Consider the following 56,909-nt stretch of genomic DNA (forward strand, 5'->3'; position numbering starts at 1 on the left):
GAAACGCGTCGTTCTTTAAGGCTTGCGCAACAGGTCGCGCAAATGATACTCATACGCCGCGTTAAAAAATCCCATAAACCAACGCAACACAATTCATACCCTTTCAGTATGTCTCCATATTCATGCAGTTTGAGTGAATAAGGCGCTTCATTGAGGAAGTCAGTTTCTATGAAAAACGTTAAAGTCAGCCTGGCCTGGCAGATCTTAATCGCCCTTGTGCTGGGCATCTTGCTGGGCAGTTACCTTCACTATCACAGCGACAGCCGCGAATGGCTGATTGCGAACCTGCTCTCACCGGCAGGGGATATCTTCATTCATCTGATCAAGATGATTGTGGTTCCGATTGTGATCTCGACGCTGGTGGTCGGTATTGCGGGCGTCGGCGATGCGAAGCAGTTAGGTCGTATTGGTGCAAAAACCATTATCTATTTCGAAGTGATCACTACGGTTGCGATCATTCTTGGTATCACTTTGGCGAACGTGTTCCAGCCGGGTTCCGGGATCGATATGTCGCAGCTGGCAACGGTGGATATTTCGAAATACCAAAGTACGACCGCTGACGTGCAGAGCCATGCGCATGGCCTGATGGGCACAATCCTGTCGCTGGTGCCGACCAACATCGTGGCGTCGATGGCGAAGGGCGAAATGCTGCCGATCATCTTCTTCTCGGTACTGTTTGGTCTGGGGCTCTCTTCTCTGCCCGCGACGCACCGTGAACCGCTGGTGACCGTGTTCCGCTCTATTTCCGAGACCATGTTTAAAGTGACCCACATGGTGATGCGTTACGCGCCGGTAGGGGTGTTTGCGCTTATCGCCGTCACCGTGGCGAACTTCGGTTTTGCCTCCCTGTGGCCGCTGGCGAAGCTGGTGATCCTGGTGCACTTCGCCATCCTGTTCTTCGCACTGGTGGTGCTGGGCATCGTGGCGCGTCTGTGCGGGCTGAGCATCTGGATCCTGATCCGTATCCTGAAAGATGAGCTGATTCTGGCCTACTCCACGGCAAGCTCTGAGAGCGTGCTGCCGCGTATTATTGAGAAGATGGAAGCCTACGGCGCGCCTGCCTCTATTACCAGCTTCGTGGTGCCGACCGGTTACTCCTTTAACCTGGATGGTTCGACGCTATACCAGAGTATCGCCGCTATCTTTATTGCCCAGCTGTACGGCATTGACCTGTCGCTGTGGCAGGAGATCGTCCTGGTACTGACGCTGATGGTGACGTCTAAAGGTATCGCAGGCGTACCGGGCGTTTCGTTCGTGGTGCTGCTGGCGACGCTGGGCAGCGTCGGCATTCCGCTGGAAGGTCTGGCCTTTATCGCCGGTGTGGACCGTATCCTCGACATGGCGCGTACGGCGCTGAACGTGGTGGGTAATGCGCTGGCGGTGCTGGTTATCGCCAAGTGGGAACACAAATTCGATCGTAAAAAGGCGCTGGCGTATGAACGCGAGGTGCTGGGTCGTTTTGATAAGACTGCTGACCAGTAATGTAACGTTGTCTCCCTCTCCCCTTTGGGGAGAGGGTTAGGGTGAGGGGATTTTATTCCCCGCTCAACGCATCAAACTCTTCGCACCCCGTATCAAACCCTTCCGTACAGCTCAGGTTCAACCAGTACAGTGCTTTCTGTTTATTGGGCGTGATAAAGCCTTTCTCACCCTGCCTGAACAGCATCCCAGCCCAATACTCGGCATAGCCGGTACGCGAAAGGGCTGAACTCCGCTTGAACCAGGAGGCAGCCTGCACGTCATCCTGCGCTACCTCGCCGCCGTTGGCATAAATCAGCCCCAGGAGCAGTTGGGCATCGACCGCAGAGTCGCTGTCGATATCTTCGGTCGCCGTTTGCAGCAGTCTGATGGCCTGGGAATAGTCAGTTTTCCCCGCCTGAGTATTCACCAGAATGCGCGCCAGCATGATCGCACCGCGTTTGCTGCCAGCAATGTTTGCCTGTTGGGCCAGGGCTTTGGCCTGTGCGTAATCACCTTGCGTAAAGAGGATTTGCGAGAGCAACCCCATGGCGTCGACATCGCCGCCTTTCGCGGCTTTCTCGGCCCACAGCGCGGCCTGCTTGCTGTCGCCGGAGCTGAAGTACGTATCGGCAAGATAATACTGGGCGCGGGCATCGCCGGCTTCCGCCTGTTTCCGATACTGGCTGCCTATCTCATCCGCGCGGGCAAAGGACGTTAAAAACAATAACAACAGAAAAATGGCTTTCATGGATTCTTATCATCTGGGTACACGCCGCGCAGTATAATCGCGGGCGCAAAAGAAAAAAACGGGTGCATTAAGACCTCAGCATCCTACAAGCCGGGCGGAACCGTTGTTCCGCCCGTAGAGATTAGCCTGGGTTGCAGGCTAATTTAGCCGCCACCTCCTGATGCTCACTCTTTATTGAAAACTCGCAGAGCTTACCGCGAGTAATAAAGGTAAAGATCACTATCGTCAGGCAAACAATAAAGACGATGCCTAACGCAGTTTTTAATGGCGTCATGCCTTTTACTCCTTGTCAAAAAAAGAATAAGAGGCTACTCTCAACCTGTTGGTAGTTGAGGGAGTAGCCTCGGGTAAATGAAAATTTCCCGGGGCTTTCCACTTTCTGTCCCTCAACAATGCTCAAGACAGAAAGTCTTAAGCACCCGCCGCATATCTTATCTCTCTGAATTAAAATGCAAAGATGTAATTCTATTCTGCGTAAATTACATTATTTCTGCGAGCCGCTTTACAGAATAATAATTTCTATTTCTTATGAATTAATGGGAAATAAAAAGGGAGTGAATATATCACTCCCTTTATTCAACGTTCAATTAACGGCTTTAACCCATTGCGCTTTCGCGCAGTCGGGCTTTTAGCTTGTTATATTCCTCTATCACGTATTGTTCCGCCGCGTGCTGATCCGCAATCGGCTCAACGTTAACGGCGCAGTATTTATACTCCGGCGTTTTGGTTATCGGGCTTAAGTTCTCCGTCACCAGCTCGTTGCAGGCACCAATCCACCACTGGTAGGTCATATAGACCGCCCCTTTGTTCGGGCGATCGCTGACCTGCGCACGGGTGATGATCCGCCCTTTGCGCGAGTTCACCCACACCAGGGCTTCGTCCTCAATACCAAGGCGTTCAGCATCTGCGGTGTTGATTTGGGCATAGCCCGGTTCGTCCGCCAGCGCGGCCAGCGCGGCGCAGTTACCGGTCATTGAGCGGCAGGAGTAATGGCCCACTTCACGTACGGTGGAGAGCACCATCGGATACTCGTCGGTGAGTTTATCGATCGGCGCGACCCAGTCGCAGGTGAAGAACTGCGCCAGCCCGTTCGGGGTATCGAATTTATCCTTAAAGAGATAGGACGTCCCCCGATCGGCCTCCGACTCATCCCGGCACGGCCACTGGATGTACCCCAACTCACCCATTTTTTCATAGGTGGCGCCGTAGAAGTCCGGACACAGACTGCGCAACTCGTCCCAGATCTCCTGGGTGTTGTTGTAGTGCATCGGGTAGCCCATGCGGGTGGCGATTTCGCTGATGATCTGCCAGTCCGTTTTCAGATCCCACTTCGGCTCGACCGCCTTGAAGAAGCGCTGGAAGCCTCGGTCGGCCGCCGTGTAGACGCCTTCATGCTCGCCCCAGGAGGTTGACGGTAAAATCACATCCGCCGCCGCCGCGGTTTTGGTCATGAAGATATCCTGGACAATCACCAGCTCCAGATCCTCAAACCCTTTACGCACTGCGGAGAGCTCGGCGTCGGTCTGAAGCGGATCTTCCCCCATGATATAGGCCGCACGCACTTCGCCATGCGCCGCGCGGTGCGGCAGTTCGCTGATGCGATACCCGGTGTGTTCCGGCAGGCTTTCCACGCCCCAGGCCTTCGCGAACTTGGCGCGGTTTTCCGGGAACTTCACGTACTGGTAGCCCGGATAAGTATCCGGCAGCGCGCCCATATCGCAGGCGCCCTGCACGTTATTCTGACCGCGCACCGGGTTCACGCCAACGTGGGCCTTGCCAAGGTTTCCCGTCAGCATCGCGAGGCTGGTCAGGGAACGCACGGTTTCCACGCCCTGGTAGAACTGGGTCACGCCCATGCCCCAAAGGATGGCGGCGGTTTTCGCCCCGGCATACATCCTGGCCGCCTGACGAATCTCCTGCGCGCTGACGCCGGTGATCGCTTCGACGGATTCAGGCCTATAGCCCTCGACTATTTTCTTATACTCTTCAAAGCCTTCTGTACGGGTCGCGACAAACGCCTGGTCGTACAGGTTCTCCTCAATAATGACGTGTCCCATTGCGTTCAACAGCGCGATGTTCGAGCCGTTTTTCAATGCAATGTGCATATCCGCAATGCGCGCGGTTTCAATTTTGCGCGGATCGCAGACGATGATTTTCGCCCCATTCTGTTTAGCGCGAATAACGTGGTTCGCGACGATAGGGTGAGAATCCGCCGGGTTATAACCAAAGATGAAGACGAGATCGGTATTATCTATCTCGTTGATGGCATTACTCATTGCGCCGTTACCGACCGACTGGTGCAGACCTGCAACCGATGGGCCGTGTCAGACGCGAGCGCAGCAGTCGACGTTATTGGTACCAATAACGGCGCGCGCGAATTTTTGCATCACATAGTTGGTTTCATTTCCCGTCCCGCGGGAAGAGCCGGTAGTCTGGATGGCATCCGGGCCATACTTGGCCTTGATGGCGCTCAGGCGCGTGGCGACGTAATCCAGCGCCTCGTTCCAGGAGACGGCTTCCAGCTTGCCGCCGCGCTCGCGGCGGATCATAGGGGTTTTCAGGCGCGGGGTAAGGATTTGGGTATCGTTAATAAAATCCCAGCCGTAGTAACCTTTCAGGCACAGCGTGCCCTGGTTGGTTTTCCCCTGTGCGGCCTCCGCCCGGACGATTTTGCCGTTATCGACCACCAGGTGGATCTTGCAACCTGAGGCACAATAAGGGCAAACCGTGACGACTTTTTTCATCAGTCTGCTCCAGTTAATCGAATCGTTCGCACCCAGTATGCAGCTTCTATGCCATGTTTTTTGTATGGGTATCCCCTGACTTTACGGCCCATCCGGGGTGAAAACCCTGACAAAAAGCAGTCAATCGTCAAAATTGACGTGTCGACAGGGCGGCGGATGTGACATGGGTTGAATTTCCGTCACTGAAAAAACCTTTTGACTGGAGCCGACGGCAGAATAGTTCAGACTTAACATAATCCCCTGACGGAAGCATACGATGAAACCGGCGATTCTGGTGGTTGATGACGATACGGCAGTCTGCGAACTGCTTCAGGACGTGCTGAGCGAGCACGTCTTTAGCGTGCTTGTCTGCCATAACGGCCAGGATGCGCTGCGTCAGGTGCAGCAGGAACCGAATATCGCGCTTGTGCTGCTGGATATGATGCTGCCGGATATTAATGGCCTGCAGGTTCTGCTGCAGCTGCAAAAGCAGCGTCCGGCGCTACCGGTTGTGATGTTAACCGGGCTGGGCAGCGAGTCAGACGTGGTGGTGGGGCTGGAGATGGGGGCCGACGATTATATTGGCAAACCGTTCAACCCGCGCGTGGTGGTTGCCCGCGTGAAAGCGGTGCTGCGCCGTACGGGCGTGCTGGCGGCGGAAGCTCCCGCAGCGCCCGTCGCGGGCATTGCGTTTAACGGATGGACGCTTGATACCACCCGCTGCGAGCTGAGCGATCCGCAGCGTAATCCCGTGCCCTTAACCCAGGGCGAGTACGGCCTGCTGCTGGCGCTCACGCAAAATGCCCGTCGGGTGCTAAGCCGTGACAGGCTGCTTGAGCTGACCCACAGCGAAAGCGCCGACGTGTTCGACCGCACGATTGACGTGCTGATCATGCGCCTGCGCCGGAAAATAGAGGCTAACCCGCATCAGCCTGCGCTCATCAAAACCATTCGCGGGCTGGGTTACGTGTTTGCCACCGACGTGAGCCGGCCCGAGCAGGCGGCATAAGGCTTACGTTATTGCCGGAACAATGATGGCGGCAAAAATTGCGATGATGCACAGATACTTGAGGGCGTAATAGGCCTTACGGTTTCTTTTTTTCAGACGCTGCCCCCGCTCGCGGCCCGCATGAACGTATTTAAAAATGCGGTTTATGCCGCCGGTGCTGTCATTCTCGTCATTCGGTGAGCTGGCTGCAGACATCAGCGTGGTCCCCACCCAATGGTTAACCGCCTGCGCCCAGCGCCATTTCATCGGACGCTCAATATCGCAGAAGAGAATAATGCGCGTTTGATCCGATTTATTCTCTGCCCAGTGGACGTAGGTCTCATCAAAAATAACGGCTTCACCATCCCGCCAGCTGTGGCGCTGCCCGTCGACTTCAATAAAGCAGCGGTCGTCATTCGGTGTGAATAACCCCAGATGGTAACGAACCGAGCCCGCATAGGGATCACGATGCTTGCCAAGCTTTGCACCCGCCGGCAGCTCGGCAAACATGGCCGCCTTCACCGAGGGGATTTCACTCACCAGCCGGGTCGTCACCGGGCATAAAGACTGCGCGGAGGGATGGGCATCGGCATACCATTTCAGGTAAAACCGTTTCCAGCCGCGTTTAAAAAAGGTGTTAAAGCCAGCGTCGTTATTATTTTCCGCCGCCTTAATATGGTGCTGCAAACGCAGCGCCTCTTCACGAATAATCAGCCAGTTTTCCGTCAGCTTATTTAATTCAGGAAAGCGTTCTGTTTCAAAGAAAGGCTGCCTGGCGGGCAGGGAAGAAAAAGCCGTCATAAACATATTGATGGGCGCCATGAACGTCGAATGGTCGAAGAGCTGACGAGAAAGCGTCTGTTTTTCTTTGCCGCGTGAATGCGCATAAATAACGCTGATAATGAAAATACCGATGATGATGGCTGCGAACATTTTTCCCTTGTCCTCTTTCTATCTCATTTCGGAAAAGCGTGCGGACAGAGTGCTGCCCACGCCGAATATGCCAGATGGAGAGAGTGTAGTTCGGAGATGTAAAATTCATAGAACTGTAATGAAAAATCGCAATTATTGTTAAATTAAACGCTCTCGCGAATAAACGCCTGCAGCTCGGCCAGCGTTTTTGCGCCATCAATCGCATTGGCGGCCAGCAGGCTTGCTCGCGCGCAGGCGTGTGCCAGATAAATACTCTCTGTTAGCGGCAGCGATTCATGGCAGCCGTATAAAAAGCCTGCGCAAAAGGCATCGCCCGCGCCGACGCTGCCGATAATCTCTTCCTGCTCCAGCATCCATGACGGGATCCAGCGACCCTCTTCACCATGTGCTTCTCCCCATGCGCCTTCCGGACAGTGGATCACCACCCGCTGGCGTACGCCTGCCGCCAGCAGCTGCGCCGCGGCGTCGGCGATATGGGCAACGTGCGGGGCGTCGTTTTCATCACGCATTGTCAGGCCGCTAAACTCACCGGCCTCCAGCTCGTTAATGACCAGATAGTCGAGATGGCGCAGGGCAGGGAGCACCAGCGGCTGATAGCGTGGGTCGCCCTTGCGGGAAACCAGATCGAGCGACGTATCATACCCCTGGTCGCGCATCTGTGCCAGCAGCCGCGCGCTGCGGGTGCCGAACTCGTCATCGGGCATATCCAGGCTGTCGAGCAGCAGGAGATAGCCGAGATGGAAGATTTTCATCGATCCGTCTAAGCGATCGAAAGCGGGAAGATCCAGCAGGCGGTTGGCCCCCGGAGAGTGGAAAAAGGTGCGCTGTCCGCTGGGATCGGTCATCACCTGCGACATGGAGGTTGGCGCAAAGGTGGTGCGCTGAACGCGCTGGCGGTTGACGTGGTACTGGTCGAGCATTGCCAGAATGTAGTCCCCGTCGCCGTCTTCGCCAATCAGCCCCACCGCCTGCAGCGGCAGGCCAACGTGCATTTTCGCCAGCGTCAGCAGGACGTTGAGCGGCGCGCCGCCGGTTGAGCGTTCGCTGTGGGTGATTTCCGCCAGCCAGCCGCGCTCCGGCCACTGCACGATCTGGTGGACGTGGTCCACCAGCATATTGCCTGCGGCGATGATGCCTTTACGTTCCATTATACCTGCCCCGCGCTGCCGAAGATGCGCATCTGTTCGGCGACCGTATCCGTAATCGCCTCTTCTATCCCCAGCAGCAGCTCGGCAAACTCGTCGTACAGCGGCTGGCGGTTAGCCATGCGCTGCTCCACGGCGGCGAGCGCGGCCTGCGACATCCCGGTATAGAAATTGATTTTATGAATGCCCAGCTCAATGGCGCGGCGGAAGTCAGCATCGCTAATCCCGGAGCCGCCGTGTAAAACCAGCGGCAGCCCCGTCTGCTGGCGAATGGCGTCCAGGCGCGGGAAATCGAGCTTCGGCTCGCCTTTATACTTGCCGTGCGCGTTGCCGATGGCGACGGCCAGCGCGTCGATGCCGGTTGAATCAACAAATTCGCGCGCCAGCTGCGGATCGGTGAAGAAGGCTTCATCCGCATGTCCGTAAAGCGCGCCGCCTTCATCGCCACCGACCGCACCCAGCTCCGCCTCCACCGACACGCCGACCGCGTGGCACATTTTCACCACTTCCCGCGTCTGGCGGATGTTTTCCTCGTAGCTCAGCGTAGAGCCGTCGAACATCACCGAGCTGAACCCTAAGCGCAGGGCGCGCACGACGGCGTCAAAATGCAGGCCGTGGTCGAGGTTGAGCACCACGGGAATATCGTGACGGGCGGCTTCGAACTTAACCGCTTCGACAAGAGAATCCAGCGACACGTACTTAAAATGCACTTCGGCGATGTTGATGATAAACGGCGAGCGTTCCTGTTTTGCGGCGGCGAACAGCGCGCGCAGGAAGTGGGAGTCGAGCACGTTAAACGCGCCCAGCGCGTAGCGGTGCTGTCTGGCGTGCGCAAGACCGTCGGCAAGAGAAATTAATGGCATTATTTACCCCTTATATCCGAAACAGGTTGTACTCGTTGCACAGCACCAGCAGCGCCGGTTCGTCTTCTTCGATGTTGTTATAGCGGGCAACGGGCTGCAAAAAGTGGTTGTCGTGTTCATCGTCATTGACCGAGGACACTTCCCCGACCAGCACGTCACCGAAGCCGCGTTCGCCCCAGAAACTGTGGTAAAGACCGGGCGTCAGGCAGATGCTTTCCCCTGGTGTGAGGCGTAGCTGGCTGCCGGGCGCGTGGGTCTGACGGCAGCCGTCGACGGTGACCGTCACGTCGGTGTTTTCCGTCTCTTCATGCGCCCCGGCATTCCACAATTCTACAATCAGGTTCCCGCCGCCCCGGTTGATGATGTCTTCGCGCTTGCGCCAGTGAAAATGCATCGGCGTGACCTGGCCGTCTCGAACGTGCATGATTTTTTCGGCATAGCATTTTTCATAAGGTACGCCGTTGGGCGAGCCGTTGCGCAGGGTAAACAGCGTCAGGCCCTCTGCGGCAAAGCTGTTGCCGCCGAACGCCGTCACGTCCCAGCCGAGCCTGAGATCGAACACTTCCTGCCACGCGGCCTGGTCAAGCTGCTGCCATTTTGTTGGCGGAAAGCTGGCAAAAGGCGGGAGATGCACGTCGTGCATGGAAAAGAACTGTCGCGTGTGGCCGAGAATTTCATTGATGTCGGAGCGTTTCATGGGGACTCCTTGAAAACAGTTCCCTCTCCCTGCGGGAGAGGGAAAAGGATCATTTAACCGTCCACCCCTTATACGTGCCGACGTTCTTTTTATCGATCATCGTCACCGGGATCAGCACGGGCTCTTTCGGCGCAGGTTTGCCCTGAAGAATGTCATAGCCGATCTCCACCGCTTTTGCCGCCATAACCTGCGGATCTTGCGCCGGGGTCGCGACAAACAGGGAGTTTTCGCGCTTCAGCGCTTCCTCACCGTCCGGGCTGCCATCCACGCCGACAATAAAGAACTCATTGCGCTGCGCCTGCTTCGCGGCCAGATCGGCGCCGATCGCGGTCGGATCGTTAATCGCAAACACGCCGTCGATCTTCGGATTGGCCGCCAGCAGGGAGGTCATGACTTCCAGGCCGCCTTCACGACTGCCTTTGGCGTTCTGGTTATCCGAGAGCACCTTGATATCCGGATGTTTCTTGAACTCTGTCTGGCACCCTTCCACGCGGTTTTGCACCGCTGAGACCGGCGGCCCGTTGATGATCACCACGTTGCCTTTCCCTTTCAGGCGGTCAGTAATGTACTTACAGGCCATCTCACCCGCCTGGGTGTTATCGGAGGTGATGGTGGCATCAGCCCCTTCCGCCGCGACGTCAACCGCCACGACCACGATCCCGGCGTCCTTCGCGCGCTTCACCGCTGGGCCGATCCCTTTAGAGTCCGCGGCGTTGAGGATGATCATGTCCACCTTCGCGGCGATGAAGTTGTCGATCTGCGCCACCTGCTGGCCCAGATCGTACCCGCTGGAGACCAGCGTCACCTTGACGTTATCCCCCGCCAGCTTGCGCGCTTCCAGCTCGGCACCTTTGGTGATCTGCACGAAGAACGGGTTGGCCAGGTCACCCACCGTCACGCCAATGGACTTCAGATCTTTTGCCTGCGCAAACGGCGTTGCGGCAAGCAGCGCGCCAGCACAGAGCGCGGTTACTAACGGTTTCAAACGCATCTTGTCTTCCTCACTCGTAGGGTATTGTTGTTATGCACTTTGGTGATGTCGGGTACGGTATTTGTCGATCAGCACCGCAATGATGATCACCGCCCCTTTGATCACCAGCTGCCAGAAGTAGGAGACGCCCATCAGCGTCATGCCGTTATTGAGAGTGGCGATGATCAATGCGCCGACCAGCGTGCCGGTGATCGTGCCGATCCCGCCGACGAAGCTGGTGCCGCCGAGGATCACCGCCGCAATTGCATCCAGCTCGTAACCCGTGCCGAGGTTGCCGTTAGCGCTGTACAGGCGTGAGGCGCTCATGACGCCGCCGAGGCCGGAGAGCAGGCCGCTCATGCCGTAGACAAACAGCAGCACCAGCCAGACCTTGATGCCCGTTAAGCGCGCCGCCTGCATGTTGCCGCCCACGGCGTAGATGTGAACGCCGAGCGTGGTGCGTCGCAGGATGAACCAGCACACCGCAATTACCGCCAGGGCGATCACCACCAGCCAGGGGATCGGGCCGAGGTAGTTATTGCCGATCCACTCGAAGTTGATGTTGGAGTTAATGACCGTCGTACCGTCGGCCAGCAGATAGGCCGCGCCGCGCAGCGCCGTGTAGGTGCCGAGCGTGACGATAAAGGGCGGCAGCCCGGCAAAGGCCACCAGCGCGCCGTTGAACAGGCCCAGCACCATACCGAGCATTAGCGCGGCCGGAATGGACAGCCCGGCGAATTCGGGAATGAGCGACACCACCATCGCCGCCACCGCCGTGGTGCCGAGAATCGACCCCACCGAGAGGTCAATCCCGCCGGTCAGGATAATGAAGGTCATTCCCGCCGCGAGCACGATGTTGATCGACGCCTGACGGGTGATGTTGAGCAGGTTGCTCTCGGTAAAGAAGTTCGGGGCGATAAAGCCAAATACCGCCACAATCAGGATAAGAATTGGCAGGATGCCGACCGTTTGCATCAGATCGCTCATCAGCATTTTTTTTGCGGAGGCGGATTTCGCCACCTGCTGCGGATGGGTTGGAGTTGTCATGATTGCACCGCCTGATGATGAGTGTCGTTCACGCCGGTTGCCAGCGCCATAATGTTTTCCTGAGAGATGTCGCGCCCGTGAAGCTCGCCCGCGATGCTGCCTTCGCGCATCACGTACACCCGGTCGCTCATCCCCACCACTTCCGGCAGCTCACTGGAGATCATCAGAATCGCCACGCCTTTGCGCGCCATCTGGTTCATGATGCGGTAGATCTCGCTTTTCGCCCCGACGTCCACGCCGCGCGTGGGTTCGTCCAGAATCAGAATGCGTGGGCCAATCGCCACCCAGCGGGAGATGAGCAGCTTCTGCTGATTTCCGCCGGAAAGCCCGCCCGCGCGCACCTGAGCATGGGGCACGCGGATGTTAAGCAGGGCGATGGCGTCATCGGAAATCGACTGGGCTTTTTTGCGGTTTAACATACCGAAGGTCGCGTCGCGCTCAAGCGTCGCCATGGTGATGTTCTCCTGCGCCGCCAGCTCCAGAAACAGCCCCTGCTCCTTGCGGTTCTCGGTGAGAAAACCGATGCCGTTTTCGATGGCCGCGCGCGGGGAGTGGATCACCACCGGCTCGCCATCGACCTCAATCATGCCCCCGGTGGCTTTACGCACGCCGAAGATGAGCTGCGCCAGCTCGGAGCGTCCGGCCCCCACCAGGCCCGCCAGCCCGACGATTTCACCGGAACGCACCTGCAGGCTGCAGGGCTGTACTTTTTTACCGTCGGTGAGGTGGTGGACGTTGAGACGCGGGCTGCCGAGGGGAATATCACGCTCCTTGTTGAACAGGTCGCTTAGCGGGCGGCCCACCATCATCTTCACCAGTTCCGACGCGTTCAGCTTGTCGCGCGTCAGGCTGCCGACGTACTGCCCGTCGCGCAGAACGCTGACGCGGTCAGAGAGTTCATAGACCTCCGCCATGCGGTGGCTGATATAGATGATCGCCATCCCTTCATCGCGCAGGCGCAAAATCAGTTCAAACAGGCGATGCGTTTCCCGTGAGGAGAGGGCGGCGGTGGGTTCATCCATCACCAGAATACGGCTGTTGCGGTGCAGCGCGCGGGCAATTTCCACCTGCTGCTGTTCGGCAATGGTCAGCTTCATCACCCGATCGGTGGCGCTGAACTGTGCGCCGAGGCGGTCAATCACCGCCTGCGCCTGGGCTGCCATCTCCTTGCGCTGGACCAGCCCGCCGCGCGACAGCTCGCTGCCGAGGAAGATATTTTCGGCTACGGTCAGATTGGGCGCGAGCTGCATCTCCTGATAAATCAGAGTGATGCCTGCGGCCAGCGCATCTTTCGGCCCTTTAATGTGAAATGGCTGACCGTCGATCAGGATCTCGCCGCCGGTCGCGGTATAGGCCCCCGCGAGGATTTTCATCAGCGTGCTTTTTCCCGCGCCGTTTTCGCCCATCAGGGCGTGGATCTCACCGGGAAACACCGTCAAATCCACGCCCTTGAGCGCGTGGAAACTGCCAAACGTTTTGGCAATGCTGCGCATCTCTAATACCGGGGTTCTGCTCATGGCGGATCTCCTGTGAATGCCGATTTCTGCACTTCATCACAGGTGCGTAAATGCAAAATGTCAGAAGCTGTTCATATTTGTCATAGTTATGAATAGCTAATCGCCATCACATTTTCCTTTTCCCTCTCCCTGTGGGAGAGGGGCAGGATGAGGGCAGCAAACCGCAAAGGAGCCTCAATCCATGCCATCACGCCGCCCCCCGTTCTTCGCCAGCGCCCGCGGTCGCCTGCTGATTTTCAATCTGCTGGTGGTCGCCGTGACGCTGATGGTGAGCGGCGTGGCGGTGCTCGGCTTCCGTCACGCCAGTCAAATCCAGGAGCAGGTGCAGCAGCAAACGCTGGACGATATGACCGGCAGCATGAACCTGGCCCGCGATACCGCCAACGTGGCGACGGCGGCGGTGCGGCTCTCGCAGGTGGTGGGGGCGCTCGAGTACAAAGGGGAAGCCGAGCGCCTGAAGCAGACGCAAATGGCCCTGCGCCATTCGCTGGAGCAGCTTGCGGAGGCGCCGCTGGCGCAGCAGGAGCCGGCCCTGGTGGCGCGTATTATTCAACGAAGCAATGAGTTACAGCAGAGCGTGACGGAGATGCTGGAGCGAGGACAGCGACGCCATCTGGAGCGTAACGCGCTGCTGAGCTCGCTGTATCAAAGCCAGAGCTACCTGCGCCATCTGCAGGACATCAACCGCCGTTATGACAGTAACGTACCGGATGCGCAGCAGCTGATGGAGATGGACCGGCTGATCGCCGCCGCCATTGATACCCCTTCGCCGCGCGCGACCGTTCAGCAGCTGGACGCGGTGGCCGCAACGCTGCCCCGGAGTGCCGTACAGCCGGTTGTGAAGGAAGTTCTGCCTGATTTTAATGCCGAGTTAGGTAAGCTCGGCCCGCTCTCGAAGCGGCTGGAAGAGAGCGACCTGGCGATAAGCTGGTATATGTTCCACATCAAGGCGCTGGTGGCGATCCTCAACAGCGACATCAATCAGTACGTCGAGCAGGTGGCGCAGGCCTCCCGGCTTCGCACTGCCCAGAGTCATCACGAACTGCAATCCATCAGCGTGTTTATCAGCATCTTCGCCGTGCTGGCGCTGATCATCACCGGGTGCGCCTGCTGGTATATCTACCGCAATCTGGCCTCCAACCTGACAGCCATTTCCCGGGCGATGTCGCGCCTTGCTCACGGCGAACAGGATGTTTCCGTTCCCGCCCTCCAGCGGCGCGATGAACTGGGCGAGCTGGCGCGCGCGTTCAACGTTTTTGCCCGCAACACCGCCTCGCTTGAACACACCACGCGTCTGCTGAAAGAAAAAACAACGCAGATGGAGATCGACCGCATTGAGCGTCAGGGGCTGGAAGAGGCGCTCCTGCACAGCCAGAAGATGAAGGCGGTCGGACAACTGACGGGCGGGCTGGCGCATGATTTTAATAACCTGCTGGCGGTGATCATCGGCAGTCTTGAGCTCACCGAACCTGAATCAAAAGACGCGCCGCGCATTACCCGGGCGCTAAAGGCGGCCGAGCGTGGCGCCTTGCTGACCCAGCGACTGCTGGCGTTTTCCCGCAAGCAGTCCCTGACCCCGCATGCTGTAGAGATGCTGCCGCTGCTGGAGAACCTCCGGGAACTGCTGCGCCACTCCCTGCCTGCTACCCTGATCCTGGAGATTGAAGCGCAATCCCCGGCATGGCCCGCCTGGATAGACGTCAGCCAGCTGGAAAACGCCATCATCAACCTGGTGATGAACGCGCGCGATGCGATGGAAGGGCAAAGCGGAGTGATTAAAATTCGGACCTGGAATCAGCGCGTCACCCGCAGCGACGGGCGCAGGCAGGATATGGTGGCGCTGGAGGTCATTGACCGCGGCAGCGGCATGTCGCAGGAGGTGAAATCCCGGGTCTTTGAGCCGTTCTTCACCACCAAGCAGACCGGGAGCGGAAGCGGATTGGGCCTGTCGATGGTCTACGGCTTTGTCCGCCAGTCCGGCGGTCGCGTGGAGATCGAGAGCGCGCCGGGGCAGGGAACGACCGTGCGGCTACACCTCCCGCGCTCGACGCTGCCCGCTGCTGCAGTTGATGAAGCATTATCTGCCACCGCCTCCGTCGATAGCGAGCGGCTGGTGCTGGTGCTGGAAGATGAGGCGGATGTCCGTCAGACCCTGTGCGAGCAGCTGCACCAGCTTGGCTATCTGACGCTCGAAGCGTACAACGGCGAGCAGGCGCTGAGCATGCTGGCGGCGTCGCCGGATATTGGCATGTTTATCAGCGACCTGATGTTGCCGGGAAGCCTGAGCGGAGCCGAGGTGATTAGTCATGTGCGCAGCCACTATCCGCAGCTTCCGGTGCTGCTGATCAGCGGCCAGGATTTACGGCCCGCGCATAATCCTCAGTTGCCGGACGTTCCGTTACTGCGTAAGCCGTTTACGCGGGTGCAGCTGGCGCAGGCTCTGCGGAAAATATGTTTTTAAATGCCTCTGTTTAGGATTTCATCAAGAGCATCGTTAACGCCGGTGATGTTAATCTGCGCAAAATTTAGCAGATTGGGATATAAAAGGAATTATGCCGGTACTCACAAAGGGGGACTCACAAATGATCGTGATGCCTACAACATACAGCCCGAGCACAATTGCCAGGTCGTTTAAACTCGTTGATGAGTTTGAGCTTTCCGGGCGAGTGCTACATGTTATTTTTGATAGCCAGACGCCAAGAGCTGCGATTATTGAAGCGGATATCGAAACCTTCGATGGGGTGCCCCGGCATCGGGTTGTTGCTGCCCTGGATTTACAACGTAAAACGCATTTGGGTGAAGATATCATTGTCGTCGAGCGCTGTTGGGAAGATGCCAATGTTATTCAGGTAGAAGGTATCTGCGTTGATCCCGCCGAGCGTGACAAGGGACTGGCAACTCGCCTGTATGAAGCCCTGGTATTACAGTGTGGCGTGACGCTTGTCAGCGACTTTGAACAATATGAGGGTGGGAAGATGCTCTGGCAGAAAATTGCCCGCGAGTCTGACCAAATCGCTGTATTTGTTCTCGATACCGAGCAGGGCGCATTTTGGCCGTATGATGGTAGCAAGGTTATCTATGACGGAGGGTGTATCCCCGAAGATCGTATCTGGAGCCATTCGCCGGATCAAAAATGCTATGGCATCGTCCTGGTCGCAGAAAATAAACAGCGTGCGAATCAACTGATGGAAGTCCCAGGACACAATTGAATTTGAGATTCCTCCGCTACCCCCGTTTCCTGCCGTTCATTATCGTAAGGCCAGTTCACCTGCGAGTCTGGCCTTATGAAACGTTACTCAACTGCTCTGTTATTTGGTCTGCTGTCTCTCACCAGCCAACTGGCTCATGCCGACATTGTTGATGATGCTATTGGCAACATTCAGCAGGCGATCAACGATGCCTACAACCCCAGCAGCAGCCGAAGCAATGACGACGACGATCGTTATGACCGCAGCCGTCAAATCGACAGTCGACAGTACGACGATCGTCGTCGGCAGCTCGAAGACAGGCGCCGCCGTTTAGACGAGCGCCAGCGCCAGCTGGATGACGACAGACGTCGTCTGGAAGAGGACGAGCGCAGGTTGGAAGACGATTACGATCGAGGCTAAATGCGGCCTGTTGCCCTCACCCCACCCCTCTCCCACGGGAGAGGGAGAAAACCTAGTCCAGGACCAGCACCATCCCGTCATACCCTGCTTCAATGCCGTCGGGCAGCGGGTTATCCATCATCCACACGTCAAACTGATGGCTGATGTGCGTCAGGATCACCTGCGGGCAGCCAATCACCTCGTTTAGCGCCATCACGGTATTTAAGTCGCAATGGTTTCGCGGCGTCTCGTCGCGCGGTTCGTGGCTGCAGTCGATAATCATCGCCTGCGGCTGATTGTTAAGCAGGAACTTCACCGTTTTTTCCGGCAGCCCGGCGGTGTCGGACAGCCAGGCCACGCGGCTGTGGGCTGACTCCAGCAAATACCCGAAGGTCAGTTTCGAATGGTTGAGCGGCAGCGGCGTTACCCGCATTCCCTGAAGCTCAAACATGACAAAGGGTTCGACCGTATGGCTGAAATCCAGAATCCCCGGATGTTTAAACAGGTCGTCGCATCCCGCTTCATCCGGCGGACCGTAGACGGGGATCGTCGCGCCCACGCCCCAGCGCAGGGGGAAGAGCCCCTGAACGTGATCCATATGGTAATGGGTCAGCAAAAACTGCTGAAAGCTGCCTGCAGCCCAGTCGTCCATCAGGTGCGGAATACCCGCGTCCAGCAGGGTCACCGCATCGTTGAATTTGACCACCGCGCTACAGGGGCGACGGCGATAGGTCTCCTGCAGGCTCGCCCGGCGGCACGCCGCGCAGTCGCAGCCAAAGACCGGTACGAGCTGGGCGCCTCCGGTTCCTGTTAACGTGATTGTCAGACTCATAACGCACCTCTACAGCGGTTTGGTGAATCGGAAATGGCTCTGCGTATATCCTTCACGGACGTAAAAACGGTGGGCGTCGGTGCGCTTCACGCTGGTGGAGAGCTCGGTCAGCTCCGCGCCCGCCTCTCGTGCCACCCCTTCCGCCCAGGCCAGCAGCTGGCTGCCCACCTTTAGCCCGCGCGCCTGCGGCATCACCACCAGCTCCTGGATCTCGCCGATCCAGCGCGCGTGATGGAGGTGAAACTGCAGGTGCAGGCCGATCATGCCGATGACCTGCCCGTCCAGTTCGGCAAGCTGGTAGCGCATGTTGTGATCCTGCAGATTGGCAAGATAGCCCGCGTGAAACGCCTGGCGATCGAACTCGGCCTGTTTCAATTCGCAGATTAACGCATAGACGATTTGCGCATCGTCGGCGGTGGCGGGACGAAGCGTACAGTCAGGCATGCTGTTTCTCCTTCTGACGGATAAGCGATAAAAAGGTCTCGACTGACTGTAGCAAACTTCCGCCGTTATTAAGGATATGGCAGTCGGACGGGGTGTAGCGCGCCGCACGCTCCAGCCGCTGGTCGATCTCGCGGGCGGATTCACGACCCCGTATCTGCAACCGGCTGCGCAGGACCTCCGGTGAAACCTGCAGGCAGACCGGCAGCAGGGCCGCCCCATAGCGGGCGCGTGCTTGCGAAAGATGCGCACGCGAGCCGTTGACCAGCACGTCGAACCCCGCATGCAGCCACAGATCGGTCTCGATGCCGATTCCGTAGTAATAGCCATTGGCGTGCCAGCTCAGCGCCAGCAGATTTTGCCCGGCACGGGTAAAAAACTCCTGCTCGCTCAGGGCGATATGGTTTTCACTCCCCGCATTGGCCGCCCGGGTAATGTAACGGTGCGCCACCAGCAGCTGGGGATGCTCCTGCTGCCGTAAGGCGGACAGCAGGCTGTCCTTACCGGAGCCGGACGGCCCCATTAGCCAGATAAGTCTTCCCATCAGAACACCCTCTTTCCCTGACGCCAGACGTGGTCGATATGAACGTGCTCGCCCCTGCGGTGGGCTAGGACCAGATCCGCCCGCTTGCCTTCGGCTATCTCGCCGCGATCCTGCAGATTAAGCGCCGAGGCCGGGTTTTTCGTCACCAGGCGAATCGCCTGCGGCAGCGTAAAGCGGTTGCCCTCGTCGTCGGCCACCCGGAACGCCGCGTCGAGCAGACTGGCGGGGTAATAGTCGGACGAGAGGATATCCAGCAGGCCGAGGGAAGCGAGCCTGCTTGCCGCGACGTTGCCGGAGTGCGAGCCGCCGCGCACGATGTTCGGTGCGCCCATCAGCACGTTCATGCCGTGCCTGCGGGAGGCTTCAGCCGCCTCGAACGTGGTGGGAAATTCGGCGATCACGCTGCCAAGCTGGTGGGATTCGAGCACGTGATCGTGTGTGGCATCGTCATGGCTGGCCAGCGCGATATTACGGTCCCGGCACATCGCCGCAATCCTGAGACGGTTAGGCTGCGACCACCGTGCCGCAAGCGCCAGCTGCTCTTCTTCGTAACGGGCCATCTCCGCGTCGCTGAGAGAATATTTGCCCTGATAGTATTCGCGATACTTTTCAATGTTGGCGAACTGACGCTGCCCCGGCGAGTGGTCCATCAGGGAGACCAGCGACACCGGCTCGCGGCCTACCAGCTTTTCAAACAGCGGCAGGGTGGTGTGGTGCGGCAGCTCGCAGCGCAGGTGCAGGCGGTGCTCGGCGCGGTTGAGGCCGCGTTTTTGCGTCTCCTCTACGGCGTTGATCATCTTCTCCAGATTCTCCAGACGGTCGCCGCCGTCGCGCACGTCACCAATTGCCACCGCGTCCAGTACGGTGGTGATGCCGCTGGCGACCATCAGCGCGTCGTGGCTGCTCATCGCAGAATGAGCGGGCCAGTCGACCTTCGGGCGCGGGGTGAAGAATTTATCCAGATTATCGGTATGCAGTTCAATCAGCCCCGGCAGCAGCCAGCCGCCTTCACCGTCCATCGCCTCGGGCGAGCGGCTCTGGGTTTCAGCAAACGCGCGGATTGTTCCGTCCTGGATCTCAATCGAGCCGTCAACCACCTCATTATCCAGCACCAGCTTGACGTTATTGATAATCATACGTTTGTCCCCATCGGGTGCAGTCTGTCCGCGACGCGGGTGCGAACGCTCTCATCGTGGAAGATCCCGACGATCGCCGCCGCGCGCGCTTTGGCCTGCTCGATCAGTTCCACCACGGCCGCGCTGTTTTTAGCGTCGAGCGAGGCGGTGGGTTCATCCAGAAGTAAAATCGGGTAGTCGACAATAAAGCCGCGGGCGATATTGACGCGCTGCTGCTCGCCGCCGGAAAAGGTCGACGGGGCAAGGTGCCACAGGCGCTCGGGCACGCTGAGGCGCGTCAGCAGGCTGGCGGCTTTGGCGGCACAGGTTTCGCGCGGCACGCCAAGATCCAGCAGCGGCTGCATGACCACGTCCAGGGCGGAGATCCGCGGGATCACCCGCAGAAACTGGCTCACCCAGCCGATCGTTGAGCGGCGCACCTCCAGCACCTTACGCGCGGGGGCCTGAACCAGGTCGACCCATTCTTCGCCGTGGCGAATATGAATATGGCCTTCGTCGGGCAGATAGTTGGCGTACAGGGAGCGCAGCAGGGTCGATTTTCCGCTGCCGGAGTGGCCGTGCAGCACCACGCATTCGCCGCGATTAACCTCCAGAGAGGCATTTTGCAGAACCGGCAGGCGTACGCCGTTTTGCTGGTGGAGCACAAAGGTCTTACTTACGTTTTGTACGTGGATCATGTTGGCCTCTTAGTTCTGCAACACGGACGACACCAGCAGCTGGGTATAGGGATGGTGGGGATCGTCGAGCACGCGGTCAGTTAACCCACTTTCCACCACCTGACCCTGCTTCATCACCAGCAGACGGTCCGCCAGCAGGCGCGCCACGCCCAGATCGTGGGTGACAATCACCACCGCAAGGTTCAGTTCCACCACCAGGCCGCGCAGCAGGTCGAGCAGTCGCGCCTGCACCGAGACGTCCAGCCCGCCGGTGGGTTCATCCATAAACACCAGCTTCGGATGGGTGACCAGGTTGCGGGCGATCTGCAGGCGCTGCTGCATCCCGCCGGAGAAGGTCGTCGGCAGGTCGTCGATGCGCGAGGCGGGGATTTCCACCTCTTCAAGCCAGTGCTGGGCGGTGGCGCGGATATTGCCGTAGTGGCGCGCGCCGGTGGCCATCAGGCGTTCGCCAATATTGCCCCCCGCAGAGACCTGACGGCGCAGGCCGTCCATCGGGTGCTGATGCACCACGCCCCACTCGGTGCGCAGCAGGCGGCGGCGCTCGGCCTCGCTCATGCCATAGAGGGAGTGTCCCTGATAGAGTATCTCGCCGTGTTGCGGCGTCAGGCGCGCGGAGATGGATTTCAGCAGGGTGGTTTTGCCGGAGCCGGACTCGCCGACGATCCCCAGCACCTCACCCGGCCACAGCTCGAACGACACGTCGCTAAAGCCTTTGCCCGGCGCATACAGGTGGGTCAGGTTATTAACCGAAAGCAGCGGTTTCATTGGCCGTTCGCCTCGCTCTGTTGGCGGCAAAAATCGGTGTCGGAGCAGACAAACATCCGTTTGCCAGTGTCATCCAGCACCACTTCATCCAGATAGCTGTGTTTGGATCCGCAGATGGCGCACGGCTCGTCCCACTCCTGCACCGTAAACGGGTGATCGTCGAAATCCAGGCTTTCCACGCGGGTGTAAGGCGGAACGGCGTAGATGCGTTTTTCGCGCCCGGCGCCGAAAAGCTGCAGGGCCGGCATCATGTCCATCTTCGGGTTATCGAATTTTGGGATTGGCGACGGGTCCATGACGTAGCGCCCGTTGACCTTCACCGGGTACGCATAGGTGGTGGCGATATGGCCGAAGCGGGCGATATCCTCATACAGCTTCACCTGCATGACGCCGTACTCTTCCAGCGCGTGCATGGTGCGGGTTTCCGTTTCGCGCGGCTCGATAAAGCGCAGCGGCTCCGGAATCGGCACCTGGAAAATCAGAATCTGATCTTCAGTCAGCGGGGTTTCCGGAATGCGGTGGCGGGTCTGGATCAGCGTCGCGTCTTCGGTTTTTTCGGTGGTCGCGACGCCCGTTACCCGCTGAAAGAAGCTGCGGATCGACACGGCGTTGGTGGTGTCGTCGGCGCCCTGGTCGATGACCTTCAGCACGTCCGCCTCGCCGATCACGCTGGCGGTAATCTGGATGCCGCCCGTGCCCCAGCCGTAGGGCATCGGCATTTCGCGGCCGCCGAAGGGCACCTGATAGCCCGGAATCGCCACCGCTTTAAGTATCGCTCGGCGGATCATGCGTTTGGTTTGCTCATCCAGATAGGCAAAGTTGTAGCCGCTTAAGTTAGCCATGTTTGCGCTCCCGTTGCAGGCGTTTCAGCAGTTCCAGTTCGGCCTGGAAATCGACGTAGTGCGGCAGCTTGAGGTGTGAGACAAAACCGGCGGCCTCAACGTTGTCCGCGTGGGCCAGCACGAACTCTTCGTCCTGCGCCGGGCCTGCAACGTGCTCGCCGTAGTCCGGTGCCTGCAGGGCGCGGTCGACCAGCGCCATGGCCATGGCCTTGCGCTCGCCGAGGCCGAATACCAGCCCGTAGCCGCGGGTAAAGTGCGGGTCTTCGTCTTCCGGGGCGACGAAACCGTTCACCATTTCGCATTCGGTCATCAGCAGTTCGCCGACGTTCACCGCAAAACCCAGCTCTTCCGGCACGATTTCAAGGTCGATGTAGCCGCTGCGAATTTCGGCGGCAAACGGGTGGTTGCGCCCGTAGCCGCGCTGGGTGGAGTAGGCTAGCGCCAGCAGATAGCCTTCGTCGCCGCGCATCAGCTGCTGCAGGCGAGAAGAGCGCGAGCACGGGTAAACCGGCGGCGTGCGGGTGATGTCATCCGGCTGCGCGCCAGAATCTTCTTCCGCCTTCGCCAGGCCCTGTTTTGCCAGCAGGCTGAAGACGTGCGGAGACGGTTCCTGTTCGGCATCGGAGGTGCTGAGCGTCGACGCTTCGCCGTTCGCCAGCAGGGTAAAATCCAGCAGGCGGTGGGTGTAGTCGTACGTGGGGCCAAGCAGCTGGCCGCCGGGGATGTCTTTATAAACGGCAGAAATGCGGCGTTCCAGGCGCATCTCCGCGGTATTGACCGGCTCGCTCACCGCCAGTTTGGCAAGCGTGGTGCGGTAAGCGCGCAGCAGGAAGATCGCTTCCACGTTATCGCCGCTGGCCTGCTTCAGGGCCAGCGCCGCCAGCTCGCGGTCGGCGATGCCGCCTTCGGTCATCACCCGGTCGACGGCGAGGTTTAGCTGCTGCTCGATTTGGGCCACGCTCAGCTCAGGGAGCTGTTCATCGCCCCGTCGTCTGTGCGCCTGCAGCGCATGGGCGGCGGCGATAGCCTTCTCGCCCCCTTTGACGGCAACGTACATCAGCACACCTCCACGTGGGTGGTCCGCGGGATGGCCAGCAGGCGCTCGCCGCAGGTCAGGATCAGGTCAATGCCCAGCGGGAACGGGTGCGGGCGCTCGGTCAGCTCGTGAATGATGCACTCCGGCAGCTGCGGCGCAACCATGCGCTCATCGGCGATGCCTGCGCCGGTCAGACGCAGCATGCGGCCGCCGCTCAGGCTGGAGACCTGCAAAATCAGCGTGGCGCTGGTTTCCGGAGCGACGGCGGAGTCTTCGCTCAGGGCATTCAGCTGTTCATGGCTGATTTGTTCGCCGGCCACGGCAAAGATTGCCTGCTGCGGCTGTTCAACCAGCGGGGCGCCGGTGTGAAAACGCAGGTTCTGGCTGGCGATATCGTTAGACAGGGCGCCCGAAAGCCATACCGGGGTATCGTTGTCGGCCAGGGTCAGCAGCACGCTGGTGGTCGCCAGGTTCAGCGGCAGCCAGCCCTGAGAGAGCTGGTGCAGCGAGACAATCACGCCCGGCTCGCTCATGGCTTTCAGCAGGCGACGAAAACTGTGTTGGGCATCCTGGACGGCCAGGGTAAAAGCGGTTTGAAGCGTCATGCGTTGTCTCCGCGAACGAGCGTAAAGAAGTCGACCCGGCTGGTATTCACTTCGGCCTGACGCGCGGCAAGACGTGCGGCGCGGTCGGCCTCCAGCGGGGAAATAAGGGTTTCCATCAGCGTCTGGAAATGCGGTTGTTCCTGTAAAAGCGCGTCGATGACCGCGCAGCGCTCGGCGTGCGCTTTATCACGCCCCAGCACGTAGCCGTAGCCCAGCGTGCCGCTGTGCAGGCGGATCGCTGCGCGGGTGAGGGTGGAATCTCCGGCGAAGAAGCGCTCGCCGGTGCCGCCCATGCGCGCCTGGATCTGAACGAGGCCGATCTCCGGTGCGCGAAGGGTGTCGTAGTCTGGCGTCAGGCTGAGCGCGTTCATGCGGGCAGCCAGCGCAGCAGGCTGGCTGTGGGCCAGCACGCGCATCCAGCGCTGTCGAGTGGCGGTGTCGAAGTGCATTCAGTGCTCCATGGTGAATTCGATCATGTCGGCGCGGGTCAGGCTGACGGAGTATTCCGTCGCGTCGATCTCGCCGTCACGGTGGTTGAGGGTGCGCACGCAGAGCAGCGGGGCCATATTGGGAATTTCGAGTACTTTGCTCTCTTTCGCCTGCGCGCGGCGGGCGCTGATGCGCGTCTGGGTGCGTTTCAGCGCAATGCCTGTCGCATTCTGGAGAAAATCATGCAGCGATCCGCTGGAGAAATTCTGCAGCACCGGCCAGAGGGTGAGGTCCGCGAAGTAGTGATCGATCTGGCACACCGCCACGCCGTTGACGCGGCGCAGCGTGCGCAGGTGGATGACGTTGTCGCCCTCCTGAATGCCCAGCGCGTCCGCCACGTGGCTGGAGGCCGGACGCAGCACCGAGAGCAGCTTTTCGCTGGTCGGGTGGCTGCCCTGATCCAGCAGGTTCTGGCTAAAGCGCGCCTGGGCGTTCAGCGGGTAGTCGAACGGGCGCATCAGCACCAGCACGCCCACGCCCTGACGGCGCTGCACCCAGCCGCGCTCGACCAGCTGGTCAATGGCGCGGCGGAGGGTATGGCGATTGACTTCATAGCGGTCGGCAAGCTGCTGCTCGGCAGGGAGGTAGTCTCCGCAGCGGTAGTGCGTGCGCAGCTCCACTTCGAGCTTTGCCGCAATCTCTTGCCATCGGGTGGGGTAACTGGTCGGATGTCTGGATAAGTGCATAGAAAACAAAGCCTCGCTTCTCAGATGAAGTGCTTACGCAAACGTTGAGAGAGGAAATCCAGCAGGCTGACGGTGACGATGATGAGCGCCATCAGGGCGCAGGTTTGCTGGAACTGGAAACCGCGAATCGCTTCCCACAGGGTGACGCCAATCCCGCCTGCGCCGACCATGCCGACCACGGTGGCGGAGCGGACGTTGGACTCAAAGCGGTACAGGGAGTAGGAGATCAGCAGCGGCATCACCTGAGGCAGAACGCCGTAGAGGATCTCTTCGATTTTATTGGCACCCGTGGCGCGGATGCCTTCCACCGGACCGGGTTCAATGGCTTCGACCGCCTCGGAGAGCAGCTTGGAGAGCACGCCGGTGGTGTGGATGAACAGCGCCATGACGCCCGCGAACGGACCCAGGCCGACGGCGACCACGAACAGCATCGCAAAGACCATTTCGTTGATGGCGCGGCAGGCGTCCATCAGGCGGCGCATGGGTTGGTATACCCACCACGGCACGATGTTTTCGGCGCTCATCAGGCCAAACGGAACGGAGAGAATGACGGCAAGCGCGGTGCCCCAGACGGCGATTTGCAGGGTGACCGCCATTTCGCTGAGGTAGTCCTGCCACTGGCTGAAGTCCGGCGGGAAGAAGTCGGCGGCGAAGGTCGCCATGTTGCCCGCGTCTTTGAAGAGCAGCAGCGGATCCATTTCCGCGCCCTTCCAGGAGATAACCAGCACCGCCAGCAGGATGGCCCAGCTTATGAGCGAGAACCAGCTGCGCTTTGGCGGCGGGAGAGTGATGGTTTGCATGTTGGCTCCTTAATCTGTTCTCCCTCTCCCTCAAGGGAGAGGGGACAAAGTTACTGCACCGCTTTATTCACGCTGGTCATCGCGCCGAGCGCGGCGGTCAGGCGGTCGAGGTCTTCAAGCTGGGCCTGAATCTCGGCCACTTTGCTGGTCTTTTCCTCGTCCTTCAGTCCCTTGTTGTCCTTGACGCCCTGCATCTCTTTAAACAGCGTCAGCTGGCGAATCGGAACCAGCTGCAGGTCACTTGACGGGCGGAACGGTGCCCAGCCCAGACGTTCGAGAACCGCTTTCTCTTCCGGCGTTTTGCCATAGTTCATGAAGAAGTCGTATACCTTGTCCTTGGTGCTCTCGGAGAGATTTTTACGCCACACGATCGGGTCGCCCGGGATCAGCGGCGATTTCCAGATAACCTTGATCTCTTTAAGCTTGTCCGGCGCTGAGGTTTTCAGCTTGTCGAGGTTCTCGGTGTTGTTGGTGGCAACGTCTACCTGCTTGTTGGCCACGGCCAGAGCGTTGGTTTCGTGGCTGGCGTTTACGGTGCGCTTGAAGTCGCTGGCGGAGGCGTTGTTTTTGGCGAAGACGTAGTAGCCAGGGACAAGGTAGCCGGAGGTAGAGTTCGGATCGCCGTTGCCGAAGGTCAGCTCTTTACGTTTGGCGAGCATGTCATTGAGGTTGTTGATCGGGCTGTCTTTGTTGACGATCAGCACGCTCCAGTAGCCAGGGGAGCCATCTGCCGCGACGGTCTGGGCAAAGACCTGGCCGTTCGCGCGGTCCACCGCTTCCATGGCGGAGAGGTTGCCGTACCAGGCGATGTCTACTTTATTAAAGCGCATCCCCTGGATGATGCCCGCATAGTCCGGGGCGAAGAAGGCGTTCACTTTGATCCCCAGTTTGGTTTCCATATCTTTCAGGAACGGTTCCCACTGAGGCTTCAGGTTCTGCTGTGATTCTGTCGAAATAATGCCGAAGTTCAGCGCTTTTTCCTGCTCTTCCGCATACGCTGGGCTTAACAGGGTGCTGATGCTGAACATGCTGGTAAAGGCCAGCGCGGCAACGGCTTTGTAGCTCATGTACTTTCCTCGGATCGGGTTTAATTAAGCAGCCTGCGCGTTCTCTTCGACGCGGTTAATGCTGCGGTAGAGATGGTCAAAACGTTCGTTATCAAACTGATGGCTCGCGCCATCAAAGAACACGTGCCCCTGACGCAGGGCGACGATGCGCTCGCAGTAGCGCAGGGCGTAATCCACCTGATGCAGCGTGACCACTACGGTGATGCCGTCGTTCTGGTTAATGTCGCGCAGGGTCTCCATCACGATGCGGGCGGACTCCGGGTCCAGCGAGGCGATGGGTTCGTCAGCAAGAATGATTTGCGCTTTCTGCATCAGCGCGCGCGCAATCGCCACGCGCTGCTGTTGCCCACCGGACAGGGTGGAGACGCGCTGGTGGGCGAAGTGCGCCATGCCGACGCGGGTCAGCGCCTGTAAGGCTTCCTGCTTCTGGGAAGGGGAGAACCAGCGCAGACAGGTGCGCCAGAACGGGGTGCTGCCGAGCGCGCCAATCAGCACGTTCTCCAGCACCGTCAGGCGGTTTACCAGGTTGAACTGCTGGAAGATGTAGCCCGTCTGGGCGCGGCTCTTGCGGATATCGCTCGCCAGACGCCCGGCGCGCTGTACGGTATTACCCAGCAGCTCGACGTGGCTTTCCGGCGTTTTATCGCCGGTGATAAGCCCGCTCAAATGGCGCAGAAGGGTAGATTTACCCGAGCCAGAAGGCCCGAGAAGCGCCACCATGTCGCCCTGCCGGACGGTCAGATCAACGGCATGCAGAGCCTTGTTGTGATTGAAGGTCTTGCTCAGTTTCTCGACGCGGATGACGGTTTGCATGTGCTGGGCCTCACGATAAATGTGGCCTCATGCTGGCGCATCAATATGACATTTGGGTTAAGTGCAGGTTGCGGGAGTTTGAAGAGTTGAAGTGAAAGCGATGACAGTTACTGTAGGCCCGGTAAGCGCAGCGCCACCGCGCGCTTTTGCTGGCTGCGCTGCGCATGTCCTGCCTACGACGTTTGTTGCTTAACGACGTTAATCATCCACGGCACGCCGTACTTATCGGTGACTCTACCAAAACCATGTGCCCAGAAGGTTTCCTGCCAGGCCATGTCGATGTTCCCGCCCGCGGCGAGGTTGTCGAACCAGCGTTTGCCTTCATGGACGTCCTGGGTGTCAAGCACCAGCGTAAAACCCGCGTACTGTGCGTTGCTGCCGGGCGGCATCCCGTCGCTCATCATGATATCGCTGCCCGCAATGCGGACGTTGGAGTGGGCGATAGCCGAATCCGGAAATTGCATACCGGACGGACAGCCTTCTTCGCTGTTATCGCTTTTTGGCATTTCACCGAAGGTGATTTTATAGAGAAGTTCTGCGCCGACGGCTTGCTGGTAAAAGGCGGTGGCCTCAGCGCAGTTGCCGGCAAAAGAGATGTAGGGACTTAACGGCATAATCTTTACCTCACGTAAGATAAGCCCGTTAAGTGTAGTGCCCGAAAGCCCGGTAAGCGAAGCGCCACCGGGCGGGTAAATCAGTTCTTTTTCACAAACTCTGATTTCAGCTTCATCGGACCGAAGCCGTCAATTTTGCAGTCGATATTATGATCGCCTTCAACCAGACGGATATTCTTCACTTTGGTGCCGATCTTCAGCATGGAAGAGCTGCCTTTCACTTTCAGATCTTTAATCACGGTGACGCTGTCGCCGTCCGCCAGCAGATTGCCGTTCGCATCTTTGACGACAAGTGCATCAGCATCGTTTGATGGTTCGGCATCATTCCATTCATGAGCGCATTCCGGGCAGATGAACATGCCATTATCTTCATAGGTGTATTCAGAATTGCATTTTGGGCAGTGTGGGAGTGACATATCGGTATCCTCAAAAAGTGTAAACGCGCTGGAAAGTGCCAGCTAAATGACGGCAGCGTGCCGAAAAAGGCGGCAAGTATAGCGCAAATCCACACGTTTGTCGGTGACATTGTGAATTAAAAAAATGCAAAAAACGTATTGGGAGTGACACTTCCTGTCAGTCAGTTAAGCGATGCTGACCTCATTAACACGGTGGGAAGAAATGACGCTAAATATATCGAATATTTTATTGTGGCAAATTGCTACGTTCCTTCATTTCGGATAAGGTGAAGCGACACATTGTTATTTATCTCTGGACTTCGCTGCTCTACATATCTTATGGCAGTGGGGTATTACCTCTCTTTTTAGGGGGGGAATAATGATGATATATCCTGAAGTTTCTTAAAAATGGGCTACGCTTTTTTTCTTTTGGCTGTCAGGCCAGGAGGGAAGCTATACACGCCATGCAAGGATAGTGAATTATTTCTGATTATCATCAATCAGTTATATTTCGGCGAACATGTTTTCCACACGTAATCATATAAGCCTGAACAACATAATTAATACCAGTGGCTTAATAAAAGTAATAAATTTGCGTTAAGGAAAGGCTTTTATCATGCACACACAGACCATTTTTGAATTAAGCCAGGAAGCTGAGCGTTTGCTGCAGCTCGCCCTGCAAAACCTTGATACGTTGAAATCAATGCCGACTGCGATGCTGGAGAGCACTGCGGCTGCTATTACGGGTGAAAAGAACAACGTTTTACCTTTGCATTTTAGCGCGCGCGGCGTCGAAGCGCAGCAGGCGATGCTGAATAATGAATTACGAAAAATAACCCGGCTGGAAATGGTCCTGGCTATTGTGGGCACCATGAAGGCGGGGAAATCAACCACCATTAATGCGATTGTGGGGACCGAAGTGTTGCCGAATCGCAATCGTCCGATGACGGCACTTCCTACCCTGATTCGCCACACGCCGGGTCAGAAGGAGCCGGTGCTGCATTTCTCGCATGCCTCGCCCATTGATGAATTGATCCAACTGCTCCAGAAAAAGCTATGCGATTACGACCGCGGGAAGCTGGCTCAGCGTCTGGAAATTGATAAAGACATGAATACGCTGCTGGAGCGCATTGAAAAAGGGGAAGCGTTTGAGAAGCATCACCTGGGCGCACAGCCGATATTTCACTGTCTGAAAAGTCTCAACGACCTGGTGAGGCTTTCCCAGGCATTAGGTGTAGAGTTTCCGTTCTCTGAGTATGCGGCTATCGAACATATCCCGGTAATTGAAGTGGAGTTCGTGCATCTTGCGGGTCTGGATGCTCACCTCGGACAGCTGACGCTGCTCGATACGCCCGGGCCGAATGAGGCCGGACAGCCGCACCTGCAAAAAATGCTCAGCGAGCAGTTGTCCCGCGCGTCGGCGGTGCTGGCCGTGATGGATTATACCCAGCTTAAATCCATCTCTGATGAAGAAGTCCGCCAGGCCATTTCTGCGGCGGGAAAATCCGTGCCGCTGTATGCGCTGGTCAATAAATTCGATCAGAAAGATCGCAATAGCGACGATGAAGAGCAGATCCGGGCGATGATCTCCGGCACCTTAATGAAAGGCAATATTTCACCCGGCCAGATCTACCCCGTTTCGTCCATGTGGGCCTATCTGGCGAACCGCGCTCGCTACGAGATGAGTACCCACGGACAACTGCCGGATCATCAGGAGCAACCCTGGGTGCAGGATTTTGCTGAAGCTGCGCTTGGACGTCGCTGGCGCACGGCGGACCTGGACGATATCGACCATATTCGTCATTCTGCCGATTTGCTCTGGGAAGATTCGCTATTCGAACAACCGATACGCAAACTGATTTACGCCGCCTATGCCAATGCTTCGCTTTACGCGCTGCGTTCGGCCTCGCATAAGCTGCTTAACTACGCGCAAAATGCCCGGGAGTATCTCGACTTCCGCTATCAGGGATTGACGGTTGCCTTTGAGGCGCTGGAACTGAACATCGCACGTCTGGAAGAGGACATGGCGCTTCTGCAGACGCGTCAGAGCGTGGTGAGCGATGAGGTGAAACATGAGGTTGAAGAGGCTCTGAACGCCACTACGGACTTTATGGGAGCCCAAAAAACTGCGCTTCACCAGGCGATTGGTGAGGTGTTCAGCGCTCAGCATATTCTTGATTTGGCAGGTATCGATCGGCAGAACCTTCGCGGTGACGAGCCGCACGAGCTGAAACAGCTGGTTCTGGAAGATGAAGGGCAGGCGCAGATCGCGCTGAGTAAAATCCGCTCCTCCTGCGAGCTGGTGATGCTGGATGCACAGACGAAGATTTGCCGGGAGCTGGCGTTACGCTTCGACCAGCTTGAATCTACGCTGGCGCGTTCCCTGAACGAAGCCATGCGCCCCATCGAAACGCGTATTAAAGAGCATCTGAGCCATGCGGGTTTTCGGGCGCGGATCAGTTTCCCCGCGTTTCAGGCAAGCCAGCTTAACTTCAATACGCGAGCGCTGTTTAACGATGCGATTGCGCAGGATGACAGCCAGGCTGGCCACCCATCCGGCGGGAGCAGCATGCGTGAAACAGTCTCTCGTTGGCTCAATAATCCGGGCTGGGGCTGGGATGAGTATGTGGAAACGCGCACGCGCTATGTTATCGATATTGCGCAGCTACATGACAGATTTAAGCAACATATTGAGCTGTTTTGTGAACAAATACGTAAAGCTTTGTCCGCGCAGGTCGATGTCTCTGTTACGGCAGGAATGGCAACGTTCTTTGCAGAATTTTCTTTGTGCCTGACCGGGTTACAGGAAAGCTTGCGTGATAGCCTCGCAGTGCGTCAACAGAATGAGCATTCAACCCGAGCGCTCTGCCAGTTGTTGAAGCAAAGTATTACTACTGCGACGTGGATACAGGAAGATACCCGACTGTTACGCGATGATATTCAAACTCTATTCGCGGCAGAGCAACCATGACAACACCACTACTGGATGGCCCCGGGCGAACGCTGGAGTGTATTAATCCAAAATTTATGGTCGATCTGGTTCAGGGAGTGGACGCGGCGCGTCATCCTCACCTGGGACCTCAACAGCTTCAGTTTCGTGAGCGTTTGACTCAGGAAATCATGACGCATACCCGGCTACGCCCCTGGGCGATGGCGGGTATGCTCAATGAAAATGCGGCGCTGCGCCTGGGGCTGGCGGAAAAACTGGCCGGCATGCTTGACCCGGGTCATCTCGCGCTGACGCTGATGGCAGAGAAACTGATTGCTTTGCGCCAGCAGACGCACCCGCGCGCCCAGCAGTCCCCCGGACTGATGCAGCAGTACGCTGAACTCTCTTCTCATTTTACCCAACGCGCCGCCTGGAAAGAGAAGGCGCTAACCCAGCGCGGGCTGACGGTGCAGGCGGGCGAGCACAGCGAGCAGATTTTTACCCGCTGGCGGGCCGGACATTATGATGGCTGGTCGCTGGCCGGGCGCTGTTTTATCGTCCTGGAAGAGCTGCGCTGGGGGGCATTTGGTGACGCATGCCGCCTCGCGAATGAAGATGTGGCGGCAATGCTTAAGGATAACCTGCGCAGCATGGCGGCTAATTATCTGGCGCAGGGGATCAATGCGTCACCCACGACCCGCCATTTCTATCACCAGTGGCTTACAACGCCGGCCTCTCCGGGCTTAATCGATCATAAAGATATGCTGGGCTGGCTGGGGGACTGGTGTCAGGCGGATCAACATCCGGTGAGCTGGTCAGTGACGCAAAACTGGCAGACCGTCGCGCTGGGCATGCCGCGGCTCTGTTCGGCAAAACGGCTGGTGGACGGGATGGTGGAAGAAATTTTTGGATGAATACCTTATCACCCCGATCCTCTCCCCGAGGGGAGAGGGGATGATCTGGTGCGGTGTGTTAATGATTCGCTTCTATTGGCTTCGGTTCAGGCTGGGTCTCATGCATATTCCCGTAGCGCTTCGCATACAGCGCCGTGATGATGGGTACCAGAATCGCGGTGACAATCACGCTCGCGGCAACCAGTGCTGTCGCTGAAGCAGCGACCGGTTCGAAGGCCGGGTTAATCTGAGCAATAATCATCGGGTTTGCGACAGCAGCACCTGCGGCTGAAGAGGCGGCGACGCCCGCCGTGCCGTTTCCTCCTCCGATTACGCGGTCAGCAATAATCAGCGGAATGCCGGTGATGACGATCACGGCGACACCCAGCACAATGCCCAGCAGGCCTGTATCGAGAATGACCTTCAGGTTGATGGTGTTCCCCAGTGCGAAACCGAAGAAAGGGATCAGCACCGGCGTGGCTTTGCTGAAGAAATCACGCAGATCGCGATCGAGATTGCCAAGGGCGAAACCGACCAGGAAGGGCAGGATCGCGCCGACAAAGTGGTGGGGTTCAAACGAGGCCAGGCCAGCAGACCCCAGGATCAGCATCGTCATTAATGGGCCGGACTCCAGTGACATCAACACAAATGCGCCGGACTCTTCTTTCGTTCCGTACTGGTTCATCAGGCTGGCGTATAATCCGCCGTTGGTCATGTCCATCGCCGAGACAATTGCCAGGACCGATAATCCCGCGAAGAACCCGGTCTGAATTCCATTCTCTGGAATGAACATTGCGCATATCATTGCCGCCGCCCAGGCTACCGCTATTTTGGTTATCACCAGCGTTCCGGATTTCCGTAATACGGTACCCGTTGCCCGCAAATTAATGGACGCGCCGATACAAAAAAACCAGACGGCAAGAATCGGAACCGTGCCCGTTATCATGCCTTTAGTGAAACCGCCAAAATAAGCTCCGGTATTGGGAGCAAGGGTATTCAGGATCGCGCCCAGCACCAGCGGAACCAGCATCATACCGCCAGGAATGCGTTCTATCGTGGCTTTAATCTTCATAGACAAACCTCACATCGGATCCCGCAGCACGGGGGATAGGTGTTAAAAATTAGTCAATAAATTCAATTGATTGCTCTTATTGCTTGCCGTCTTTTTTCGATGACCCAGCAACATAATTAAATGTGTGCTCGCGATTAGCCTCTTTTGAAAACACATAAAACGTTGTATTCGGATTTATCATGCGATCATTGGAATATTGATTCAATGAAAATAAAACATCGTTTTAGTTATCTTTGTCACATATTCAATGTAAAGCTTGAGGCCGGATCCTTTTGATGAAAATTTATGTAAAGTTGATGTGAATTAACGTGGTTTGTTTTTCTGTTACGAAAGAAATAAAAACGCGCGTGAGGATGTTTTTTAGGGAGGGTAAGGAAGTGCTTATTGGCATTCCTTGACAAAAATTGGACTGAGTTGACCAGACGCAAAAATATATGTGAAGTTGATCACAAATATAAACGCTGGTAGGGTAAAAAGGTCATTAACTGCCCAGGCAGGCGTCAACAGGTTCGGTTGTATCGATGTAAAACGTCAATGTAAGTAAACCTGCTACGCTTGAATAAGGCGATTCGCATGGAGCGGATCCCATGGTTCACAGAACGCATACTGGACTGTGAAACAGACAGGGCCGAGTCAACGAGGATAGCTATGCTGAGAAGGAAAAAGATTAAACCCATCACGCTTCGCGACGTCACCATTATTGATGACGCAAAGCTGCGTAAAGCGATTACCGCAGCCTCGCTCGGTAATGCGATGGAATGGTTCGATTTTGGTGTCTACGGTTTTGTGGCCTATGCGTTAGGTAAAGTGTTTTTCCCCGGGGCCGATCCCAGCCTGCAGATGATTGCTGCACTGGGTACGTTCTCCGTTCCCTTCCTGATTCGCCCGCTGGGCGGTCTGTTCTTCGGTATGCTCGGCGATAAATATGGTCGCCAGAAGATCCTTGCTATCACCATCGTTATTATGTCGATCAGTACATTCTGTATCGGCCTTATACCGTCTTACGCCACCATCGGCATTTGGGCACCCATTCTCCTGCTGATTTGTAAGATGGCCCAGGGCTTCTCCGTAGGCGGTGAATATACCGGAGCCTCGATCTTCGTTGCCGAGTATTCCCCGGACCGTAAGCGCGGTTTTATGGGAAGCTGGCTGGACTTCGGCTCGATTGCCGGGTTTGTCCTGGGGGCGGGCGTCGTGGTGCTGATTTCAACCGTGGTGGGTGAAGATAACTTCCTCGACTGGGGCTGGCGTATTCCGTTCTTCCTGGCATTGCCGCTGGGGATTATTGGCCTCTACCTGCGTCATGCGCTGGAAGAGACGCCTGCCTTCCAGCAGCACGTCGATAAACTGGAGCAGGGTGACCGCGAAGGGCTGCAGGATGGTCCTAAGGTATCGTTCAAAGAGATTGCCACTAAGCACTGGCGCAGCCTGCTGACCTGTATTGGTCTGGTGATTTCGACCAACGTGACCTACTACATGCTGTTGACCTACATGCCGAGCTATCTGTCGCATAACCTGCACTATTCGGAAGATCACGGTGTGCTGATTATTATCGCCATCATGGTGGGTATGCTGTTTGTGCAGCCGATTATGGGTCTGTTGAGTGACCGTTTTGGTCGTCGACCGTTCATTATTCTGGGAAGCGTTGCGCTGTTTGCTCTGGCAATCCCGGCATTTATTCTTATTAACAGTGATGTGCTGGGGCTGATTTTTGCCGGTCTGCTGATGCTGGCGGTGATCCTTAACTGCTTTATCGGGGTGATGGCCTCAACGCTGCCCGCAATGTTCCCGACCCACATTCGCTACAGCGCGCTGGCCGCAGCCTTTAACATCTCGGTGCTGATTGCCGGTCTGACCCCAACGCTTGCCGCCTCGCTGGTGGAGAGCACACAGAACCTGATGATGCCTGCTTATTACCTGATGGTGATCGCGGTGATTGGTTTGATTACCGGTATTACCATGAAGGAGACGGCAAATCGTCCTCTGAAAGGCGCAACGCCTGCGGCATCGGATATCCAGGAAGCGAAGGAGATCCTGCGTGAGCACTACGATAATGTAGAGCAGAAGATTGAGGATATTGACGCCGAGATTGAAGAGCTGCAGAAAAAACGCTCCCGACTGGTGGATCAGCATCCACGCATCAACGAGTAATAAATAAACCCGCCAACGGCGGGTTTTCTTTTATTAGCATCCGGCAGCGATGTAGTCGCCATTGGCACTGATGGGGATCACCGTCAGGAACAGCACTGTCGCGAACAGGATCAGGACTATCCCTCCGGCTATTTTGACTGCCGGTACCAGCCATCTTAATGAGGCGCTTTCTCCGAACCAGGTCACCGTGCGTTCGCGGGCGTACCTTACAGCCAGGGACAGCCCCACAATAGAGAGGGCGGTTCCCAGAGACATGGTCATGACTGCGGCCACCCCCCAGGTGACAATGCCCAGCGCGTTCGAAAACATCAGAATCATGATCGCCCCGCTGCACGGGCGTGCGCCAATCGCCAGAATCACGCCCAGACGGGTTTTCCAGTCGCCCTGCGTCAGGTCTGTACCTACGCCGTGATGGCTGCAGCCACAGTGTTCGCCGTGCTGATGAAGTGGCTTAATTGCAGAGACAGACATTCTGCGCGGACGCAGACTTTTCAGCGCCTGGTAAATGACAAATGCGCCAAATGCGCCAATAAGCACTGCGCTGATCTTCTCCACATACCAGCGGCTGGTACTAATATCCCCTGAGGCGAGGTTAAATCCTACCGCCAGAATAAAGACAAACAGAATGGCGCTGACGCCCTGCATCAGGCTGCCCAGGAAGGGAACGACCCGGGCGGCCAGCTCGCTTTCCTTATTGGTAGTCAGATAGGTTGTCACAATGAATTTTCCGTGCCCGGGTCCGATGGCGTGAAGGACACCATAAAGGAAAGCCCCCGTTAACAGCCATAATCCTCCGCTGTACTGGTGATTATTAAGCTGCAGCAGATACATCACCAGATAACGGTGCAGGGTAATTTGTGTGGCAAGACACCACTGGATAAAGGCGTTCCAGTGCGTGTGCAGGGTAAAACCGGCACAGAGAATTGCCAGAAGCATCAACCCAGCTGTAGGGAGACGCCAGTCACGGGTGAGGCGTTGTGTGGTCATGATGCGGCCTGCACAGAGGAGAGTATTTGCCGCTAGTATAGTTGATCTTACCGCTCAATTCGTGGGATCGCGTCGGGAACCGTGCATGATTGTGGATAACTTTGTGCATAAAATGGTATAAGGCGGGGTTTTGCTGGGGAATGCAGCAGTCAGTCATTTTTTTGCAACTTTTCGGTTGCGGTCGTTCGGGAACTCCCTATAATGCGCCTCCATCGACACGGCGGATGTGAATCACTTCACAAACAGCCGGTCGGTTGAAGAGAAAAAATCCTGAAATAACGGGTTGACTCTGAAAGAGGAAAGCGTAATATACGCCACCTCGCAACGGTGAGCGAAAGCTGCGTTGCACTGCTCTTTAACAATTTATCAGACAATCTGTGTGGGCACTCAAAGTGACATGGATTCTTAATGTCTTCGGACAATAAATGAATACCAAGTCTCTGAGTGAACATGCGTAATTCATTACGAAGTTTAATTCACGAGCATCAAACTTAAATTGAAGAGTTTGATCATGGCTCAGATTGAACGCTGGCGGCAGGCCTAACACATGCAAGTCGAGCGGCAGCGGAAAGTAGCTTGCTACTTTGCCGGCGAGCGGCGGACGGGTGAGTAATGTCTGGGAAACTGCCTGATGGAGGGGGATAACTACTGGAAACGGTAGCTAATACCGCATAACGTCGCAAGACCAAAGAGGGGGACCTTCGGGCCTCTTGCCATCAGATGTGCCCAGATGGGATTAGCTAGTAGGTGGGGTAACGGCTCACCTAGGCGACGATCCCTAGCTGGTCTGAGAGGATGACCAGCCACACTGGAACTGAGACACGGTCCAGACTCCTACGGGAGGCAGCAGTGGGGAATATTGCACAATGGGCGCAAGCCTGATGCAGCCATGCCGCGTGTATGAAGAAGGCCTTCGGGTTGTAAAGTACTTTCAGCGGGGAGGAAGGCGGTGAGGTTAATAACCTCATCGATTGACGTTACCCGCAGAAGAAGCACCGGCTAACTCCGTGCCAGCAGCCGCGGTAATACGGAGGGTGCAAGCGTTAATCGGAATTACTGGGCGTAAAGCGCACGCAGGCGGTCTGTCAAGTCGGATGTGAAATCCCCGGGCTCAACCTGGGAACTGCATTCGAAACTGGCAGGCTAGAGTCTTGTAGAGGGGGGTAGAATTCCAGGTGTAGCGGTGAAATGCGTAGAGATCTGGAGGAATACCGGTGGCGAAGGCGGCCCCCTGGACAAAGACTGACGCTCAGGTGCGAAAGCGTGGGGAGCAAACAGGATTAGATACCCTGGTAGTCCACGCCGTAAACGATGTCGACTTGGAGGTTGTGCCCTTGAGGCGTGGCTTCCGGAGCTAACGCGTTAAGTCGACCGCCTGGGGAGTACGGCCGCAAGGTTAAAACTCAAATGAATTGACGGGGGCCCGCACAAGCGGTGGAGCATGTGGTTTAATTCGATGCAACGCGAAGAACCTTACCTACTCTTGACATCCAGAGAACTTTCCAGAGATGGATTGGTGCCTTCGGGAACTCTGAGACAGGTGCTGCATGGCTGTCGTCAGCTCGTGTTGTGAAATGTTGGGTTAAGTCCCGCAACGAGCGCAACCCTTATCCTTTGTTGCCAGCGGTTAGGCCGGGAACTCAAAGGAGACTGCCAGTGATAAACTGGAGGAAGGTGGGGATGACGTCAAGTCATCATGGCCCTTACGAGTAGGGCTACACACGTGCTACAATGGCGCATACAAAGAGAAGCGACCTCGCGAGAGCAAGCGGACCTCATAAAGTGCGTCGTAGTCCGGATTGGAGTCTGCAACTCGACTCCATGAAGTCGGAATCGCTAGTAATCGTAGATCAGAATGCTACGGTGAATACGTTCCCGGGCCTTGTACACACCGCCCGTCACACCATGGGAGTGGGTTGCAAAAGAAGTAGGTAGCTTAACCTTCGGGAGGGCGCTTACCACTTTGTGATTCATGACTGGGGTGAAGTCGTAACAAGGTAACCGTAGGGGAACCTGCGGTTGGATCACCTCCTTACCTTAAAGAACCTGCCTTTGTAGTGCTCACACAGATTGTCTGATGAAAAACAGCAGTAAAAATCTCTGCAGGCTTGTAGCTCAGGTGGTTAGAGCGCACCCCTGATAAGGGTGAGGTCGGTGGTTCAAGTCCACTCAGGCCTACCAAATTTTCCCTGATACTGCGTTGCGGCAACGCTCACATACTGATGTATGCTTCGCGTTACCACGCCTTGTCTCAGGAAAAATTACCGGTACAGAGATTGCAAAACGATGGGGCTATAGCTCAGCTGGGAGAGCGCCTGCTTTGCACGCAGGAGGTCTGCGGTTCGATCCCGCATAGCTCCACCATCTTTTACTGCAAACACAAGAAAACTTCAGAGTGAACCTGAAAAGGTGCACTGCGAAGTTTTGCTCTTTAAAAATCTGGATCAAGCTGAAAATTGAAACGACACATCTTTAATGGTGTGTTCGAGTCTCTCAAATTTTCGCAATCTTGAAGTGAAACATCTTCGGGTTGTGAGGTTAAGCGACTAAGCGTACACGGTGGATGCCCTGGCAGTCAGAGGCGATGAAGGACGTGCTAATCTGCGAAAAGCGCCGGCGAGGTGATATGAACCTTTGACCCGGCGATGTCCGAATGGGGAAACCCAGTGCAATTCGTTGCACTATCGTTAACTGAATACATAGGTTAACGAGGCGAACCGGGGGAACTGAAACATCTAAGTACCCCGAGGAAAAGAAATCAACCGAGATTCCCCCAGTAGCGGCGAGCGAACGGGGAGCAGCCCAGAGTCTGAATCAGCTTGTGTGTTAGTGGAAGCGTCTGGAAAGTCGCACGGTACAGGGTGACAGTCCCGTACACGAAAGCACACAGGCTGTGAACTCGAAGAGTAGGGCGGGACACGTGGTATCCTGTCTGAATATGGGGGGACCATCCTCCAAGGCTAAATACTCCTGACTGACCGATAGTGAACCAGTACCGTGAGGGAAAGGCGAAAAGAACCCCGGCGAGGGGAGTGAAAAAGAACCTGAAACCGTGTACGTACAAGCAGTGGGAGCACCTTCGTGGTGTGACTGCGTACCTTTTGTATAATGGGTCAGCGACTTATATTCTGTAGCAAGGTTAACCGTATAGGGGAGCCGAAGGGAAACCGAGTCTTAACTGGGCGTTAAGTTGCAGGGTATAGACCCGAAACCCGGTGATCTAGCCATGGGCAGGTTGAAGGTTGGGTAACACTAACTGGAGGACCGAACCGACTAATGTTGAAAAATTAGCGGATGACTTGTGGCTGGGGGTGAAAGGCCAATCAAACCGGGAGATAGCTGGTTCTCCCCGAAAGCTATTTAGGTAGCGCCTCGTGAATTCATCTTCGGGGGTAGAGCACTGTTTCGGCTAGGGGGCCATCCCGGCTTACCAACCCGATGCAAACTACGAATACCGAAGAATGTTATCACGGGAGACACACGGCGGGTGCTAACGTCCGTCGTGAAGAGGGAAACAACCCAGACCGCCAGCTAAGGTCCCAAAGTCATGGTTAAGTGGGAAACGATGTGGGAAGGCACAGACAGCCAGGATGTTGGCTTAGAAGCAGCCATCATTTAAAGAAAGCGTAATAGCTCACTGGTCGAGTCGGCCTGCGCGGAAGATGTAACGGGGCTAAACCATGCACCGAAGCTGCGGCAGCGACGCTTATGCGTTGTTGGGTAGGGGAGCGTTCTGTAAGCCGTTGAAGGTGTGCTGTGAGGCATGCTGGAGGTATCAGAAGTGCGAATGCTGACATAAGTAACGATAAAGCGGGTGAAAAGCCCGCTCGCCGGAAGACCAAGGGTTCCTGTCCAACGTTAATCGGGGCAGGGTGAGTCGACCCCTAAGGCGAGGCCGAAAGGCGTAGTCGATGGGAAACAGGTTAATATTCCTGTACTTGGTGTTACTGCGAAGGGGGGACGGAGAAGGCTATGTTAGCCGGGCGACGGTTGTCCCGGTTTAAGCATGTAGGCGGAACGACCAGGTAAATCCGGTCGTTTATTAACGCTGAGGTGTGATGACGAGGCACTACGGTGCTGAAGTAACAAATGCCCTGCTTCCAGGAAAAGCCTCTAAGCATCAGGTAACACGAAATCGTACCCCAAACCGACACAGGTGGTCAGGTAGAGAATACCAAGGCGCTTGAGAGAACTCGGGTGAAGGAACTAGGCAAAATGGTGCCGTAACTTCGGGAGAAGGCACGCTGATATGTAGGTGAAGCCCCTGCGGGTGGAGCTGAAATCAGTCGAAGATACCAGCTGGCTGCAACTGTTTATTAAAAACACAGCACTGTGCAAACACGAAAGTGGACGTATACGGTGTGACGCCTGCCCGGTGCCGGAAGGTTAATTGATGGGGTTAGCGGCAACGCGAAGCTCTTGATCGAAGCCCCGGTAAACGGCGGCCGTAACTATAACGGTCCTAAGGTAGCGAAATTCCTTGTCGGGTAAGTTCCGACCTGCACGAATGGCGTAATGATGGCCAGGCTGTCTCCACCCGAGACTCAGTGAAATTGAACTCGCTGTGAAGATGCAGTGTACCCGCGGCAAGACGGAAAGACCCCGTGAACCTTTACTATAGCTTGACACTGAACACTGGTCCTTGATGTGTAGGATAGGTGGGAGGCTTTGAAGCGTGGACGCCAGTCTGCGTGGAGCCGTCCTTGAAATACCACCCTTTAATGGCTGGTGTTCTAACGTAGACCCGTGATCCGGGTTGCGGACAGTGTCTGGTGGGTAGTTTGACTGGGGCGGTCTCCTCCCAAAGAGTAACGGAGGAGCACGAAGGTTAGCTAATCCTGGTCGGACATCAGGAGGTTAGTGCAATGGCATAAGCTAGCTTGACTGCGAGAGTGACGGCTCGAGCAGGTGCGAAAGCAGGTCATAGTGATCCGGTGGTTCTGAATGGAAGGGCCATCGCTCAACGGATAAAAGGTACTCCGGGGATAACAGGCTGATACCGCCCAAGAGTTCATATCGACGGCGGTGTTTGGCACCTCGATGTCGGCTCATCACATCCTGGGGCTGAAGTAGGTCCCAAGGGTATGGCTGTTCGCCATTTAAAGTGGTACGCGAGCTGGGTTTAGAACGTCGTGAGACAGTTCGGTCCCTATCTGCCGTGGGCGCTGGAGAATTGAGGGGGGCTGCTCCTAGTACGAGAGGACCGGAGTGGACGCATCACTGGTGTTCGGGTTGTCATGCCAATGGCACTGCCCGGTAGCTAAATGCGGAAAAGATAAGTGCTGAAAGCATCTAAGCACGAAACTTGCCCCGAGATGAGTTCTCCCTGAGACTTTAAGTCTCCTGAAGGAACGTTAAAGACTATGACGTTGATAGGTCGGGTGTGTAAGCGCAGCGATGCGTTGAGCTAACCGATACTAATGAACCGTGAGGCTTAACCTTACAACGCCGAAGGTGTTTTGGCGAAGAGACAGAACAATCAAATTTCAGCCTGATACAGATTAACAGAATTTGCCTGGCGGCTTTAGCGCGGTGGTCCCACCTGACCCCATGCCGAACTCAGAAGTGAAACGCCGTAGCGCCGATGGTAGTGTGGGGTCTCCCCATGTGAGAGTAGGGAACTGCCAGGCATCAAAATAGAAGAACCCCGTACCGAAAGGTGCGGGGTTTTTTGCTTTGTGCTCAGAAAAAACTGGTGTCGCTGCGCTTGCCGGATCTACGGGTTTAGTAGGCCCGATAAGGCAAAGCTGCAAATTGGCAATACAGACCGCACGATCCCACGACAAAGAGAAACAAGAATACAAAGAAGGGATTTATAAACGCAGAAAAGCAAAAACCCAGCCATAGGCTGGGTTCTTTAAATAGTGGTGCCCGGACTCGGAATCGAACCAAGGACACGGGGATTTTCAATCCCCTGCTCTACCGACTGAGCTATCCGGGCAACGGAGCGCATTAAACCGCAATCACGCGCTATCGTCAACATTATTTCGGGAAAAGCTGTTCAACTGCTTAAGTTTACGGCAATCTGTCCGCTTTCGCCGCGAAAATGCACAAATCTTCCAGACAGAACCAGTGTAATACGGCAATGCTGATAGTAAGAGGAGGGCAGTAATGGTGAATGACTGGCTTGAACTGCGTCAGCATGCAGATACGGGTATTGAGACGATTAAAGCGCATTTCGAAGGGCATGCATTTGATCCGCACTGGCACGATAGCTACCTTGTAGGGATAACCCTCTCCGGCACGCAGCAGTTTCACTGCCGCCGTGAGCGTCATCGCAGCCAGCCGGGCGACGCTTTCCTCCTCGAGCCTGGTGAAATCCACGACGGAGATGCGCCTGTAGAGGGTGGTTTTACCTATCTGACCTTCTATCTTGATGAGCGCTGGCTTATCCGTGCGCTACAGGGGCTTTACGAATCTACTCCCGGGAGTTATTCACTCCACTTTGCCCAAACGCTGACGCGGGAGCCGCAGCTGGTGCGCGCTATCGGCGAGACATTTTCCACCCTGCATAATAATGAGTTGAAGATCGTTCAGCAGAGCGCAATGGATAATCTGCTCTCCCGGATCACCGCCCATTGCCACTGGCGTAAAAAGCTGCCGTCGCAGTTACAAAGTGCTGCCGTGGCGTACCGTGCGCGCGACTATCTCTATGCACATATCGGCGAGAACGTAGGGCTATCAGACCTTGCGCGCGAGACGGGCACCGATCGCTTCACCCTGACGCGCTGTTTTAAGCGCGAGTTCAACCTGGCGCCTCACGCATGGCTTTTTCAACTGCGTCTGGCAAAGGCCCGACAGCTGCTTGCGTGTGGCGACTAGCCTGTTGATGTGGCTGCGGCAGTGGGATTTGCCGATCAAAGCCATCTGGGGCGCTGGTTTCAGCGGGCTTACCGTATCTCTCCTGCACACTACCGCCGGTTGTGCACAAACCTTCCAGACGTTTCCAAAAAATAGCGGCACATTCATGGCTCTAATAAAAAGGAGCCACCTGTGAGTTTGATACCCTTTCTGTTGTTCGCCTTTGTCGCCTCCATTACGCCGGGGCCAACCAATATTCTGGTGCTGACGAACAGCCAGCGCTTTGGCGTTAAAAATACCGTACCAGCTATTCTGGGCGGATGTATCGCGGCCAGTGCGATTGTGCTGATATCAGGCGCCGGCGCAGGGGAAGTGCTGCGTCAGTATCCTCTAATACGTCAGCTCATGAGCTGGACAGGCGTGCTGTGGCTAAGCTGGATGAGCTGGCAGCTGTTTCGCGCCCCGGCCGCTCGTCTCAGCGCTGAGAACCATATCCAATTTACCGCTAAGGCGGCTGCACTGCTGCAGATCGTGAACCCTAAAACCTGGATGATGGCGCTGGCCGTCGTCAGTCTGTTTGCGCCTGCTGGCGATCATGCATTGCGGGATATTGCGCTAATGGCGCTATGGTTTCTGCTGATCTCAATAGCCTGTTTGATGTGCTGGGCGTGGCTGGGTAAAGCGGTGAACCGAATTTTTCGCACCACCGTAGCGATGGTGCGATTTCAACGCCTGATGGCGCTGTGTCTTATCGTCTCTTCCTGGGCTGGCATGCTGGCTTAGGTCAGCGCTCCGCCCATACGGCACTGAGCAAAGCGCAGAATATCTTCCGCCAGGCGGTGCGCTGTATCCACATCGGCCTGGCTACGGTTTACCAGCATGCGGCTGAGGCAACCTTCCAGCACCAGTTCCATCTGCTTCGCCACCATCGCCGGATCGTCGACTTCCAGGGTGGTTAACAGCTCATGGGTGAAGTCATGAGCCGCCCGTTTTTGCTGATCTGCTAACTGGTGGATAGGATGCCCAGGGTCGGGAAAATAAGTGCAGGCGGCGATAAACAGACAACCCGGGTACCGGTTGTTGCTGACACATTCCGTCAGGGCGGTATAGCGCGCCAGCAGCTTCTGCTCCGCAGTCAGTTCTTCATTCAGCATCAGCTGCCTGCGCCAGATATCAACCTGCTGGCTGAGATAGCGCAGGGCATCATAGAGTAGCGCCTCTTTATCTGGCCAGAAGCGCTTAAGTTCCTCCAGGGGGTAATCGATACGGTCGGCTACCATCTCAAGCGTGGTGCTGGCGATCCCTTGAATCTCAAGTAATTGCAGGGCTTGTCCCAGTACGTCTTCACGTTGCACGGTTATCTCCTCCGCTATTCCCAACGGTTTGTCCCGTTTAAAGTGTTGTTTACGGTTGGCGATTGCGCAAATGCGCCCTAAATGCCGCTGCATCCATAAACCCGGTTACACGCTTTTCTGGCTGCTCCAGGCCCTGTTGATTGAAGAAAAGAATGGTTGGCAGTCCGAGGACGTTAAGCTGCTTCAGCAGAGCCTTATCCTGTGCTTTGTTGGCTGTCACGTTTGCCTGGAGCAGAACAGTCTCTTTCAGGGCATTTTGCACCTGTGGATCGCTAAAAGTGTATTTTTCAAACTCTTTGCAGGCGACGCACCAGTCGGCATAGAGATCGAGCATCACCGGTTTGCCTTTTGCCTGTACGAGCGCGCTGCTGAGCTCATCAACGTTCTTAATCTGGATGAAGTTCAAATGCGCCTGCGTCTGGCCGACCGGCGAGCCGAACGCCCAGTCCTGAAGAGGACGCACGCTTACCAGCGCGGCAGCCAGCAGCAGGATTTGTACCAGACGCATCCACGCTTTTTTCGCCCCCAGGCTGACGATAAACGCCCAGGTAAAGAACGCTACCCCGAGCATTGCCCACAGGCGCATACCCCAGACGTCACCGATGATACGCTCCAGCAGGAACACCGGCAGCGCCAGAATGACAAAGCCAAATGCGGTTTTCACCGTTTCCATCCACGGGCCGCTCTTCGGCAGCAGTCGATTGCCGAAAACCGTGACCAGAATCAGCGGCAGACCCATGCCCAGGGCATACAGGTACAACGTTCCGCCGCCGAGCCACATGTTTCCGCTCTGGGCGATATAGAGCAGGATGGCGCTAAGCGGCGCGGTGGTGCAAGGGGAACAAATCAGCCCGGCAATGGCACCCATTGCGAACACGCCGCCTGCCGAACCACCCTGCTGGCGATTACTCATCAGCGTTAAGCGGGTTTGCAGCGAGGAGGGCAACTGCAGCGTGAACAGGCCAAACATCGACAGCGCCAGCAGGATAAATATCGCCGACAGGCCAATCAGCACATAAGGATGCTGCAGTGCGGCCTGGAACTGTAACCCGGCAGCGGCAACCACAAGTCCAAGGGCCGTGTAGGTCAATGCCATACCCTGCACGTAAATTAAGGCCAGCAGCAGCGCGCGGGCTGTGGAAAGGCGCTGTTTGCCGCCCAGCACGATGCCAGAGATGAGCGGATACATGGGCAGCACGCAGGGTGTAAAGGCAATGCCAATCCCAATCAGGAAGGCCCAGAGCGCCGAGAATGGAAGGTCTACGCGGTCTTCGCTCTTCTCGTCCGAGGGGAGAGGGGAAACGGCAGCAGCCGCTTTCACTTCGCTGAGCGGAACAACCTTCGTTTCCGGCGGATAGCAGAATCCGGCATCCGCGCACCCCTGATAGGTCACCGTCAGCGTCGCGCCTTTATCCGCCTGATTCACCGTAACAGGCACGTTCAGGCGCTGGCGATAGATCTCGCTTTTGCCGTAAAACTCATCTTCATGCCACTCGCCAGCGGGCATCTGTAATGCGCCCACGCTGGCCTGAGCAGGCGTAATGCTCACCTGCTTGCGATAGAGGTAATAGCCCTCTTTCACCTGCCAGTTGAGCGTAAGGTCATGCTGGTTTTGCTGAAAATCGAAAACAAACGCCTGGTCGGCAGGGATGAAGTTCGAACGGCCGGGCGCGTCAAATAACCCGGCAAATACTGATGTGCTGCACAGCAGCAGAATCAGCGTAAGGAAGCGTTGAGCCATGAGAGATAGTCGTTATCGCCATGAACCACTGGCACCACCAGCAGCTCCGGGGTTTGGTAAGGATGATGAGATTTGAGGCAGTCCAGGAGTGCCTGCTGATTTGCCAGATTGGTTTTGAGCAACATCTGGACCTCGTACTCTTGCTCCAGCTTACCTTCCCAATAGTAAAGAGAGGTGGCACCGGGGAGGAGCGTAACGCAGGCTGCCAGTTTTTCGGCCAGCACTTTGGCGGCGAGATCCTGGGCAGAGGCTTCATCAGGGGCGGTACAAAGTACGACAACAGCATCAGGCGTGTTCACAAGTCGACCTCCTCATCACGAAAGGTTTAACTATATCACGCAAGGCGGTTGGTCATTAATGAAACGGGCCGCAGAGCGGCCCGATTTTAACTATTTTTACAACCGGGAGCGGTTTACAGCACCACGCCACCGATGATAAAGCCGAGGATCACGCAAAGTGAAATGGCGACCACGCCCGGGATCAGGAACGCATGGTTAAACACATACTTACCGATACGGGTTGAGCCGGTGTCATCCATCTCTACCGCCGCCAGCAGAGTTGGGTAGGTAGGCAGCACGAACAGGGCGGAGACAGCAGCAAACGAGGCGATGGCGGTCAACGGCGTTACGCCCAGCATCAGTGCCGCAGGCATCAGCGCTTTGGTGGTCGCGGCCTGAGAGTAAAGCAGGGTCGCAGCAAAGAACAGCACGACCGCCAGCAGCCATGGATAGTTGTGCAGCAGGTCCCCGGCCACGGTCTGAATGTCGCTGATGTGCGCTTTAACGAAAGTATCACCGAGCCACGCCACACCCAGCACGCACACGCAGGCGCTCATACCGGATTTAAAGGTGCTGGCGTTCAGCACTTCGCTGGTATCAATTTTACAGGTGATGCTAATCAGCGTGGCGATGGTCAGCATAAACACGACAATCGCTTCGTTACGCGGCAGAACCGGGTTCTGGATCAGACCTACGGTATCGCTGATGGCGGTCGCGTAGAACATGACGGCAACGATACCAATCAGGAACAGCAGCACGGAGCGTTTCGCGTGTGGCTTCAGTTCGAAGACCTGACTGCCGCGCAGGCTCACTTCACCTTTTGCAAGACGCTCCTGATAAACCGGATCGTCTTTCAGTTCAGCGCCGAGGAAGTTACACAGCACGGCGGTAATCATCACCGCGATCAGCGTCACCGGGATACAGATCGCCAGCAGCGTCAGGTAGCTCACGCCCATCGGCTCAAGGATACCGGCGAAGAAGACCACCGCTGCGGAAATCGGTGAGGCGGTAATGGCGATCTGGGACGCGACGACCGCAATGGAGAGCGGACGCGACGGACGGATACCCTGTTCTTTCGCCACTTCGGTAATCACCGGTAACGTGGAGAAAGCGGTGTGGCCAGTACCGGCGAGAATGGTCATAAACCATGTCACCAGCGGAGCAAGGAAGGTAATGTATTTTGGATGGCGGCGTAGCATACGCTCCGCCAGGCTTACCAGGTAGTCCATACCGCCTGCCACCTGCATGGCGGCAATAGCGGCAATAACAGCCATGATGATTTCGATAACGTCGAACGGTATAGCGCCGGGTTTAATCTGAAAGATAAGGGTAAGAACGAGCACTCCAAGACCGCCGGCAAAACCGATGCCGATACCCCCGAGTCGTGCTCCCAAATAAATCGCCAACAAGACGATGACGAGTTCTGCTCCAAACATAAGGACCTGCCTTGCTTATTAACAAGTTGATATTGAATTGTTGTATTTTGGTAACGCCTAAAAAGAAAAAAGGCACGTCACAAGTGACGTGCCTTAAGAAGCCTAGCCTGAACGGTTACTGTTCGCTTTCATCGGTATATCGTTTCGCTTTATATGCCGGGTGCATCAGGTTTTGGGCCGAGAAGATATCGTCCAGCTCGGCTTCGGTCAACAGCCCGCGCTCCAGTACTACTTCACGTACACTCTTACCGGTTTCGGCACAAATCTTACCGACGATGTCGCCGTTGTGGTGACCGATGAACGGGTTGAGGTAGGTGACGATCCCGATGGAGTTGTAGACATAACCTTCACAGACTTCTTTATTCGCTGTGATGCCGTTAATGCATTTTTCCAGCAGGTTGTAGCAGGCGTTCGTCAGGATGTGGATAGATTCAAACATCGCCTGGCCAATCACCGGCTCCATCACGTTCAGCTGCAGCTGACCCGCTTCAGAGGCCATGGTCACGGTCGTATCGTTACCGATGACTTTGAAGCAAACCTGGTTCACCACTTCTGGCACCACCGGGTTCACCTTGGCCGGCATGATGGATGAACCGGCCTGCAGCTCTGGCAGGTTGATTTCATTCAGGCCAGCGCGCGGACCGGAAGAGAGCAGGCGCAGGTCGTTACAGATTTTGGACAGTTTCACTGCCAGACGTTTCAGCGCGCTGTGTACCATGACGTAGGCGCCGCAGTCGGAGGTGGCTTCAATCAGGTCTTCTGCAGGCACAACCGGCAGGTTAGACACTTCAGCCAGTTTCTGTACCGCCAGCTGCTGATAGCCATCCGGGGTGTTCAGACGCGTACCGATGGCGGTGGCGCCCAGGTTCACTTCCAGAAGCAGCTCGGAGGTGCGCAGCAGGTTTTTGGTCTCTTCGTTCAGCAGTACGTTAAACGCGTGGAATTCCTGGCCGAGGGTCATCGGCACCGCATCCTGCAGCTGGGTACGACCCATTTTCAGAATGTCCTGGAACTCAACCGCTTTACGCTGGAAGCCATCACCCAGTTGGTTGATTGCATCCACCAGTTTCACCACGGAGGCATACACCGCAATACGGAAGCCGGTTGGGTAGGCGTCGTTGGTGGACTGGCATTTGTTAACGTGGTCGTTCGGGTTCAGGTACTGGTATTCACCTTTCTGGTGACCCATCAGCTCCAGGCCAATGTTTGCCAGTACTTCGTTAGTATTCATGTTGACGGAGGTGCCCGCGCCGCCCTGATAGACGTCAACCGGGAACTGGTCCATGCATTTGCCGTTGTTCAGCACTTCATCGCAGGCTGCGATAATCGCATTTGCCGCGCTTTTAGGAATGGTTTGCAGCTCTTTGTTGGCCAGTGCTGCGGCTTTCTTCACCATCACCATGCCACGGACAAACTCAGGGATGTCGCTGATTTTGCTGTTGCTGATGTAGAAGTTTTCAATCGCTCTCAGAGTGTGGACACCGTAGTAGGCATCCGCTGGAACTTCCCTGGTACCCAACAAGTCTTCTTCGATACGAATGTTGTTTAACATGTGAACCTTCTTTTCAAGCTGCCGATGGATTGTACTAAACACACAGTATTTATGTGGTTTTGAATATTTTCTGGCCGACGATTATTCCCTCAATCAGCCAGATGCTCGAGATCATATGCTGATGATAGCGAATTGCCGTAAGCTGGATCACTTATTATCGAGCCGATTCCATGATAATTATTAATCTGTGAAATGGGTCACCGCTTTAAAATTTCCAAAAAAAATATCCGTGCAAACTGATTGAATTTTCGCTAACCGTCACCATCTCATACAAACGCGCGTCGCGAACACATTCAGACAGGGGCCGATGGCCCTTGCCATACAGGAGATGCCAGTGCGCTGGATACCGTTTATTGCTTTCTTCCTCTATGTTTACATTGAGATTTCCATTTTTATCCAGGTTGCCCATGTGTTGGGCGTCCTGCTGACGCTGATTCTCGTGATTTTCACCTCCGTCATCGGCATGTCGCTGGTGCGTAACCAAGGTTTCAAAAATTTCCTGATAATGCAGCAGAAGATGGCCGCAGGGGAAAGCCCCGCGGAAGAGATGATCAAAAGCGTGTCATTGATTATTGCGGGGCTGCTGCTGATCCTGCCGGGGTTCTTTACCGACTTCCTCGGCCTTCTGCTGCTTCTGCCGCCGGTGCAAAAACACCTGACCATGAAGCTGCTGCCGCATCTGCGCTTTAGCCGAATGCCGGGGGGCGGATTTAGCACCGGACCGGGCGATACCTTCGAAGGGGAGTATCAGCGTAAGGATGAACAGCACGACCGTTTAGACCATAAAGACGATCGGTAATGTTTTTGCCCGGTGGCGCTTCGCTTACCGGGCCTCCGGGAGCGCACCGCGCCTCGGCAAAAACACCCACAGCCCTGCCAGCATGACAATTGCGTACAAACTCTTCCAGCCCACCATCGCCAGCAGCAGCAGGCAGAGCACACCCCCGACGACCGCCAGAGCTTTATAGCGACCTTTTAGCAAACGGCATCCCGCCAGCATGCACAACAGGTAGATCATGATGAAAATGCCGTTGGCGTAGACGATGAGCGCGTCCAGATTAATCTTCAGTGCGTAAATACAGAGCGTGCTCACCACGCAGCAGCCCAGTACGGCATTCAGGGCATTCAGCGGAAGCTGGCGTTTAGACAGGCGCGCGAGACGATTCTCGGGTTTGTAGAGCGCCTGCGACCATACCAGACGGGCAAAGCTCTGGATATAAATGTTGAGGCTGGCAAAACAGGCCAGATAGCCGATGACGCAGGCTATCCACAGTGCCTTCACACCAAACAGATCAACCACGATACCCGGCAGCGATGCCGCGGCGGCGAGATCCGCTCCGAACGCGTGGAAGTGTAAGACCAGCACGGTACACGCCCAATAGACCGTGCCAGCCAGCAGCAGGCCTATCATCAGGGCGTGGGGGAAATCACGTTCAGGCTGCTTAAATTCAGACGCCAGATGGGCAAAGGCTTCCAGGCCGACAAAACACCAGAACATGACGGAGAGCGCGGCGAAAAGCTGTGAATGGTCGACGTCTGTCAGCGCAGGGAAGGGAATTTCCTTGATGGTGATATCGCCCGCCCACCAGATAGCGACAACGAGCGCGACAATCAGCACCGCAACCAGCGTCTGCAGGTTGGCGCTCGAGCTGGCGCCGCGAGAGCCCACCCACCAGACGATTGCCAGCGTACCCAGCTCGGCCAGCAATAACTGCTCGTTATGCCAGCCAAACAGCGCCTGACCAAATCCGGTCGCAATATGCAACGCCGCAGGAAGGCCAACCGGAATGACGGAGAGAAACAGCCAGCCGGTTACACGCTGCAGCCGCGGGCCAAAGGCCAGTCCGACAAAGTGCGCCACGCCGCCCGCGCTGGGGAAATGCCGCCCCAGGATGGCAAACACAATGGCTATCGGGAAAACCAATACAATCAGCGCCGGCCACGCCCACAGGCTGTTATTTCCAGCCACCAGCGCCGCCAGTGCGGGTACGGCAAACACGCCTGTACCTAACAAGGAGGTTGAGAGCAGTCCGACGCCCTGCGCCAGTCCCAACTCCTGCTTGAGTCCACTCATTGACATCGCCCTGCCAGTAGCAAAAGAGAGGCGATGGTAACACTTTCGCAAATTTTTTTTTCAACTCCCCCTTGAAGGGGTAAAAAGCTATCCCCATCTCTCAGGGCACTAGTCGGAAAACCGCATGCGGGCCGGCGTCATCCATAACTGATAATGACTTTCTCAAAGGAGAGCTATCAATGAGTATTCGTCCGTTACATGATCGTGTGATCGTCAAACGTAAAGAAGTTGAAACCAAGTCTGCTGGCGGCATCGTTCTGACCGGTTCTGCAGCAGCCAAATCAACGCGTGGCGAAATCATCGCTGTCGGTAAGGGCCGCATCCTGGAAAACGGAACTGTGCAGCCGCTGGACGTTAAAGTTGGTGACATCGTAATTTTCAACGATGGCTACGGCGTGAAATCCGAGAAGATCGACAATGAAGAAGTGTTGATCATGTCCGAGAGCGACATTCTGGCAATTGTTGAAGCGTAATTTACGCACGAGAATTTGAGGAAATAAGAACATGGCAGCTAAAGACGTAAAATTCGGTAACGACGCTCGTGTAAAAATGCTCCGCGGCGTAAACGTACTGGCAGATGCAGTTAAAGTGACCCTGGGCCCGAAAGGCCGCAACGTAGTGCTGGATAAATCCTTCGGCGCGCCAACCATCACCAAAGATGGTGTTTCTGTAGCACGTGAAATCGAGCTGGAAGACAAGTTCGAAAACATGGGTGCGCAGATGGTGAAAGAAGTTGCCTCTAAAGCGAACGACGCTGCAGGCGACGGTACCACCACCGCGACCGTTCTGGCGCAGGCGATCATCACCGAAGGTCTGAAAGCCGTTGCTGCGGGCATGAACCCAATGGATCTGAAACGTGGTATCGACAAAGCTGTCGCCTCCGCTGTTGAAGAACTGAAAGCGCTGTCCGTACCGTGCTCTGACTCTAAAGCCATTGCTCAGGTTGGTACTATCTCCGCTAACTCCGACGAAACCGTAGGTAAACTGATCGCTGAAGCGATGGACAAAGTCGGTAAAGAAGGCGTAATCACCGTTGAAGACGGTACCGGTCTGGAAGACGAACTGGACGTGGTAGAAGGTATGCAGTTCGACCGCGGTTACCTGTCCCCATACTTCATCAACAAGCCAGAAACTGGCGCTGTTGAGCTGGAAAGCCCGTTCATCCTGCTGGCTGATAAGAAAATCTCCAACATCCGCGAAATGCTGCCAGTACTGGAAGCCGTTGCGAAAGCAGGCAAGCCTCTGGTTATCATCGCTGAAGACGTTGAAGGCGAAGCGCTGGCGACCCTGGTGGTTAACACCATGCGCGGCATCGTGAAAGTGGCTGCGGTTAAAGCACCTGGCTTCGGCGATCGCCGTAAAGCGATGCTGCAGGATATCGCTACCCTGACTGGCGGTACCGTGATCTCTGAAGAGATCGGTATGGAGCTGGAAAAAGCGACCCTGGAAGACCTGGGCCAGGCGAAACGCGTTGTGATCAACAAAGACACCACCACCATCATCGACGGTGTGGGTGAAGAAGCCGCTATTCAGGGCCGCGTTGGTCAGATCCGTAAGCAGATCGAAGAAGCGACTTCTGATTACGACCGTGAAAAACTGCAGGAGCGCGTAGCGAAACTGGCAGGCGGCGTTGCGGTAATCAAAGTCGGCGCTGCTACCGAAGTTGAAATGAAAGAGAAAAAAGCACGCGTTGACGATGCTCTGCACGCGACCCGTGCTGCGGTAGAAGAAGGCGTGGTTGCTGGTGGTGGTGTCGCGCTGGTGCGTGTTGCCGCTAAACTGGCTGGCCTGACCGCTCAGAACGAAGACCAGAACGTGGGTATCAAAGTTGCGCTGCGCGCAATGGAAGCCCCTCTGCGTCAGATCGTTTCTAACGCCGGTGAAGAGCCATCTGTGGTTGCGAACAACGTGAAAGCGGGCGAAGGTAACTACGGTTACAACGCAGCAACTGAAGAATACGGTAACATGATCGACTTCGGTATCCTGGATCCAACTAAAGTGACCCGTTCTGCTCTGCAGTACGCGGCCTCTGTTGCTGGTCTGATGATTACCACCGAGTGCATGGTGACCGACCTGCCTAAAGGCGATGCGCCTGACTTAGGTGCTGCTGGTATGGGCGGCATGGGCGGTATGGGCGGCATGATGTAATCGTGCGCTCTACGTCGTAGAATGTGAAAAACCCCCGAGCAGAAATGCTCGGGGGTTTTTCTTTTGGTCATCTTTTAGGTATAAGATTTACACACGGACAACTACTGTCCAGCTTATTGAAAACGAGGAATAACATGCGCGTAAAAGTCTGTGCAGGGATTGTAGGGGCAGCATTGCTGCTGGCGGGTTGTAGCTCCAGCAATGAGCTGTCGGCAGCGGGCCAGGGCGTTCGCTTTGTGGAAGATAAGCCTGGCAGTGAATGCCAGCTGTTAGGCACGGCAACCGGTGAGCAAAGCAACTGGATGTCAGGTCAGCATGGCGAAGAAGGTGGCTCGATGCGCGGTGCGGCGAATGCCCTGCGTAACCAGGCTGCGGCAATGGGCGGTAACGTCATTTACGGCGTGAGCAGCCCAACGCAAAGTATGCTGTCCAGCTTCGTGCCGACCGCCAGCCAGATGAACGGCCAGGTCTACAAGTGCCCGAACTGATTGCCTTTTTCCCTCTCCCTGTGGGAGAGGGTTAGGGTGAGGGGAAACTAGTGCTGCCGCAGCTGCAAGTCTAGCGGCGTCTTGCTCGGCTCTCCGCCAATCTCGCGTGCCAGCTTCGGCACCATATAGCCTGAAACCAGCGTTAACAGTTCGCGCATAATCTGCCGGGCTTCTTCATCCGTCACCATGAAATGGGCCGCGCCCTGAACGCGATCCAGCACGTGCAGGTAATAGGGCATCACGCCCGCATCAAACAGGGCATTACTCAGGTCAGCCAGCACGCGGGCGCTGTCATTCACGCCGCGCAGCAGCACGCTCTGGTTCAGCAGCGTTACGCCCGCTTTACGCAGACGCGCCATCGCCGCGCGAAAATCATCGTCAATTTCGTTCCCGTGGTTGATATGGTTCACCAGCAGCACCTGCAGGCGAGACTGCTCAAGGCGTGCCACCAGTCTGTCCGTGATACGTGCCGGAATAACAATCGGCAAACGGCTATGAATGCGCAGACGTTTGATGTGCGGGATGGCTTCCAGCTGTGTCAGCAGCCAGTCCAGCTCGTGATCTTTTGCCATCAGCGGATCGCCGCCGGAAAAAATAATCTCATCCAGCTCTGAATGGACGGCAATATAGTCCAGCGCGACCTGCCAGTTGCGTTTATTGCCCTGGTTTTCGGCATACGGGAAGTGCCGACGGAAGCAATAACGACAATTTACCGCGCAGCCGCCCTTTACCAGCAGCAGGGCACGGTTGAGATATTTGTGCAGTAAACCAGGCACCACGCTGTTCTGCTCTTCCAGCGGATCGGTGCTGTATCCCGGCGCGGTGATAAACTCATCCTGCGAAGTAAGTGTTTGTTTTAATAGCGGATCGTCGGGGTTGCCTTTCTCCATCCGCGCCACAAACGCACGGGGAACGCGCAGGGCGAAAAGGCGCTTTGCCTCGCGGCCAGCAAGCAACTCTGGGTGCTGATCGAGGTCTAAAAGACGCAGCAATTCATCAGGACTGGTGATTACATCGGCAAGTTGCGATAACCAATCTTCTCTGGACGGGGTGTTTAGGGTTACAATATGCGCCATTTTGTGGCTTAGCTACCAGTTAACAAATTTAGAGGGCCTTATGGCAACGTACTATAGCAACGATTTTCGTGCTGGTCTTAAAATCATGATGGACGGCGAACCGTACGCGGTTGAAGCCAGCGAATTCGTTAAACCAGGTAAAGGCCAGGCATTCGCACGCGTTAAGCTGCGCCGTCTGCTGACCGGTACCCGTGTTGAGAAAACCTTCAAGTCTACTGACTCCGCTGAAGGCGCTGATGTTGTTGATATGAACCTGACCTATCTGTACAACGATGGCGAGTTCTGGCATTTCATGAACAACTCCACTTTCGAACAGCTGTCTGCTGATGAGAAAGCGGTAGGTGATAGCGCTAAATGGCTGCTGGACCAGGCTGAGTGCATCGTAACCCTGTGGAACGGTCAGCCTATCGCTGTGACCCCACCAAACTTCGTAGAACTGGAAATCGTTGAAACCGATCCAGGTCTGAAAGGTGATACCGCAGGTACCGGCGGTAAACCAGCCAAACTGTCTACCGGCGCAGTGGTTAAAGTTCCACTGTTCGTACAGACTGGCGAAGTGATCAAAGTGGATACCCGCTCCGGCGAATACGTGTCCCGCGTGAAGTAATTTACGTCATGATTGAAGGCGCAGCGCCCGCTGCGCCTGATTTTTGCAGGCAGGGATGATGAAACGTACCGTTAAAATTCTGCTTCTGTTAGCGCTTTCTAGTGCATTGCTTTCCGGCTGTAACACCACCCGTGGAATGGGACAAGATATCCAGGATCTCGGTCATATCATTTCTCACGCCGCCAGCTAAGTTCGTCTAATTTTCCTAAAAATGCTTCCTTTTCCGTCATCCGGCGGGATCTTGTCTATCCTTAAGTTGCTATACACAAAACAACTTTGGCTATAAAAGGAAGATATTATGGTTAAGAAGACAATTGCAGCGATCTTTTCAGTCTTGGTACTTTCTTCAGTATTAACAGCCTGTAATACCACGCGTGGCGTTGGTCAGGATATTTCTGAAGGTGGTAGCGCAATCTCTGGTGCGGCAACTAAAGCTCAGCAGTAATTAACACACGGTACGAGACCAGCCGTTTCGTACCGTCAGCTTTTTGATTCCTGCAGGGATAAGAACGGAGAAAAACGCGTATCCATATGCAATTTCATGCGGATATTACGTTTATAGGTATAGACCGTTTTTCCGTTGATACTCAGGTGGGCAGCAATCTTTTGATTGCTCGCGCCGTCCATCCATAATGTCAGCACTTTCTCTTCCTGCCGGGTCAGCAAGGGGGCGGCTGCCGTGGGCCTTTCAGCGCATGAGCGCGAGGTTAATGCATCATTTATAGTCGTTGCCACTTCTTCGAGACTGGCGTTTTTCAACAGCGACGACCACACCGGGAAGTGTCCGAGCCAGTCTGTCATGCCGTTGTCCTCTCCCGATTGCAGCAAAATAAACGGTAAGCGTTCACTGGCGTTGAGCAAGGATGAGAGCTGCTGAAAATGATGAATATCCTGCCTGAA

At 56.2% G+C, this 56,909-nt stretch carries 52 protein-coding genes, 3 tRNA genes, 3 rRNA genes and 1 pseudogene (1 of these 59 cut by a window edge); 22 read left to right on the forward strand and 37 right to left on the reverse strand.

Features of this window, described 5'->3' with window-relative positions; all coding sequences use genetic code 11:
* The first annotated feature begins 168 nt into the window (after positions 1-168).
* A complete protein-coding gene (gene gltP, locus PUP35_RS01585; RefSeq protein WP_024906735.1) occupies positions 169-1,482 on the forward strand; it encodes a glutamate/aspartate:proton symporter GltP in 1,314 nt (437 codons plus the stop codon).
* A gap of 52 nt (positions 1,483-1,534) precedes the next feature.
* On the opposite strand, the gene PUP35_RS01590 is transcribed toward gltP, so the two are convergent.
* From PUP35_RS01590 to fdhF, 3 genes are all read right to left on the reverse strand, one after another.
* Complete coding sequence (locus PUP35_RS01590) at positions 1,535-2,209, reverse strand: tetratricopeptide repeat protein (protein ID WP_271369635.1); 675 nt, start codon at positions 2,207-2,209, stop codon at positions 1,535-1,537.
* A 121-nt stretch (positions 2,210-2,330) separates the two neighbouring features.
* Positions 2,331-2,483: a Hok/Gef family protein gene (locus PUP35_RS01595; protein ID WP_045909184.1), complete on the reverse strand. Its 153-nt coding sequence runs from the start codon at positions 2,481-2,483 to the stop codon at positions 2,331-2,333.
* A 322-nt stretch (positions 2,484-2,805) separates the two neighbouring features.
* Positions 2,806-4,953, reverse strand: coding sequence for a formate dehydrogenase subunit alpha (gene fdhF / locus PUP35_RS01600; protein ID WP_274241777.1), 2,148 nt, complete (start codon positions 4,951-4,953; stop codon positions 2,806-2,808).
* Between the two features lie 256 nt (positions 4,954-5,209).
* Between fdhF and PUP35_RS01605 the strand changes: the two genes are divergently transcribed.
* Positions 5,210-5,941: a response regulator gene (locus tag PUP35_RS01605; protein WP_045909185.1), complete on the forward strand. Its 732-nt coding sequence runs from the start codon at positions 5,210-5,212 to the stop codon at positions 5,939-5,941.
* A gap of 3 nt (positions 5,942-5,944) precedes the next feature.
* Here PUP35_RS01605 and lpxO read toward each other — a convergent pair whose 3' ends face one another.
* The 7 genes from lpxO to PUP35_RS01640 all read right to left on the reverse strand — a co-directional run bounded on the left by lpxO (position 5,945) and on the right by PUP35_RS01640 (position 13,092).
* Positions 5,945-6,853 (reverse strand): lipid A hydroxylase LpxO, encoded by a 909-nt coding sequence (lpxO, locus tag PUP35_RS01610; RefSeq protein ID WP_115876902.1) that lies wholly within the window; start codon positions 6,851-6,853, stop codon positions 5,945-5,947.
* Positions 6,854-6,996: 143 nt separating this feature from the next.
* Positions 6,997-8,001, reverse strand: coding sequence for a carbohydrate kinase family protein (locus tag PUP35_RS01615; protein WP_274241779.1), 1,005 nt, complete (start codon positions 7,999-8,001; stop codon positions 6,997-6,999).
* Entirely contained in the window at positions 8,001-8,861 is an 861-nt protein-coding gene (locus tag PUP35_RS01620) for a ketose 1,6-bisphosphate aldolase (protein WP_248175492.1), read from the reverse strand. The genes PUP35_RS01615 and PUP35_RS01620 overlap by 1 nt, the downstream gene beginning before the upstream one ends.
* A 10-nt stretch (positions 8,862-8,871) precedes the next feature.
* Positions 8,872-9,558, reverse strand: coding sequence for a D-lyxose/D-mannose isomerase (locus PUP35_RS01625; RefSeq protein ID WP_133293599.1), 687 nt, complete (start codon positions 9,556-9,558; stop codon positions 8,872-8,874).
* 49 nt (positions 9,559-9,607) lie between these two features.
* Positions 9,608-10,549, reverse strand: a complete 942-nt coding sequence (locus tag PUP35_RS01630; protein ID WP_126817613.1) for an ABC transporter substrate-binding protein — start codon at positions 10,547-10,549, stop codon at positions 9,608-9,610.
* 30 nt (positions 10,550-10,579) lie between these two features.
* On the reverse strand, positions 10,580-11,575 hold the full coding sequence (locus tag PUP35_RS01635) for an ABC transporter permease subunit (protein ID WP_274241784.1): 996 nt from the start codon (positions 11,573-11,575) through the stop codon (positions 10,580-10,582).
* Complete coding sequence (locus tag PUP35_RS01640) at positions 11,572-13,092, reverse strand: sugar ABC transporter ATP-binding protein (RefSeq protein ID WP_274241787.1); 1,521 nt, start codon at positions 13,090-13,092, stop codon at positions 11,572-11,574. Before PUP35_RS01640 ends, PUP35_RS01635 begins: the two co-directional genes overlap by 4 nt.
* Positions 13,093-13,273: 181 nt before the next feature.
* On the opposite strand from PUP35_RS01640, the gene PUP35_RS01645 reads away from it, so the two are divergent.
* The 3 genes from PUP35_RS01645 (at position 13,274) to yjdP (ending at position 16,700) form a co-directional block, all read left to right on the forward strand.
* Positions 13,274-15,553 (forward strand): hybrid sensor histidine kinase/response regulator, encoded by a 2,280-nt coding sequence (locus tag PUP35_RS01645; protein ID WP_274241788.1) that lies wholly within the window; start codon positions 13,274-13,276, stop codon positions 15,551-15,553.
* Positions 15,554-15,674: 121 nt separating this feature from the next.
* Complete coding sequence (locus PUP35_RS01650; protein WP_063622892.1) at positions 15,675-16,301, forward strand: GNAT family N-acetyltransferase; 627 nt, start codon at positions 15,675-15,677, stop codon at positions 16,299-16,301.
* Between the two features lie 75 nt (positions 16,302-16,376).
* A complete protein-coding gene (gene yjdP / locus PUP35_RS01655) occupies positions 16,377-16,700 on the forward strand; it encodes a DDRRRQL repeat protein YjdP (protein ID WP_033144428.1) in 324 nt (107 codons plus the stop codon).
* Positions 16,701-16,752: 52 nt separating this feature from the next.
* Here yjdP and phnP read toward each other — a convergent pair whose 3' ends face one another.
* The 16 genes from phnP to PUP35_RS01735 all read right to left on the reverse strand — a co-directional run bounded on the left by phnP (position 16,753) and on the right by PUP35_RS01735 (position 28,442).
* Complete coding sequence (gene phnP / locus PUP35_RS01660; protein WP_274241791.1) at positions 16,753-17,511, reverse strand: phosphonate metabolism protein PhnP; 759 nt, start codon at positions 17,509-17,511, stop codon at positions 16,753-16,755.
* A 9-nt stretch (positions 17,512-17,520) separates the two neighbouring features.
* Entirely contained in the window at positions 17,521-17,955 is a 435-nt protein-coding gene (phnO, locus tag PUP35_RS01665) for an aminoalkylphosphonate N-acetyltransferase (RefSeq protein WP_115876895.1), read from the reverse strand.
* Complete coding sequence (gene phnN / locus PUP35_RS01670) at positions 17,948-18,499, reverse strand: ribose 1,5-bisphosphokinase (RefSeq protein WP_274243212.1); 552 nt, start codon at positions 18,497-18,499, stop codon at positions 17,948-17,950. The genes phnO and phnN overlap by 8 nt, the downstream gene beginning before the upstream one ends.
* On the reverse strand, positions 18,496-19,632 hold the full coding sequence (phnM, locus tag PUP35_RS01675) for an alpha-D-ribose 1-methylphosphonate 5-triphosphate diphosphatase (protein WP_127729310.1): 1,137 nt from the start codon (positions 19,630-19,632) through the stop codon (positions 18,496-18,498). Before phnM ends, phnN begins: the two co-directional genes overlap by 4 nt.
* Positions 19,629-20,309: a phosphonate C-P lyase system protein PhnL gene (phnL, locus tag PUP35_RS01680; RefSeq protein WP_274241795.1), complete on the reverse strand. Its 681-nt coding sequence runs from the start codon at positions 20,307-20,309 to the stop codon at positions 19,629-19,631. Before phnL ends, phnM begins: the two co-directional genes overlap by 4 nt.
* Positions 20,310-20,318: 9 nt before the next feature.
* Positions 20,319-21,074, reverse strand: a complete 756-nt coding sequence (gene phnK / locus PUP35_RS01685; RefSeq protein ID WP_115876891.1) for a phosphonate C-P lyase system protein PhnK — start codon at positions 21,072-21,074, stop codon at positions 20,319-20,321.
* Positions 21,071-21,916 carry an alpha-D-ribose 1-methylphosphonate 5-phosphate C-P-lyase PhnJ gene (locus PUP35_RS01690; RefSeq protein WP_133293606.1) on the reverse strand — a complete coding sequence of 282 codons (846 nt, stop codon included), beginning with the start codon at positions 21,914-21,916 and terminating at the stop codon, positions 21,071-21,073. The genes phnK and PUP35_RS01690 overlap by 4 nt, the downstream gene beginning before the upstream one ends.
* Positions 21,909-22,973: a carbon-phosphorus lyase complex subunit PhnI gene (locus PUP35_RS01695; protein WP_274241797.1), complete on the reverse strand. Its 1,065-nt coding sequence runs from the start codon at positions 22,971-22,973 to the stop codon at positions 21,909-21,911. Before PUP35_RS01695 ends, PUP35_RS01690 begins: the two co-directional genes overlap by 8 nt.
* Positions 22,973-23,557 carry a phosphonate C-P lyase system protein PhnH gene (gene phnH, locus PUP35_RS01700; protein WP_274241799.1) on the reverse strand — a complete coding sequence of 195 codons (585 nt, stop codon included), beginning with the start codon at positions 23,555-23,557 and terminating at the stop codon, positions 22,973-22,975. The genes PUP35_RS01695 and phnH overlap by 1 nt, the downstream gene beginning before the upstream one ends.
* A complete protein-coding gene (phnG, locus tag PUP35_RS01705; RefSeq protein ID WP_115876888.1) occupies positions 23,554-24,006 on the reverse strand; it encodes a phosphonate C-P lyase system protein PhnG in 453 nt (150 codons plus the stop codon). The genes phnH and phnG overlap by 4 nt, the downstream gene beginning before the upstream one ends.
* A complete protein-coding gene (phnF, locus tag PUP35_RS01710) occupies positions 24,007-24,732 on the reverse strand; it encodes a phosphonate metabolism transcriptional regulator PhnF (protein WP_023326523.1) in 726 nt (241 codons plus the stop codon).
* 20 nt (positions 24,733-24,752) lie between these two features.
* The gene (gene phnE / locus PUP35_RS01715; protein ID WP_274241803.1) at positions 24,753-25,532 is read right to left on the reverse strand and encodes a phosphonate ABC transporter, permease protein PhnE; all 780 of its coding nucleotides are present in this window, start codon (positions 25,530-25,532) and stop codon (positions 24,753-24,755) included.
* Positions 25,533-25,582: 50 nt separating this feature from the next.
* The gene (phnD, locus tag PUP35_RS01720; protein ID WP_274241805.1) at positions 25,583-26,599 is read right to left on the reverse strand and encodes a phosphonate ABC transporter substrate-binding protein; all 1,017 of its coding nucleotides are present in this window, start codon (positions 26,597-26,599) and stop codon (positions 25,583-25,585) included.
* A gap of 24 nt (positions 26,600-26,623) precedes the next feature.
* Positions 26,624-27,412 carry a phosphonate ABC transporter ATP-binding protein gene (phnC, locus tag PUP35_RS01725; protein ID WP_136196026.1) on the reverse strand — a complete coding sequence of 263 codons (789 nt, stop codon included), beginning with the start codon at positions 27,410-27,412 and terminating at the stop codon, positions 26,624-26,626.
* A gap of 173 nt (positions 27,413-27,585) precedes the next feature.
* The gene (gene yjdN, locus PUP35_RS01730; protein ID WP_115876885.1) at positions 27,586-28,026 is read right to left on the reverse strand and encodes a VOC family metalloprotein YjdN; all 441 of its coding nucleotides are present in this window, start codon (positions 28,024-28,026) and stop codon (positions 27,586-27,588) included.
* 80 nt (positions 28,027-28,106) lie between these two features.
* Entirely contained in the window at positions 28,107-28,442 is a 336-nt protein-coding gene (locus PUP35_RS01735) for a zinc ribbon domain-containing protein YjdM (RefSeq protein ID WP_111964171.1), read from the reverse strand.
* Positions 28,443-29,037: 595 nt separating this feature from the next.
* Between PUP35_RS01735 and crfC the strand changes: the two genes are divergently transcribed.
* A complete protein-coding gene (crfC, locus tag PUP35_RS01740; protein WP_274241812.1) occupies positions 29,038-31,392 on the forward strand; it encodes a clamp-binding protein CrfC in 2,355 nt (784 codons plus the stop codon).
* Entirely contained in the window at positions 31,389-32,264 is an 876-nt protein-coding gene (locus tag PUP35_RS01745; RefSeq protein ID WP_111964169.1) for a diguanylate cyclase regulator RdcB family protein, read from the forward strand. The genes crfC and PUP35_RS01745 overlap by 4 nt, the downstream gene beginning before the upstream one ends.
* 58 nt (positions 32,265-32,322) lie before the next feature.
* On the opposite strand, the gene kdgT is transcribed toward PUP35_RS01745, so the two are convergent.
* Positions 32,323-33,315 carry a 2-keto-3-deoxygluconate transporter gene (gene kdgT, locus PUP35_RS01750; RefSeq protein ID WP_115876883.1) on the reverse strand — a complete coding sequence of 331 codons (993 nt, stop codon included), beginning with the start codon at positions 33,313-33,315 and terminating at the stop codon, positions 32,323-32,325.
* A 648-nt stretch (positions 33,316-33,963) separates the two neighbouring features.
* Here kdgT and proP point away from each other — a divergent pair.
* Complete coding sequence (proP, locus tag PUP35_RS01755) at positions 33,964-35,466, forward strand: glycine betaine/L-proline transporter ProP (RefSeq protein ID WP_023334221.1); 1,503 nt, start codon at positions 33,964-33,966, stop codon at positions 35,464-35,466.
* 33 nt (positions 35,467-35,499) lie between these two features.
* On the opposite strand, the gene PUP35_RS01760 is transcribed toward proP, so the two are convergent.
* Entirely contained in the window at positions 35,500-36,453 is a 954-nt protein-coding gene (locus tag PUP35_RS01760) for a nickel/cobalt transporter (protein ID WP_115876882.1), read from the reverse strand.
* A gap of 493 nt (positions 36,454-36,946) precedes the next feature.
* Between PUP35_RS01760 and PUP35_RS01765 the strand changes: the two genes are divergently transcribed.
* The 5 genes from PUP35_RS01765 to rrf all read left to right on the forward strand — a co-directional run bounded on the left by PUP35_RS01765 (position 36,947) and on the right by rrf (position 42,083).
* Positions 36,947-38,488, forward strand: a 16S ribosomal RNA gene (locus PUP35_RS01765).
* A gap of 69 nt (positions 38,489-38,557) precedes the next feature.
* Positions 38,558-38,634 (forward strand) — tRNA-Ile (locus tag PUP35_RS01770).
* Between the two features lie 107 nt (positions 38,635-38,741).
* Positions 38,742-38,817 (forward strand) — tRNA-Ala (locus PUP35_RS01775).
* A 172-nt stretch (positions 38,818-38,989) separates the two neighbouring features.
* A 23S ribosomal RNA gene (locus PUP35_RS01780) occupies positions 38,990-41,895 on the forward strand.
* 72 nt (positions 41,896-41,967) lie between these two features.
* Positions 41,968-42,083: ribosomal RNA gene (rrf, locus tag PUP35_RS01785) — 5S ribosomal RNA — on the forward strand.
* The 16S, 23S and 5S rRNA genes sit together here with 2 tRNA genes alongside, the layout of an rRNA operon.
* Positions 42,084-42,318: 235 nt before the next feature.
* On the opposite strand, the gene PUP35_RS01790 is transcribed toward rrf, so the two are convergent.
* Positions 42,319-42,394, reverse strand: a tRNA-Phe gene (locus tag PUP35_RS01790).
* 170 nt (positions 42,395-42,564) lie between these two features.
* Between PUP35_RS01790 and PUP35_RS01795 the strand changes: the two are divergent.
* Positions 42,565-43,410 (forward strand): annotated as a pseudogene (locus PUP35_RS01795) (AraC family ligand binding domain-containing protein).
* A 36-nt stretch (positions 43,411-43,446) separates the two neighbouring features.
* Positions 43,447-44,037, forward strand: coding sequence for a LysE family translocator (locus PUP35_RS01800; protein ID WP_115876644.1), 591 nt, complete (start codon positions 43,447-43,449; stop codon positions 44,035-44,037).
* Here PUP35_RS01800 and PUP35_RS01805 read toward each other — a convergent pair.
* The 5 genes from PUP35_RS01805 to aspA form a co-directional block, all read right to left on the reverse strand.
* Positions 44,034-44,609: a transcriptional regulator gene (locus tag PUP35_RS01805; RefSeq protein WP_115876643.1), complete on the reverse strand. Its 576-nt coding sequence runs from the start codon at positions 44,607-44,609 to the stop codon at positions 44,034-44,036. The genes PUP35_RS01800 and PUP35_RS01805 overlap by 4 nt on opposite strands.
* Before the next feature lie 49 nt (positions 44,610-44,658).
* Positions 44,659-46,350, reverse strand: a complete 1,692-nt coding sequence (locus PUP35_RS01810) for a protein-disulfide reductase DsbD (protein WP_274241820.1) — start codon at positions 46,348-46,350, stop codon at positions 44,659-44,661.
* Positions 46,326-46,649, reverse strand: a complete 324-nt coding sequence (gene cutA, locus PUP35_RS01815; protein WP_111965412.1) for a divalent cation tolerance protein CutA — start codon at positions 46,647-46,649, stop codon at positions 46,326-46,328. The genes PUP35_RS01810 and cutA overlap by 25 nt, the downstream gene beginning before the upstream one ends.
* A gap of 113 nt (positions 46,650-46,762) precedes the next feature.
* On the reverse strand, positions 46,763-48,064 hold the full coding sequence (locus PUP35_RS01820; RefSeq protein WP_024907357.1) for an anaerobic C4-dicarboxylate transporter: 1,302 nt from the start codon (positions 48,062-48,064) through the stop codon (positions 46,763-46,765).
* A gap of 115 nt (positions 48,065-48,179) precedes the next feature.
* Positions 48,180-49,616, reverse strand: a complete 1,437-nt coding sequence (gene aspA, locus PUP35_RS01825) for an aspartate ammonia-lyase (RefSeq protein ID WP_003855923.1) — start codon at positions 49,614-49,616, stop codon at positions 48,180-48,182.
* A gap of 334 nt (positions 49,617-49,950) precedes the next feature.
* Here aspA and PUP35_RS01830 point away from each other — a divergent pair, with 334 nt between their 5' ends.
* A complete protein-coding gene (locus tag PUP35_RS01830; RefSeq protein WP_023616652.1) occupies positions 49,951-50,415 on the forward strand; it encodes an FxsA family protein in 465 nt (154 codons plus the stop codon).
* A gap of 24 nt (positions 50,416-50,439) precedes the next feature.
* On the opposite strand, the gene yjeH is transcribed toward PUP35_RS01830, so the two are convergent.
* Positions 50,440-51,690, reverse strand: a complete 1,251-nt coding sequence (gene yjeH / locus PUP35_RS01835; RefSeq protein ID WP_274241822.1) for an L-methionine/branched-chain amino acid transporter — start codon at positions 51,688-51,690, stop codon at positions 50,440-50,442.
* Positions 51,691-51,869: 179 nt separating this feature from the next.
* Between yjeH and PUP35_RS01840 the strand changes: the two genes are divergently transcribed.
* The 3 genes from PUP35_RS01840 (at position 51,870) to PUP35_RS01850 (ending at position 54,326) form a co-directional block, all read left to right on the forward strand.
* Complete coding sequence (locus PUP35_RS01840) at positions 51,870-52,163, forward strand: co-chaperone GroES (RefSeq protein WP_003855929.1); 294 nt, start codon at positions 51,870-51,872, stop codon at positions 52,161-52,163.
* A 31-nt stretch (positions 52,164-52,194) separates the two neighbouring features.
* The gene (groL, locus tag PUP35_RS01845) at positions 52,195-53,838 is read left to right on the forward strand and encodes a chaperonin GroEL (RefSeq protein ID WP_023310114.1); all 1,644 of its coding nucleotides are present in this window, start codon (positions 52,195-52,197) and stop codon (positions 53,836-53,838) included.
* Positions 53,839-53,972: 134 nt separating this feature from the next.
* The gene (locus PUP35_RS01850; protein WP_023310115.1) at positions 53,973-54,326 is read left to right on the forward strand and encodes a DUF4156 domain-containing protein; all 354 of its coding nucleotides are present in this window, start codon (positions 53,973-53,975) and stop codon (positions 54,324-54,326) included.
* Between the two features lie 47 nt (positions 54,327-54,373).
* On the opposite strand, the gene epmB is transcribed toward PUP35_RS01850, so the two are convergent.
* Positions 54,374-55,402, reverse strand: coding sequence for an EF-P beta-lysylation protein EpmB (gene epmB / locus PUP35_RS01855; RefSeq protein WP_271369032.1), 1,029 nt, complete (start codon positions 55,400-55,402; stop codon positions 54,374-54,376).
* Positions 55,403-55,442: 40 nt separating this feature from the next.
* Here epmB and efp point away from each other — a divergent pair, with 40 nt between their 5' ends.
* From efp to ecnB, 3 genes are all read left to right on the forward strand, one after another.
* Positions 55,443-56,009: an elongation factor P gene (gene efp, locus PUP35_RS01860; protein ID WP_008502940.1), complete on the forward strand. Its 567-nt coding sequence runs from the start codon at positions 55,443-55,445 to the stop codon at positions 56,007-56,009.
* Between the two features lie 58 nt (positions 56,010-56,067).
* Positions 56,068-56,199 carry an entericidin A/B family lipoprotein gene (locus tag PUP35_RS01865; RefSeq protein WP_024907352.1) on the forward strand — a complete coding sequence of 44 codons (132 nt, stop codon included), beginning with the start codon at positions 56,068-56,070 and terminating at the stop codon, positions 56,197-56,199.
* A gap of 108 nt (positions 56,200-56,307) precedes the next feature.
* Complete coding sequence (ecnB, locus tag PUP35_RS01870; RefSeq protein ID WP_003025482.1) at positions 56,308-56,454, forward strand: lipoprotein toxin entericidin B; 147 nt, start codon at positions 56,308-56,310, stop codon at positions 56,452-56,454.
* 35 nt (positions 56,455-56,489) lie between these two features.
* On the opposite strand, the gene PUP35_RS01875 is transcribed toward ecnB, so the two are convergent.
* Positions 56,490-56,909, reverse strand: the 3' portion of a protein-coding gene (locus PUP35_RS01875; RefSeq protein WP_115876639.1) for a helix-turn-helix transcriptional regulator. Its footprint extends 180 nt past the window's final position; only the last 420 of its 600 coding nucleotides appear in the window; its start codon lies off the right edge, out of view; the stop codon is at positions 56,490-56,492.

The organism is Enterobacter sp. S-33 (assembly GCF_028735835.1).
GTDB lineage: Bacteria > Pseudomonadota > Gammaproteobacteria > Enterobacterales > Enterobacteriaceae > Enterobacter > Enterobacter vonholyi.

Coding starts and splice junctions, on each gene's coding strand:
- gltP (WP_024906735.1), top strand. CDS start 169: ATGAAAAACGTTAAAGTCAGCCTGGCCTGGCAGATCTTAATCGCCCTT.
- PUP35_RS01590 (WP_271369635.1), bottom strand. CDS start 2,209: ATGAAAGCCATTTTTCTGTTGTTATTGTTTTTAACGTCCTTTGCCCGC.
- PUP35_RS01595 (WP_045909184.1), bottom strand. CDS start 2,483: ATGACGCCATTAAAAACTGCGTTAGGCATCGTCTTTATTGTTTGCCTG.
- PUP35_RS01605 (WP_045909185.1), top strand. CDS start 5,210: ATGAAACCGGCGATTCTGGTGGTTGATGACGATACGGCAGTCTGCGAA.
- lpxO (WP_115876902.1), bottom strand. CDS start 6,853: ATGTTCGCAGCCATCATCATCGGTATTTTCATTATCAGCGTTATTTAT.
- PUP35_RS01615 (WP_274241779.1), bottom strand. CDS start 8,001: ATGGAACGTAAAGGCATCATCGCCGCAGGCAATATGCTGGTGGACCAC.
- PUP35_RS01620 (WP_248175492.1), bottom strand. CDS start 8,861: ATGCCATTAATTTCTCTTGCCGACGGTCTTGCGCACGCCAGACAGCAC.
- PUP35_RS01625 (WP_133293599.1), bottom strand. CDS start 9,558: ATGAAACGCTCCGACATCAATGAAATTCTCGGCCACACGCGACAGTTC.
- PUP35_RS01630 (WP_126817613.1), bottom strand. CDS start 10,549: ATGCGTTTGAAACCGTTAGTAACCGCGCTCTGTGCTGGCGCGCTGCTT.
- PUP35_RS01635 (WP_274241784.1), bottom strand. CDS start 11,575: ATGACAACTCCAACCCATCCGCAGCAGGTGGCGAAATCCGCCTCCGCA.
- PUP35_RS01640 (WP_274241787.1), bottom strand. CDS start 13,092: ATGAGCAGAACCCCGGTATTAGAGATGCGCAGCATTGCCAAAACGTTT.
- PUP35_RS01645 (WP_274241788.1), top strand. CDS start 13,274: ATGCCATCACGCCGCCCCCCGTTCTTCGCCAGCGCCCGCGGTCGCCTG.
- PUP35_RS01650 (WP_063622892.1), top strand. CDS start 15,675: ATGATCGTGATGCCTACAACATACAGCCCGAGCACAATTGCCAGGTCG.
- yjdP (WP_033144428.1), top strand. CDS start 16,377: ATGAAACGTTACTCAACTGCTCTGTTATTTGGTCTGCTGTCTCTCACC.
- phnP (WP_274241791.1), bottom strand. CDS start 17,511: ATGAGTCTGACAATCACGTTAACAGGAACCGGAGGCGCCCAGCTCGTA.
- phnO (WP_115876895.1), bottom strand. CDS start 17,955: ATGCCTGACTGTACGCTTCGTCCCGCCACCGCCGACGATGCGCAAATC.
- phnM (WP_127729310.1), bottom strand. CDS start 19,632: ATGATTATCAATAACGTCAAGCTGGTGCTGGATAATGAGGTGGTTGAC.
- phnL (WP_274241795.1), bottom strand. CDS start 20,309: ATGATCCACGTACAAAACGTAAGTAAGACCTTTGTGCTCCACCAGCAA.
- phnK (WP_115876891.1), bottom strand. CDS start 21,074: ATGAAACCGCTGCTTTCGGTTAATAACCTGACCCACCTGTATGCGCCG.
- PUP35_RS01690 (WP_133293606.1), bottom strand. CDS start 21,916: ATGGCTAACTTAAGCGGCTACAACTTTGCCTATCTGGATGAGCAAACC.
- PUP35_RS01695 (WP_274241797.1), bottom strand. CDS start 22,973: ATGTACGTTGCCGTCAAAGGGGGCGAGAAGGCTATCGCCGCCGCCCAT.
- phnH (WP_274241799.1), bottom strand. CDS start 23,557: ATGACGCTTCAAACCGCTTTTACCCTGGCCGTCCAGGATGCCCAACAC.
- phnG (WP_115876888.1), bottom strand. CDS start 24,006: ATGCACTTCGACACCGCCACTCGACAGCGCTGGATGCGCGTGCTGGCC.
- phnF (WP_023326523.1), bottom strand. CDS start 24,732: ATGCACTTATCCAGACATCCGACCAGTTACCCCACCCGATGGCAAGAG.
- phnE (WP_274241803.1), bottom strand. CDS start 25,532: ATGCAAACCATCACTCTCCCGCCGCCAAAGCGCAGCTGGTTCTCGCTC.
- phnD (WP_274241805.1), bottom strand. CDS start 26,599: ATGAGCTACAAAGCCGTTGCCGCGCTGGCCTTTACCAGCATGTTCAGC.
- phnC (WP_136196026.1), bottom strand. CDS start 27,412: ATGCAAACCGTCATCCGCGTCGAGAAACTGAGCAAGACCTTCAATCAC.
- yjdN (WP_115876885.1), bottom strand. CDS start 28,026: ATGCCGTTAAGTCCCTACATCTCTTTTGCCGGCAACTGCGCTGAGGCC.
- PUP35_RS01735 (WP_111964171.1), bottom strand. CDS start 28,442: ATGTCACTCCCACACTGCCCAAAATGCAATTCTGAATACACCTATGAA.
- crfC (WP_274241812.1), top strand. CDS start 29,038: ATGCACACACAGACCATTTTTGAATTAAGCCAGGAAGCTGAGCGTTTG.
- PUP35_RS01745 (WP_111964169.1), top strand. CDS start 31,389: ATGACAACACCACTACTGGATGGCCCCGGGCGAACGCTGGAGTGTATT.
- kdgT (WP_115876883.1), bottom strand. CDS start 33,315: ATGAAGATTAAAGCCACGATAGAACGCATTCCTGGCGGTATGATGCTG.
- proP (WP_023334221.1), top strand. CDS start 33,964: ATGCTGAGAAGGAAAAAGATTAAACCCATCACGCTTCGCGACGTCACC.
- PUP35_RS01760 (WP_115876882.1), bottom strand. CDS start 36,453: ATGACCACACAACGCCTCACCCGTGACTGGCGTCTCCCTACAGCTGGG.
- PUP35_RS01810 (WP_274241820.1), bottom strand. CDS start 46,350: ATGGCTCAACGCTTCCTTACGCTGATTCTGCTGCTGTGCAGCACATCA.
- PUP35_RS01820 (WP_024907357.1), bottom strand. CDS start 48,064: ATGTTTGGAGCAGAACTCGTCATCGTCTTGTTGGCGATTTATTTGGGA.
- aspA (WP_003855923.1), bottom strand. CDS start 49,616: ATGTTAAACAACATTCGTATCGAAGAAGACTTGTTGGGTACCAGGGAA.
- yjeH (WP_274241822.1), bottom strand. CDS start 51,690: ATGAGTGGACTCAAGCAGGAGTTGGGACTGGCGCAGGGCGTCGGACTG.
- PUP35_RS01840 (WP_003855929.1), top strand. CDS start 51,870: ATGAGTATTCGTCCGTTACATGATCGTGTGATCGTCAAACGTAAAGAA.
- groL (WP_023310114.1), top strand. CDS start 52,195: ATGGCAGCTAAAGACGTAAAATTCGGTAACGACGCTCGTGTAAAAATG.
- PUP35_RS01850 (WP_023310115.1), top strand. CDS start 53,973: ATGCGCGTAAAAGTCTGTGCAGGGATTGTAGGGGCAGCATTGCTGCTG.
- epmB (WP_271369032.1), bottom strand. CDS start 55,402: ATGGCGCATATTGTAACCCTAAACACCCCGTCCAGAGAAGATTGGTTA.
- efp (WP_008502940.1), top strand. CDS start 55,443: ATGGCAACGTACTATAGCAACGATTTTCGTGCTGGTCTTAAAATCATG.
- PUP35_RS01865 (WP_024907352.1), top strand. CDS start 56,068: ATGAAACGTACCGTTAAAATTCTGCTTCTGTTAGCGCTTTCTAGTGCA.
- ecnB (WP_003025482.1), top strand. CDS start 56,308: ATGGTTAAGAAGACAATTGCAGCGATCTTTTCAGTCTTGGTACTTTCT.